The sequence below is a fragment of the Sphingobium cloacae genome, assembly GCF_002355855.1.
In the GTDB taxonomy this organism is placed as follows: domain Bacteria; phylum Pseudomonadota; class Alphaproteobacteria; order Sphingomonadales; family Sphingomonadaceae; genus Sphingobium; species Sphingobium cloacae.
The window spans coordinates 2,429,225-2,483,951 of sequence record NZ_AP017655.1; the positions used below are offsets into that span (position 1 = coordinate 2,429,225).

The following is a 54,727-nucleotide window of genomic DNA, read 5'->3' on the forward strand; positions in this document are numbered from 1 at the left end:
GCCGAGATTGCCGTCGTCAGGAAGGACTGGAAGGAAGAGGCGATGCCCGCGCCTTTCGAAAATGGCTCCATCGAAATGGCGCTGAAATTGGACGCGGTGAAGGCGATGCTCAGCATCGTCAGCGATTGCAGCACCAGAAAGACAGGCAGGCTTTCCCACCCCGCCTTGATGACCCCGACATGCAGGGCGCAGATCAGGATGAAGGCGATCAATGCGCCCTGGCTCAATCGCCGCGCGCCAAAGCGCGACACCAGACGGCTGTTGATGAGGCTGCCCAGCCCCATGCTGCCCGCCATGACGGCGAAGGCGACGGGGAAGATCGCCTGCGCATCGAACGTGTCGAACATGATCTGCTGCACCGACAGGATGAAGCCGATGAGGCCGCTCATGGCCACGCCGCTCGCCAGCATATAGCCGATCACGCTGCGATGGGTGATGATCCCGCCCACACCGCGCAGCACATTGCGGGCGCTGATGGCGATCCGGTTTTCTGGCCTGAGCGTTTCGGGCAGGCGCGCCAGCATCCATAGCAGGACCATGGCCGCCAGCAGCGCCAGCGTCCAGAATATCCACCGCCATGGCGCGATCCAGAGGATCGCCTGCCCCATGCCGGGGGCCATGACCGGGATCAGGATGAACACCGCGAAGATCAGCGACATGACCCGCGCCATCGCATCCCCGCGGAAACGGTCGCGGATGATGCTCACGGTGATGACCCGGCTGGCCCCGGCGAAGAAGCCCGCGCAGGTCCGTCCGATCAGCAGCATGGCAAAGCTGTGCGCCCCCGCGCAGGCCACGGAGGACAGGATGAACAGCGCCATCGCGCTTCCCAGCACCCGCTTGCGTCCATAACGGTCGGACAGGATGCCGAACAGCAGCGACCCGACGCCCAGGCCCAGGAAATACATGCTGATGATGAGCTGACGGTCATTGGGATGGGGGATGCGGAGATCCCGCCCGATGTCCGGCAAGGCAGGCAGCATCGGATCGATCGACAGCGCGTTCATCGCCATCAGGCAGGCGCACAGGAGCACGAATTCGCGGAAATGCATGTCTTTGGAAGGCGCCGCCATGTTTTCCGGAGGAGTCTGGGTCATGGACGGCCTATGGGGACAATCGGCGGGCCGCGCCACCTTTATCTGCCCCCGGCGAAGGGGGCGTTAACCGTGAAAGCGCCGATCGCATCGGACGGAAAAAGCGATGCGCGACAATGGCGTTAACCATTTTTTATCCCCTGCCGGTCCAGTTTCCCTCCTGTTGCAAACCGTTTGGGTCCAATCCTTCGAGGGGGGAGGTCGATTATGGCGAATGGTATCAAGAGCGCGCGGTTCCTGATGGAAAGCCGTCTGGCGGACGCCGCGCGCGGGTCAGCGGAAGATTGTTTCGAACTGGGCGTGGCCTATAGCTGCGGCACGGGCGGCATGCCCATCGATCTGGTCGAGGCGCATAAATGGTTCAACCTCGCCGCGCTCAACGGCAGCGAGGAAGGACAGACCATGCGCGCCGAAATCGCCGAGGAAATGACCGCGCGCGAGATCGCCGAGGCGCAGCGCCAGGCCCGCGCCTGGATCGCCGCGACGCAGCTTCGCGCCGCCTGATCCTTTTCAGCCTTCCTTCTTGAACGGCATATGTTCGTTCAGCCAGAGCCGGTCGCGCTGCACTTCGCGGCGCTCGGCGGCGAGGAAGTCCGCCACGGCGCGGCGGAAACCGGCGTTCGGAATGAAATGCGCGGAAAAGGTCGGTTGCGGCGCATAGCCCCGCGCCAGCTTGTGCCCGCCCTGCGCGCCCGCCTCCACGCGGGAAAGACCCCGGGCGATGGCCACGTCTATGGCCTGATAATAGCATAGTTCGAAATGGAGGTTCGGCACCTCCTGCGTGCAGCCCCAATAGCGGCCGTAGAGCGTGTCCGCGCCAATGAGGTTGAGCGCGCCCGCGATCGGCGTCCCGTCCCGCAGCGCCAGCATCAGCAGCACGCGATCCGCCATCCTCTCCCCCAGCAGGGAGAAGAAGGCGCGGGTGAGGTAAGGACGGCCCCATTTGCGCGCGCCGGTGTCCTGGTAGAAGTCCCAGAACATGTCCCAATGGGCCTCGCGGATGTCCTCGCCGGTCAGGTGGACGATCTTCAGCCCCTTGACGGCGCGCTCGCGTTCCTTGCGGATATTCTTCCGTTTGGCGCTGGACAGGCTGACGAGGAAGTCGTCGAAATCGCGATAGCCATGGTTGGTCCAGTGGAACTGGCTGTCCTCGCGGATCAGCCATCCCGCCGCCTCGAACAGCGGCACCTGCTCCCGTTCGACGAAGGTCGCATGGGCCGACGACAGGCCGTTGCGCTCCACCAGCGTTTCGATCCCCGCGATCAGCGCGGGGGCGAGCGCCGCGTCGCGCAGCAGCAGGCGCGGTCCGGGGACGGGGGAGAAGGGCGAGGCGATCTGGAGCTTGGGATAATAATCGCCGCCCGCCCGCTGCCAGGCGTCGGCCCAGCTATGATCGAACACATATTCGCCCTGGCTGTGCGATTTGGCGTAGACTGGCGCGGCGGCGGCGATGCGCCCGTCCGCTCCGTCGATCAGCAGCGGCAGCGATTGCCAGCCGGTGTCCAGCCCGACGCTGCCGGACTCTTCCAGCGCCGACAGGAAATCCCAGCTGACGAAGGGATTGGCGGCTCCGGCGCAGGCATCCCATTCATCGCGAGGCAGGGTCGCCACGCCTTCCACCACGCGCGCGACCATCTCAGCCATCGACGCGCTCGAAGATGATCTGGTCGGCATGGGCGGCGGCGCGGGCGCGGTCGGCGGCGCTGCGGACGGTCCATGTCAGCACGGGCAGGCCCCTTTGGCGGAAGGCGGCGGCGAAGGGCGATGGCAGGTCGCGAATGTCACAGGCGATGAAATCGGGTCGCGCAAGCGCCAGCGCAAGGGCCCGCTCGATCCAGCCGCGCCATTTCGGCTTGTCCTGCTGCGTCACCACCAGCCCGCGCACGGCATCGGGCGCGTGACGCGCGAACCAGCGCATCGCCAGCGGGTGGAAGGACATGACCGCCACCGAGGGCGCGGAGGAACGGGCCAGCGCATCGGCCACCGCCGCGCAGAGCGGGGCGATGTCCCGGCCATGGTCGATCTTGATCTCGACCAGCAGCGGCGTGCCGTCCGCGCATCGATCCAGCAGGGTGGAGAGGCGCGGCACGCCGCCGCCGTCGCGCAGGGCGATGCTCTCCAGCTCCGCCGCGCCGCGTTCCGCGACCGGGCCGGACGCCGCCGTCATCCAATCGAGCTTCGCGTCGTGGAAAACCATCGCCACGCCGTCGCGGCTGAGGCGGACGTCGCATTCGATGCCGTAACCGCCCGCGATGGCGGCGTCGAAGGCCGTCATGCCGTTTTCGCTGACCCCCGCCCCGTGCAGCCCGCGATGGGCGAAGGGACGGGCGGTCAGGAAGGCGCGGCGGTCAGGCTTCGGGCCGGACAAGGACGACCGCATCGATTTCGACCGCCGAATTGAGCGGCAGCACCGGCACGCCCACGGCGCTGCGCGCATGGCGGCCCGCATCGCCGAAGACTTCGACCATCAGTTCGGACGCGCCGTTCGCGACCTTGGGCTGGTCGCTGAAATCCGACGCGCTGCTGATGAAGACGCCCAGCTTCACGATCCGTTCGACCCGATCGAGGCTGCCCAGCGCCGCCTTCATCTGCGCGATGAGGTTGAGGCCGCAGGCCCGCGCGGCGCGCACGCCGTAATCGAGATTGACGGTATCGCCCAGACGCCCGGTCATGAGCTGCCCGTCGGATAGCGCGATCTGCCCGGAGATGTGCAGCAGGCCATGGGCTTCGACCGCCGCGACATAGGCGGCGACCGGCGCGGCGGCGGGAGGCAGGACAATGCCCAGTTCGGCAAGGCGGGCTTCAATGCTCATCATTCGGCTCCATGGCTGAGGGAATTATCGTGCGGCGCGGGGCCTTCCGCAAGGCGGGCGGCGATCCACGCCTCAGCCTGCGCCCAACTGTCGATCCGGGCATGGGCCATGCCGGCGGGCGGTATCCGGTCGCGCAGTTCCGGTTCGCCCACCATGTGCAGGCGCCAGACGCCCGGCGCCTGTTCGGCGACGGAGGCGTGATGTTCGGCGATGTCGTCGATGAACAGCGCCACCGTCGGGCTGCGATCCGCGACGATCCGCGCCAGCGGCGGCCCCTTGGGCCCATGGTTGCAGAAGACCGGGACGTGGAGGCCGTGCCCCGCCAGCTGGTCCACCCGTCCCTGCCGGTGCCGCTCGTCGATATTGGTGAGGACGACGATATCGGCCATGGCCGACAGGCGGGCCATGGCCGCCATGGAACCGTCGATCGGCTGCTGCCGGTGCATTTCATGGTCGAAAAAGTCGGTCAGCATCGTCCAGACGATTTCCTGCGTCACCGGCTCGTCGCTTTCCTTGTGCCGCAGCGCGTCGGCGAATTTCAGCCGTTTGAAATCGAAATGCAGGTCGTGCGCCTCGTCCGCCCACTGCCGGAACGGCACGAGCATATGCAGCAGCACCTCATCGCAGTCGGTGATGATCAGGGGACGGGTCATCGGCCGAGTTCCTCCTTCGCGGCGATCAGGATATCCGGCGTGGTTTCAAGGGCCTGCGCGCAGGCGATCAGGTCCGGCTCATGATCGGCCAGAAAGGCGAGCACCGCGCCCAGCACGCCCGGATCGCCGACCCCAGCCCGCAGCGCGTCCGCGTCCAGCCCCGTCAGCGCGAGCAGCCGGTCCGCCCGCCGCTCGTCCGCCACCGTCCAGGCAAGCGCCATCAGCGCCAGCGTGGGTGCATCGGCATTGTCCTGCCTGCCATGATGGATATCGGGTCGCATGACGGTTTCTCTGCGCGGCTTTCGGGGCTATGACGTTTCCACGGAATTTTTCGGAAACGCGGGTGACTGGTGGCAAAGCGCGTGCTCGTTGTCGAGGACAACGAACTCAATCTCAAACTTTTTTGCGACCTGCTTCGCGCCCATGGGCATGAGGTGATGCCCCTGCGCGACGGGCGCGACGTGTTGCGGCAGGCGCGGGACTTCCGCCCCGACCTGGTCATCATGGACATCCACCTGCCCCATGTGAGCGGCGTCGACCTCATCATCTCGATGAAGGCGGACGGGGAATTGTCGCCGGTGCCGATCATGGCCGTCACCGCCTATGCCGGGAAGGGGGACGAGGACCGCATCCGCTCGGCAGGCGCCGACGCCTATGTGTCCAAGCCCATTTCCGTGCTGCGCTTCGTGGAGCAGGTGAACGCGCTGCTGTAAGCGCCGCGCCCCACCCGTCGCATAACCGTCACGGGACGGTCATGCCGCTGCCTTCGTCCCGAAGCGTGCCTGTCATCCCCGTCTGCCACCCCGCCCATCAAGGGACGCGGCAAAGGGCCGACGGCCCGGAAACAGCACAGGGGTATATCCATGTCTCATCTGACGGACGAGGCGCGCGCGCCTTATCGCGACGCGCAGCCGCGCATCACCGGCGGCGAAAACAGCCTGGAACATATCGTGGCGGCCAATCCGGCGCGCCGCTCCATCCTCAAGAACGGCCTGCTGGGCCTCGTCGCGCTGCCGATGCTGGGCGGGCTTGCCGCCTGCGACGACGATGACGACGCCAGCCCCACGCCGACGCCCACGCCGACGCCGACCCCGACGCCAACCCCCACGCCCAGCTATGGCATCGCCTTCGAGCCTGTCGCGGCGAGCATGGAGGACACGGTGACGGTGCCCAACGGCTATACCGTCGAGGTGCTGTTGAAGGCCGGCGATTCGATCGAGCCGGGCACGCCCTATTCGGGCAGCTACCCGACGCCCGCCGATGCCGAGAAATGGGCCGGCGGCAATCATGACGGCATGGAATATTTCGAACTGTCCGGCGTCGATCCCAACAAGGGCGGCCTGCTGGCGATCAATTTCGAACTGCCCGACTTCAATATCCTGATGTCCGGCGATTATGACCCGGCAACGGCGAGCGCGGACCAGAAGAAGCTGGCGCTGTCCGCCGTGGGCATCGGCGTGGTCGAAATCGCCAAGGGTTCGGACGGCAAATGGGCGGTGAAGGCCGACTCCAAATATAACAAGCGCTATACCGGCAACAGCAGCTATCGCGCGGGCGGTCCCGCCGCGGGCCTGCTGTCGAGCACGATCAAGGGGATGCTCAACAACTGCTCGTCGGGCCGTACCCCCTGGGGCACCTATCTCACCTGCGAGGAGACGACGGACAATTATCTCGATCCCACGCAGCCGGAGGAAAATTACGGCTGGGTGGTGGAGATCGACCCGTTGCAGGAACTCGCCCCGCCGACCAAGCGCACCGCGCTCGGCCGGTTCAGCCATGAAAATGTCGCGCATATGACGAACGCCGACCGCCGCGTCGCCTTCTATATGGGCGACGATTCGACGCCGGGCTGTATCTACAAATTCGTCTGCAACGATGCCTACAGCGCCAATAATCGCGGGCAGAATATGGGGATGCTGGACTATGGCACGCTCTATGTCGCGCGCTTCAACGCGGACGGCACGGGCGAATGGCGGGCGCTGGCGAAGGGACAGAACGGCCTGGACCTTGGCGCGTCCGATCCGGGCAAGGTCAGCCAGAGCCCGACGCCGCCGGAGCCCACGACGGTCGATTTCCGCAACCAGGCCGACATTCTGGTGAACTGCCAGTCCGCCGCGCGCGTCGCGGGCGGCACGCTCATGGACCGGCCGGAATGGATCACGGTCGCGCCCGACAACAGCGCCATCTTCGTGACGCTGACCAACAATAGCGGCCGCCAGTCGACCATCCCGGCCGACCCGCGCGTCCGCAACCTGCACGGTCATATCATCAAGTTCAAGGAAGAGGGCGATTCGCCGCTCGCCATGAAGTTCAGCTGGGAAATCTTCCTGCTGGCGGGCGATCCCTCGCTGGCTTCGGGGGGCGACAATCTGGTGGGCGACATCAAGGGCGACACCTTCTCCAGCCCCGACGGCATCCGCATCGACCCGCAGGGCCGCCTGTGGGTGCAGACCGACCACTCCATCCCCGGCAAATCGGGCGTGGACGGCAAGAGCATCGAGGATGTGTTCGGCCACAATGCGATGTTCTACGTCGACCGGACCAGCAAGGAATCGAAGCGGTTCCTGGTCGGTCCGGAAGGCTGCGAGATCACCGGCATCGCCTATACGCCCGACCTCAAGACCTTCTTCATCAATATCCAGCATCCGACCGGCGACTGGCCGGTTGCCGGCCAGGAACCGCGTTCCTCGACCATCGTCGTACGCCGCAGCGACGACAAGCCGGTCGGCGCGTGACGGAGCCGGAGGGGGGACGGCCTTGCCCGTTCCCTCCTCTCTCCTTCCATCCATCCGGCAGCAACAAGGAAAGGCCCGTTCCCTGGTGGGACGGGCCTCTTCTTCCTCCGGACGTCCGCCGCGAAGCGGATCGTCATGACCGGGGCGGCGCGGGAGCCGCCCGCGCGATCACTTGATCTTGGCTTCCTTGAACTCGACATGCTTGCGCACGACCGGGTCATATTTGCGGAAGCTCATCTTCTCGGTCTGGGTGCGCGGATTCTTCTTGGTGACGTAGAAGAAACCGGTGTCAGCCGAGCTGACGAGGCGGATCTTGACAGTTGCTGGCTTGGCCATGGCCCTAAAGTCCTGTGAATCTCGTGAAAAAGAAAAGCGGCCCCATGGGACCGCCCCGTTTCAGTGGCCGCCCATGCGGCAGATTCGGCCGCATGTCAAGGGAGGGCGCGCCAGGACAGCGGCCTTTTCCCGCCTGCCGGCCCCTCGCAAATCCGCCCTCCGCTCCCCATCTTCCTCCCATGCCGATCCGCATGGCGGGCGCCCCTGCTTTACGCGGCGTTAACCGGAACAGGCGCAGCATGGCCTTCGGAGCGACAGGACAGGGGAGTCTTCTCCATGCGACATGATCCGATGCAAGCCATTCTTTCCGACCTGCTGCGGCGGGTCGACGGCGTGGCCGGGCAGCGCGGGCATCTTTCCGCGCCGCGCTTTCACGACGAGGTGGACCAGATCCGGCACATCGCGCGCGCCTTCCACATCGACACGGTGGAAGGATTGGCCGGGACGCTCGAATCGGCGCTGTCGCTGCATGGGCTGGGGCCGGTGGTGCTGTCCTATCTGGACTTCCTGCGCGACGCCATCCTTGCGGAGATGCCGCCCGTCGGCATGGCCGCGATGCGGCCCGCGCCGGCATCCGTGACGCCGCTGCGCGCCTGAACCGGAGTCGACGCGGGCGATGGATGCGCTGCTGATCGCCCTGCTCGGCTGCCTGATCGGCGAGGTGGGCGACAAGAGCCAGCTTCTCGCGCTCGCGCTCGCGACGCGATTCAACCGCGATGGCGCGGTGATCGCCGGGATCGTCGTCGCGGCCTGCGCCAATGCCGCCATCTCCGCGGCGGCGGGCGCCTATATCGGGCCGATGCTGGGGTCCGACGCGCGGCTGCTCTTCCTGTCGCTGTCCCTGCTGTTCCTGGGCTTCGGCCTGCTCTGGCGGGCGAAAGCGCCCGATCCGCTGGACGGGTGGAAAATCGGCGCGTTCCTGACCACGGCGCTGGGGCTCTTCATCCTGGGCTTGGGCGACGGGCCGCAATTCCTGATCCTGGGCCTTGCCACCCGCACCGCCGATCCGGCGCTCGCCGCCATCGGGGGGGCGATCGGCATCATCGCCGCTTCGGTCCCGGTCGTGCTACTGCGCGGCCGGCTGCTCGCCGCCCTGCCGGTTCGCGCCATCCGCCTGTGCGGCGGCGGAGTGCTGCTGCTGGCGGGCGCGATCATGGCGCTGTCGGCGCTGGCCCTGCTCTGATCGCGCTTTTCCATCAGTGTGAGCGATAATTTCTCACCCGTTCCGGTCGCTTTTTATGGCACCTTCGCCGCCGTGAGTCATTATATGTGCGAAATCATCCGCCAACAGGAGGAACAAGCATGACTGCTGCCGATCTCAAGACTCCGACCGACCTCAAGAGCAACGCGACCAAATCGGTGGCGGAAGCGCTGAACGGCGTGCTCGCGGACAGCTATGCGCTGTATTTCAAGACCAAGAATTTCCACTGGCATGTGTCCGGCCCGCATTTCCGCGACTATCACCTGATGTTCGACGATCAGGCCGCGCAGATTCTGGGTACCACCGACGCGATCGCCGAGCGGGTGCGCAAGACGGGCAACACCACGCTGCGGTCCATCGGCGACATTGCGCGCCATCAGACGCTGAAGGACAATGACGCCGATTTCGTCGATCCCGTCGCCATGCTGAAGGAACTGCGCGAGGATAATCTGAAGCTGGTCGAAGCCTTCCGCGCCGCCAAGGAGGCCGCCGCCGCCGCAGGCGACAACGCCACCGAAGGCATTGTCGACGACTGGACCGACCAGGCCGAGGAACGCGCCTGGTTCCTGTTCGAGGCCAGCCGCAACGCCTGAGCCCGAACCGCCAAAACGGAAGAAACGCCCTCCTGCCCGCGCCGGAGGGCGTTTCTTTTCATGGAGAGGCGTTGCCCTGCGGACAGCCGACGTCATCCACGCCATGCCGGCACGCTTGCCTGCGCCCGTGCGGAACTATGGGGCCGATTCGTCCGCCTTAGTCTTCCGATACCATCATTTTAAGGGGTAGATTGTGGGAGGATCGCACAAGCCATCCCCGTAAACGACCGTTTTTGAAGGGAATTTTGGCGGGCCGTGCGGGATAGCGATGAGAACTATATCTACTCCATAGCCCTCCATGACTCTGTAAAATAGACATGAGCATGAAATTCTACGGTCTTTAAGGTGCGGTCTCCTTTCTTCCGACCCAGAACTATGGAAATCGACAAGGACGAAATCGACGATGCAATCCTTGCACTGCTTTTCCTTTCACTCGACCGGGATGGCCGATCATGGAAGAGCTTCGATTGGGACGCGATGAAACCGGCTGCATGAGAAGGGTTTCATCAGCAATCCGATCGGCAATGCGAAATCCGTGATGTTGACCGACGCGGGCATCAAGCGGTCGGAGCATCTTTTCCGAGCGCTGTTCCACAAGTCCGAGTAGATGGCCGCCCATAACAACACAGAGGTTGGCGACCTGGTGGAACTTCGCCCCTGCCGTCGTTCATAACAGACGGCGTGCGCGACAGGATCGGGCAATAATTAGACAAAATCGGGCTAAAAAGCCCCTGCGTTGCTTGCCAGATTAATTCCTGACAATCTGTTGCAGGAGAAAGGCCCGATGGTTGGGTGTTCTTGCAACCGGTTCAACGATCATGAACGCTTGCCAGGAGGAACCATCGTGAAAGCATCAATCTGCAAGGGGCCGGGCCAGGGCTTCACCGTCGTGGAGATCGAGATCGATCAACCGCAGGGGCGGGAGGTTCTGGTCGAGGTCAAGGCGTCGGGGCTTTGCCACACCGACCTCACCGTTGCGGAATCGGATTTCGGTTTTCCGTTCCCGGCCGTTCTCGGTCACGAGGTGGCCGGCGTCGTGCTTCAGGTGGGGCCGCAGGTGACGGACATCGCCGTCGGCGATCATGTCGTGGCCTGTCTGATCCAGTTCTGCGGCCGGTGCGTCGCCTGTCTTGGCGGCCGGACGTTCGAATGCACCAATCCAAACGCCACATTGCGCGCGCCTGACGCAGCGCCGCGGCTTTCCGGCCCGGATGGACCTGTCTACCAGTTCGTCGGCGTCGGCGGTTTCGCGGAACAGGTCCTGGTGCATGAAAACCAGCTCGCCGTGGTCAACAAGACCATTCCATTTCCACAAGCTGCGGTCCTTGGATGTGGGACGGTCACGGGCGCGGGCGCCGTCATCAACAGCGCCCAGGTCAGGCCGCGCGACACCGTGGCGGTGTTCGGAACGGGCGGCGTCGGTCTGAACGCCATCAACGCCGCCCGGCTGTCGGGGGCGTCGATCATCGTCGCCGTCGATCTTGTCGACGCCAAGCTGGAGCGCGCCAGGCGCTTCGGCGCGACCCACGTCGTCAACCCGGGCAAAACCGATCCTGTCGAGGCGATCCGCGCGATTACCGGGGCGGGTGTCGATTATGCGTTCGAGGTGATCGGCCTTCCCGCAACGCAACAGCAGGCCGTCGAAGCCGCGTGCCCCGGAGGCACGGCCATGCTGGTCGGCATGGGAAAGCCTGGCTCCGCGATCACCTTGCCGACCTCGATGGAGATGCTGCTCGGGCGCAAAACGGTCAAGCCGGTATTGATGGGCTCGACCCACCTCAAGCGCGACATTCCCTATTACGCGGACATGTATGTCGACGGGCGGCTTCTGCTCGATGAAATCGTCACCCAGGAAATCGCGCTTGATGAGATCGACGCCGCCTACGAGCAGCTCAAGCATGGCGAGGGCATTCGCTCCGTCATCACCCGCTTCTGAGACCAGGCGACGATCGAAAATCGGAGCGGATCGCGCGCTTCAACATAGAGGGCGGCTCAGACCGCCGCCCCGCCCAATCAACCCGTTACGCCACGCCAACCAGGGCAATACCAGGGAAGACATCAGATATGGACGATCATCAATCAAAACAGGCGACCCCATCGACGTCCGAGACGTCGAGCGACGCCTACCGCACGTTCAACCCCGCCACCGGTGAACTGGTGAAGGTCTTCCCAACGCTCGCGGACGCCGAGGCGGATGCCTTGCTTTCGCGCGCCGACGAGGCGTTTTCATCCTGGCGCTCACAGCCGGTGGCGCGTCGCGTCGAGCTCTTCCTCACCCTTGCCGACCTTCTGGACGCCAATCTCGACCGGATCGCCCGCCAAGTGACGATCGACATGGGCAAGCCGCTGGCGCAGTCGAAGATGGAAGCTCAACTCGGCCCGGCGATCCTGCGATACTACGCCGAACACGCCGAGAAGCTGCTGGCGGGCACGGATGTCGCCCTGGCCGGTTTTTCAAAGGTCTATACACGTCGCGAGCCGATCGGTGTCGTCGTCGCCATCGAGCCCTGGAACGGCCCGGTCTATCAGGCGGTTCGCGCCATCGCGCCAAACCTGATGGTGGGCAATACTGTAATCCTGAAACCGGCCGAGATCGTTGCGGGAACCACGCTGATCCTCGACGAACTGTTCGCAGAAGCCGGCTTCCCCCCGTTCGTCTATCAGACGGCGCTCGCCTCTCGCGAGCAGATATCAAGCTTCATCGCCGATCCGCGCGTCCGGGCCGTGACGCTCACAGGATCTGATCGCGCCGGCGCGTCGATTGGCGAACAGGCCGGTCGCAACATCAAGCCGGCGGTGCTTGAACTCGGCGGGTCGGACGCCTTCATCGTGCTTGATTCCGCCGATATCGCGGCGGCAGCGGGGATGGGAGCGGTCTGCCGCCTTGCCCTGGGAGGCCAGGTCTGCGTTTCGCCGAAGCGCGTGATCGTCACCGAGAAGGTCGCCGACGACTTCATCCGCCAATACACTGAGGTCTTCGCCAGTCAGAAGGTCGGCGATCCGTTCGATGCCGAGACGACACTTGGTCCGTTGTCGAGCCTTGCCGCCGCCGACGGTCTTCAGGCGCAATACCAGGACGCGATCGACAAGGGCGCAACAGTGCTCCTGCCGGGCGGCCGGATGGCGGGCGAAGGCGCCTTCTTCAAGCCCGCCGTGCTGACCGGCATCACGCCCGACATGCGCCTCTACTACGAGGAAGCCTTTGGCCCCCTGGGCCTCATATTCCGGGTGCCGGACGCGGACGCCGCCATCGCCCTCGCCAACGATACCAAATATGGCCTCGGTGGCACCGTCTATGGGCAGGATCTCGATGAGGCTCGCCGTGTTGCGCAAGCGCTCGACACCGGCATGGTCGGCATCAACCAATATCTCGGCGCGCCGATCGAGATTCCGTTCGGAGGAACCAAGTCATCCGGCGTCGGTCGGGAACTCGGGTTGAGCGGCATGGACGCCTTCTCCAACATCAAGACATATGCGGTTGCCTGAAATTGCCGCGCCCGGGCCGAGACAATCTCTCGACCCGGGTACCTTCCGCCGGTATGCAGGTAGATCACACGAGGTCTGTAAGTGCCGCGGCGGCCGCCGGGCTCACCGCCACTCGCAACAGGATCGGGCAATTTGCATGCTCATCTACAATCGACCGGCCGAGCTCACTATCTCAGAGGATGAAAGCGGAGGTTCCAACGATATGGGCGTTGCGCTCATAGAGGCTTGAGCGAGAAAATGTCTAACCAAACATGGAACAAGGATGTCAACGGGGCTTTGCTGGAGGCCATTCGTGAACGGATGGCCCAGGTCATAACCCGTCATCTGGGACAAAGGCCGTCAAGCGACACTTGCATATCCGGGCTATCCGTACATCGGCAAACATCCCCGTTCGGACCCAAGTCGTATTTCTTCGAGCCTTCGTTCACGTTCACGGTCCGGGGGATGAAGCGCGTTGTCCTGGGCGATGAGACTTACGCCTACGATCAGTCCCATTTTCTGCTGACGGCCGTCAACCTGCCTACGGTGATGCAGGTTTTACAGGCATCGGACGAACATCCCTACATGTGCATCATGCAGAAGATCGATCTGGAACTCGCCCGCTCGCTGATGACGGAGATGGACACGCATCGGGGGGAAGGTTCAGCGGAAGATGCCGGCCTGGTGCTCGGTCCAGTGACCATGCCGCTCGCTGCGGCGACGATGAATCTGGTCGATCTGATCGAGACGCCGCAGGACGCACCTTTTCTGGCGCAGTCCATCCAGCGGGAAATCCTGTTCCGCCTGCTGACGAGCCCTGTGGGCGGCCGCCTGCGTCAGGCGGTGCAGGTCGGAACGCGAACCAATGGCATCTCGAAGGCGATCCGCTGGATTCGCGATCATTTCGTCGAGCCGTTGCGCGTTCAGGATCTGGCGGAAATCGCCCGCATGGGCGAGTCGACATTTCATCATCATTTCCGTGCGCTCACCACGATGAGTCCGCTTCAATATCAGAAGCAGTTGCGCTTGCACGAGGCGCGCCGACTTATGATCAATGACAGGATGGACGCGAGTCTGGCCGCCCATCGGGTCGGTTACGAGAGCGCGACGCAGTTCAATCGCGAATATCGTCGCCTGTTCGGCGCTCCACCCAAACGCGACATCCGATCCATTACCTTCTCCGATCGAGAGTTTTTCGACGAAGGGTTTCCGGTGATCGGGGGGCCGCAATCGGGATCAGCAACGTTGCAATGAGGTACGGCGGGATGGCAGCGGCCTGTTACGCGCATGCCCCCCTCATGCAAATCACGCGCGGTCGCCTGGCCTTCCTCTCACGCCGTCGAGCGGCAGATCAGGGGCTCGGCGGGCGCGCTGCAATCGCCGATCCTTGTCGAGACTGCGCAGGGCTCCGGGAAGAAGGTCTGGCAACGGCGACAGACGGCGACCTGCATGTGCGGGCGCACCAGACCGCGCGCCTTCGCCCTCACCAGCAACGGAGCGGCGATCGTGGCGAGGGAGCGGCGAAGCTCGCTCAGTTTTGCCGTGCCCGCAGAGTTCAGGCCGGTGGTTCAGGAAGAGAAGATATCCCTCGTCATCGCCCGCCCAGTCTTTCGGCAGCGCGTCGAGATTTGCAATGTTGTCCTTGAAGATCGCAATGCCGGGAAGCTTACGATCCGCGAAGTGACGGGAAAGCGTCATCCGGCTTACGCCAACGCGCGATGCGATTACCAATGACATCGCCGCCCCGGAGTTTCCCGAACAGGGAAAACATACCGGGCAGGACGATGCCGTCGACGATGACCAACAGCATATGCATGAGCGCGTTCCCCTGTGTCGCGACATTGAACGGACGGACGGCCGCCGTAGCAGACCGTCCATCTGGCCTTACTTCGTGGTGTAGCCGCCATTGACGAGGATGGTCTGGCCGGTCATCCACCAGCCGTCCGACACCATGAAGCGGATATAGGGGACGATATCCTCGATGTCGGTGAGGCCGGTCTTCGAGAAGCCGGACAGAGCCGCTGCGGTCTTGTGATAGGCGACGGCGTCGGCGCCTTCGGCCGGATAGAAGAAGGGTGTGTCCATCGGGCCAGGCCCGATCGCCGTCACGGAAATGCCGCGCTCGCCGAACTCCCTGGAAGCCGCCCGCGTGAAATGCTCGACGGGGGCCTTGGTGCCGGCATAGCTCGAATAGAAGGGCGTGAAGGCGCCGAGTAGCGAGGTAACGAGCGTCACCAGCTTGCCGTTGTCGTTGAGGTGCTTGCCCGCTTCCTTGATGAAAAAAAAGGCTGTCTTGGCGTTAACCGCGCTCATCTCGTCATATTCCGCTTCGGATATCTCGACGATCGGCTTCTTCAGCACCTTGCCGACCGTATTGATGGCGATGTCCGGACGACCGATGGCGGCGACCGTATCCGCGAACAACTTCTCAACGGCGCCTGCTGTGGCAAGGTCTGCCTGTATGGGGATCGCCTCGGCTCCCGCCGCTTTCACTGCGGCTACTGTCGCATCGGTTTCGGCCTTGGACGCCGCGCTGTTGTAATGGATGGCGATCGCTTTCGCGCCATGCGCCGCGAGATCGCGGGCGATCAGCCCGCCCAGATTCTTCCCGCCGCCGGCGATGATGACGGTTTTGCCTTTGATGCTGTGGTCGGTCATGGGGTGGCCTCCTTTGCCGCTTCACGGCCACACCGGCGACCGCTTTCGTTCGGCAAGCATATCGTCTAGTGGCAGGCGATAAAGCCGATCATTCTAACATCACTTGTCAGGAAAGCGGCACAATCAGGAAGGCTGCCTCTTGGATCGGATCGACCTTTTCCGCATCTTCATCCGAGTCGTCGACTGTTCAAGCTTCACTCGCGCCGCTGATACGCTCGCCGTACCAAGGTCCTCGGTTTCGGCGGCGGTCCAGGCGCTGGAGGGGCGGGTCGGCGCTCGGCTGCTCAACCGCACCACGCGCAGGGTTTCGCCGACGCAGGACGGCGTCGCCTTCTACGAGCGCTGCCAACGCGTGATCGCCGACGTCGAGGAGACCGAAAACCTGTTCCGGCAGACAGCTGCCCAACCTTCAGGCAAGCTGCGGATCGATGTTCCCGGGCGGATCGGGCGCCTTGTCATTGCACCGGCGCTTCCGGGCTTTCTCGATATGTATCCCAAGATCGACATTGATCTCGGCGTGACCGATCGCGCCGTGGACCTGATAGAGGACGGCGTCGACTGTGTCGTCCGGGTGGGACCTTTAAGCGATTCCGGTCTGATTTCGCGGCCGATCGGCAAGCTGCCGCTGATCAATGTCGCCAGTCCCGCCTATCTGGACCTTCATGGAACGCCGCACATACCAGACGATCTCACGCACCATTGGGCCGTCAATTACGCGTCTCCCTCCAATGGACGGGTCGAAGACTGGGAGTGGATCGAAAACGACGCGCTTCGCACGAAGCTGCTGAGCGGGCGTGTCACCGTCAACAGCGCCGAGGCCTATATCGCCTGTTGTCTGGCCGGTCTCGGATTAATCCAGATCCCGGCTTACGACGTGCGCGCCCATCTCCAGGCAGGCGAACTGGTCGAAGTGATGCCGGATCATCGCGCCGAGCCACTGCAGATGACCTTGCTCTATCCGCACAGGCAGCATCTCTCGCACCGGCTTCAGGTCTTTGCCGATTGGCTCGAAGCGCTGCTCAAGCGGCAACTGTTGGAATAGGCGGCCACAGGGAAGACGGATCGACGATGACGACGTTTGTCCGGTACCAGAGGGAAATCGGCGGCTAAATGGGTCTTTTAATGACAGAATGGGGCAAGTTGGCAGGGCGTGCGGGAACCTCAGCCAGAAGCGCAACTACTCAGGAAGTTACTATCTAGCTGATAACAATAGATATAGCTGGATTATTTGTGCGGCAATCAGCGATGTCTGGCGGAGATGGAGTCCGCCTAACTAGTATCCAATCGCATTCAGATACTACCAATATTTCTCAGTAAATTGTTGATTTTTGTGAAGGAGCATCCTTTCATCCGTCCGAATGAGTCTCATTGCGTTCCCATAAAACCGCGCTATTATCGGGGAACGGTTTTGGGAACGATCTGCCTGTGATGCCTCTGGGTGATCTTTGGACAGATTTGGTTCCTACAGGGAGCCATTATGCCGAAGAAGCTCAGCAACGTACTCACCCCCTTGGCGGTGAAGAATGCAAAGCCCGGTCGTCATGCCGATGGTGGTGGTCTGCATTTGCTGGTGAAGGAAAGCGGTGCCCGGTCATGGGTCTATCGTTTCATGCTCAACGGTAAGTCACACGACATTGGCCTTGGCCCGGCGGGACCGGATGGTATTTCTCTTGCCGACGCCCGCGATGCCCGCGACGCGCTGCGCCTCAAGGTGAAGAGGGGGATTGATCCCCTTGAGGAACGCCAGCGGGAGGCCGCTGAGGCCCTTGCGGCTGCTCAGGCGGCACAGGTTGCGGGCATCACGTTCAGGGCCGTGGCGGAAACTTACATCGGCGCGAATGAGGGAAGCTGGCGCAATGACAAGCACCGGCAGCAATGGAAGAACACGCTGGCCACCTATGTCTATCCGGTGATCGGGGACCTTGCCGTTGCTGAAGTGGCTACCCCACATGTTCTGCAAATCCTTGAGCCGATCTGGAAAGCCAAGGCCGAGACCGCCAGCCGCGTGCGAGGGCGCATGGAAACGATCCTTGATGCCGCCAAGGCGCGTGGATACCGCGAAGGCGAAAATCCGGCCCGATGGCGCGGTCATATCGCGCAAATTCTGCCCGCTCGTTCCCGGCTTACGCGCGGTCATCACAAGGCCATGCCCTATGAGATGATCCCCGCCTTTGTTGGCGCGCTGTGCAAGCGAAAGGCCGTCGCGGCACTAGCGCTGGAATTTACTATCCTGACTGCCGCCCGCACTGGGGAAGTGATCGGGGCAACGTGGGATGAAGTCGATCTGGAAAAGGCAATCTGGACCGTCCCGGCCAGCCGGATGAAGGCGGGCAAGGAACATCGCGTGCCACTGCCCCCCCGCGCGGTAGAGATTTTGAAGTCTACGCAAGAGTTGCGCAAGGAATGGCTGTTCCCGGCGATCAAGGGCGGGAAAATGTCCGGTATGGCCATGACCATGCTGCTTCGTCGGATGAAAGTGTCAAACGGCGTTCAAAAGGGACCCCCGATCGGCGTCGAAGAGGGACCCCCTTTTTCGGATATGATGTTGGTTTGTTGAAGATGGCCTTGCGCTGCGTGCGGCGGAGGGCGGGCGTAGCCCGACCGGAGGCGCGCGCAGCGCAAGATAGATTTTTGAAGGCGCCGAAGGTAGCGGTCAGCTGCGGTTTTTGAAGCGCCAGCTGTCGTTGCCCGTCTCGATGATATCGCAGTGGTGGGTGACGCGGTCGAGCAGCGCCGTAGTCATCTTGGGATCCCCGAAGACGGTAGGCCACTCGCCGAAGGCAAGGTTGGTGGTGATGATGACGCTGGTGCGCTCATAAAGCTTGCTGATGAGGTGGAACAGCAACTGCCCTCCCGAGCGTGCGAACGGCAGATATCCAAGCTCGTCGAGCACGATCAGATCGAGCCGCGACAGCTGCGCCGCCAGGGTCCCGCCTTTGCCGATCCGGGTCTCCTCTTCGAGGCGTGTCACCAGATCGACGGTGTTGAAGTAGCGGGCGCGAGCGCCCCTTCGCACGACATTGGCGGTGATCGCGATGGCGAGGTGGGTCTTGCCTGTCCCCGTGCCGCCGACCAGCACGATATTGCGGCGAGGCGGGAGGAAGGAGCCATCGTGAAGGGAGCGGATCATCTCCTCATTGATCGGTGTGCCCTCGAAGCTGAACCGCTCCAGGTCCTTCACCACGGGCAGCCTCGCAGCCGTCATCCGATAGCGGATGGAGGCTGCATCCCGGTGGGTCGCCTCAGCACGGAGCAGGTCGGTCAGTATCTCCATGGTGGTGCGCTTGCGCTGGAGGCCGGTGGTGACCGCCTCGTCGAACGCCGCCGCCATGCCCTTGAGTCCGAGGCCGCGCATCGTGTCGATCATATCATGCCGCTGCATCATAGCCTCGCAGCAGATCATAGCGGGCACAGTCGGCGAGCGGAGGATGCTGCAGCATCCGGTCTTCCGAAGTGACGATGCTGTGGGGTGTCGCCGGCTCGCGGCGCCGGGAGAGGATGTTGAGGATCAGCTCGTCGCTGGCCGTTCCGTTCGCCAACGCTTCGCGCACGGCAGCCTCTACCGGCTCCAGGCCATCGGTGAGCACCGCCGAGAGGACCCGCACGAACCTGCGATCGGCCTCGTCCCCGGTGCCGAGCCTTCGCCGTAATCGGTGCAGGGCGGGCGGCAGATCCCAGTCCTGGAACGGTGCGCCGTTACGCAGCGCGCCGGGCTTGTGCGCGAGGACCGGCAGATAATGCCAGGGATCGTATATCGTGCGGTTCCGACCGAAGTGGCGCTCATGCTCCCCGACGATCGCATCGCCGCAGCGTATGACGATGCGATCGGCATAGGAGCGCACCTGAACGGTCCGGCGTGCGGCCGTCGACATGACCGAGTAGCGGTTGCGATCGAAGCTGATGAGGCAGGTGCCGGTGACGGCATGCTCGCTCTCATGGAAGCCGTCGAACGGTGCCAGGATCGGCTGCAGGGCCGGTCGCTCCATATCCAGCGCCTCGGCGACGGTAATATCCCCGCGTTCGGGATGGGCATGATGCTCGGCCCAGCGCCGGCACTCGGCCTCCAGCCACCCGTTGAGCTCGGCCAGGCTGGCGAACCGGAGTCGCGGCTGGAAGAAGCGGCCTCGGATCGTCTGGACCTGCTGCTCGACCTGGCCCTTCTCCCATCCCGCCGCCGGCGAGCAGGCGGTCGGCTCGACCATGTAATGATCGGTCATGATCAGGAAGCGGCGGTTGAACACACGCTCCTTGTCAACGGGCACCGAAGATTCCGCAAAAGTGGGCATCTAAAATTCCCTAGTTTGGCGGGAGGGTTTGTGTCGGTGATCAGCCGTGATGGAGATCGGGCTTTTCCTTTGCTGGCGGGCGGCCGCGCCGTTTCGGCAAGGGCGGCGGGTTGATGGACGGTGCCATGCGCGCATGCTCGGGCAGGAGGTCGGCGTGCTGTCGCATGCGATAGCTGGAGCCCTCGATCTGGATGACCACAGCGTGGTGAAGAAGGCGGTCGAGCAGCGCGGTGGCCACCACCGGATCGCCAAAGACATCACCCCATTCGGCGAAGCCGCGGTTGGATGTCAGGATCATGGCACCCTTTTCGTATCGGGCGTTGACGAGCTGGAAGAAGAGATTGCCGCCGCCGGGCGTGACGGGAAGATACCCGATCTCGTCGACGACGAGCAGGGAGGATCGGCATAGGAAGCGGATCTTCTCGCGCAACGTGCCCTCGCGTTCAGCCTTGGTCAGTGAAGCGATCAGATCGGCGAGCGGGATGAAGTAGACGCTCTTGCCCGCCTTCACGGCCTCGACGGCAAGGGCCGTGGCGATATGGCTTTTCCCGGTACCGGGCGGGCCCAGCAGATGCACCACCTCGGCCCGGTTGATGAAGTCCAGGCCAGCGAGCGCCAGGATGCGGTTCCTGTCGAGCGATGGCTGGAAGGAGAAGTCATATCCGTCCAGCGTCTTGATGATCGGCAGCCTTGCCATGCGCAGGGCTGCCTTGATCCTGCGGTTCTCCCGGAGCGACAGTTCTTCGTTCAGCAATATGTCGATGGCCTCGATGCCATCGATTTTGCCCTGCTCTATGCCGCGCAGGGTGGCGTCGAGCATCTCCAGGGCGCGTGGCATTTTGAGATGGACGAGGCTGCGGCGGATATTATCGACGCGGGATGCGGCACCCCCATGGTTCATGGCCGGTCTCCCCGCGCCAGTTGGCTGCCGATCGCCTGATAGATGGCCAGGGAGCGCACGGCGACATGCTCGCCTACACGACCGATGGCGATTACCTCTTTGCCATGGATACGGCGCTTGGCGCCGCTGCTGCCTGTCCGATGCGCAGGATCGATCCTGTACTGCCGACGCCCCTCAAGAACCGGGTGCTCGGCAATGACCTGGCCCAGGTCTACGATCCGGATCTTGTCGGGTAACTGCTGGATTTCGACGACGCGCCGGGTGCGATCGGGAACGCTGTAGTAATTGCCGCCGACCGAGACCATCCCATCGTGGCTGACGCGGCGCTCCAGCTTCAGAACAGCGTCAAAGCGGCCCGCCGGGAGCAGCTGCAACTCAGGCTGCTCGGCGGCGAAGGCTTCAGCAATAATCCGCTGCGTCGTGCCGTGGACACGGACGTTGGCGACGGTATCGAGCCAGTCGATCAGCTGGACATTGAGATCGTCCAGATTGCGGAAGCTCCGGCCCAGGAAGAAGTCCTTGCGGATATAGCTGAATGGCCGCTCGACCTTTCCCTTGGTCTTGGCCCGATAGGGACGGCAGGCGCGCGGCACGAAGCGATAATGCCCGGCCAGAGCCAGCAATGATCGATTGTAGATGATGTGGCCCTGATCATCTTCCCCGGTCACAGCGGTTTTCATGCGATCGTAGAGGATCTCGATCGGGACGCCGCCGAGCGCTTCAAAGGCCTGCATATGACAGCGCAACAGGCTTTGGAGATCCTGATGCATGACGTAGCGCGCAAACAGGAAGCGCGAATGTCCCAGCACCAGGCTGAACAGCCAGACGATCCGGCTGACGCCGGGCTCATCGGTAAATTCGACGACGAACCGGGCAAAGTCGACCTGTGCCTGCACGCCAGGCGGCGTCTCGAACCGAACCTCAAAGGGCTTGGGGCCGTTTTCCGGCCGGATCGCTGCCAGGAACCGCTTTACCGCGGTATAGGCGCCCATATATCCCAGCTCACGGATTTCCCGCGTCAGGCGCGCCGCAGTCAGATCGGGAAAGGCCGTCACTCGCTCACGCAAAAATTCCAGATAGGGTGCCAGTTTGTTCGGTCGACCCAGCATGCGAGGGCCGTAAACCGGGGCCTCGATGCCCCGTTCGATATATTTTCGGATGGTCTTGGGATCGCGACCAGTGCGTCGGGCAATGGCGGATATCGATACGCCCTGCCGATGTAGTTCGAGGATCATCATCAATTCTCCAAGTCGGATCATCGGCCCCGTCTCCGCGTCTGCAAAGGAGATGAGGACAATGTCGGCTCATCTCATTCTGCCGGGGCTAGCCCCGGCAGAATGAGATGAAGGGGCCACCAACTAGGGAATTTTCAAAGCCCACTTTTGCGGAGAATTGCACGACCGATGACACTCCTTGCCGGTGAACACGGCCGTCACCGCCGTCTTCATATTATCGTAGATACCGCGTCGCGGCACACCGCCGAAGAACGCGAACGCCCGGGCATGGGCATCGAACAGCATCTCCTGGCCCTCGCGCGGATAGGCCCGGACATAGGGTGCGCGCGAGTCGCAGAGACGCATATGCGCCACCTTCACCCGCATCGGCTTGCCGGCGATCTCCACATCCTCGTGGCTCCAGTCGAACTGGTAGGCCTCACCCGGCTGGAAGGTCATCGGGATGAACGCCGGTGCGCCTTCGCCAGCATCCTTCCGCCGCGCAGCACGCCAGCGCGCCGCATAGCGGCGCACCGCATCATAGGATCCATCGAACCCCTCGCGCACCAGCAGGTCATGGATACGCGTCATCCGTAGCCGATCGCGGCGGCCGCGCCCCTCGTTCTCCTCAAGCAGCGCATCGAGACGATCCTGATAAGGACCGATCCGCGGCAGCGGCTGGACTTTGCGCTGATAGTTGAACGCCGCCTCCGGCGACCGGATCGCCTTGCGGACTACCTTCCGCGACAAACGAAGGTCGCGCGCGATCGCCTTGATCGCCTTCCCCCCTGCATGCTCACGCCGAATCCGAACCACTGTCTCCACGATCAACATCCCGTTCTCGCCAACTGATCAAAACCAGTCGGCCGACTAAATCCCCGGGATGAAGGGGTCCTTTTTGCACGCCGATCACCCCACGAAGGGGGTGCCTATTGCACGCTGATCCTCATGTTGAAGTAACGCCCTCGCGCCCCGGCGCGGACGACATTGGCGGTGATGGCGATGGCCAGATGGGTTTTGCCGGTGCCTGTGCCACCGACAAGGACGACATTGCGCCGTGCATGCGAACGCATTGATGGGGCATTGTTGAGCAATACTTATAATTTGCGTTCGGTGCATCGTTGCACACCCGTTCATCGCCAACGGTGATTGACTTGCGTCATAAGCGAAGGCTTTGAAAGAATGCCTTCCCTTCGATCACCGGGATGGGATTGCAGAGCATATCAACCTGTTTCGGAGTTTCGCCGGTAACGACGATCCCCTTGCCGGTCGTTGTCGGCTCGATAGTTACCCGGCTTTCAGTTTCGCGATGTCCGCCAGCCGGGCCTTCGCTTTCTCGCGCTGCTCTTTCGTCAGGCGCGGATCGCTCGCGGCCTTCCTCACCAACGCTTCCACTTTCGGATTCGGGGAATGGGTTTTCGATGGCCTCTCAGCTTTCTGCTCCTTTATCGAACGGGCCTGCGGCATATCCTTCTCCAATTTCGTCGGCTACGGCCTCACCAGAGGCAGTTTGGCTTTCTCGACTAACGAAATGACTCATTGCTCGACTTGGGTCGACGGCGCTGTCTGGTATTCATCCTTCGATAGAGCGTCGCGTATCAACTCAGCAGCGGCCGTTCGGCGCTCTTCGCTGGTAAGGTCGCGAAAAGAACCGCGTGCTTGCTGAACATTCACGTTACGCGCGTTGGTGAGGATGCCGCCGACTTCTTTTGCGGCCTGCTCCAATGTGGCATTCGCCAACACAAGGTTTCCTTGCCTCAACGCGCGGTCATAATGTTTCTGGAGGACATTAAGCCGGAAAGCCTGAGAGGCAATAGGAATAGATGATACATCTTCCAGATAGGCCTTCCTCACGGCTTCAAAAATTGGCCGCCATTTTTCCCCTGCCTCAAATTTGGGATGCTCTGGATTGTAGGTGCGGACCTGCTGGATGGTCGTATCAATACCAAAATCCTCGCGGATCATCACCACCACCTCCGCTGGCGACGAAAACCTCGCAAGTGCCTGTACGATGGAGAGTTTCGCTTCCTCCGGTAAATCAGCCATGGGTCATCCTGTGGGGGTCAAGTGAGGCTTATCATGCTCTCTCGCTATCGCGAAGGACATGGTGTTCATTTTGCTTAACGGTCGGGCCATCGATGAAGGCTAAACCCACCGAATCAATTCCTGGCTGTTGAGCGACCGTCAGTCGTGCTGCCACGGGCTAGGTTGGGGACTCATTTGCTCCACTCTGCGACGACGGCGACGAGAGCGATAGCGGCGAGATAGTTTTGGGCGTGTCGGTCATATCTGGTGGCGATGCGCCGCCAGTTTTTGAGGCGTCCGAAGAGCCTCTCGATGACGTTTCTCCTTCGATAGATACGCCGGTCGAGGGATATGGTGTTCGGCGCGAAGCAGTTGAAGGGATCACGGCTTTGACGTTTCGGGCGGTCAGCCAGTTGCGCAAGCTGTCGGCGTCATAGGCTTTGTCGGCGAGGAGACGCCTTGGTGGAGCGACCGTACCGAGTAGCGGAATGGCGATGCTGATGTCTGCGATGTTGCCGGGTGTCAGGGTGATGGCGACCGGTCGGCCGCGATCGTCGGCCAGGCAGTGGATCTTGCACGTCCTGCCGCCCCGTGAGCGACCGACCGCTTCTTCATACTCCCCCTTTTTGAGCCTGCCGCCGAACGGTGGGCTTTGACGTGGCTGCTATCTATCGACAGTTCTTTCGGCACAGGCCCCGATGCCGCGACCTTCTCGAAAAGGCGCTGCCAGATGCGCCGCTGAGACCAGCGGTTGTAGCGGTTATAGATCGTTGTGGGCGGCCCATAAGCGGCGGGTACGTCGCGCCAGCGGCAGCCTGTCTTGAGCACGTGCAGGATGCCCGAAATCACCGTTCGATCGTCAACTCTCGGCTTGCCAGCTTTGCCATGCGGCAGATGTGGCTCAATCGCTAACCATGCCTCATCCGACAGCCAAAACAGATGGCGTGACATACTCTCTCCTGCACAAACTCACAGAGACAGGATATTTATCTCATAATATCAAACAGGTGTATAGGTTCTCAACGTAGTGCTGCTTCCATATGCTGCCCCATTGCTAAGAGATTTGCGCGCATAGCATTAAGGCTGTTGGCCTCCATGTGGCGGAAGGCGTAACCTTTTTCCGCTATTTGATCGATGATGCGAGCAACGAGCGCCGCTAATTGTGGCATTCCCGATAATTCGATGGCCCATCCCTTGGGTTCGAAATGAACGAATTGGTTTCGTATTTCATCGTGGAAACGTCGCAGCCAAACAAGGTCGCTTGAGGAGATGGCGACATCGCTGCCGTCACTATGATCGCCCGCAGACCGTGGTTTCCGCACAGCCTTGAGTAGATCGGGCAATGCCATCAATTGAGTTTTCGGTGCCTTGATTGTGGGGTTAGCGCGGCTTTCCTCAAAGTAGGCCAGCCATTCCCCCGCATTCCGTTTTGTGACTGCGCCGAACGGTGATGCCGAAGTTACCAAGTGACATATACACGCGCCTTGAAGGGCGGAATGCAGGGCAAGCATGATCCATTTCCATGAATGTGGATCATCCGATACGAATTGCAGCGTTCGTACAGCATGGCGGATGGATGCCGCTACATCTTCCCCCTCATCCGTTCGTACCCAGATTCCTGCCATTACCGCGTCCATCATAAACTTGGGCACTGCACCACCTCGGCCCACGACTCGAGCGCAGGACTCACTTTGTCGCAAATGTCAATGGATAGAGCGTGACACGACTCGACGCATTATGATACCCCCAAGCCATGGCAGGGAGTGAGCTACTATGGCACAGGCGCAGCAGAACGAAACGGATCGGAATTACGATGCGTTTCTCGCTCAACTACCCCAGATTATCGGGAAGTACGCGGGAATGTACGCGCTTCTGCATGAGTGCGAGATTGTCGAATATTATCGAGGATCGCTTGAGGCTACACTTGCGGGTGCCAAAAGGTTTGGGTTGGGGGCATTCTCTGTCCAAGAAGTGACGGATGAGCCAGAGCATTTGGGGTTCTATTCCTATGTTGGTGGCTCGGGGCCGTATTGAAAATCGTCAGGCAATTGTAAGAATCGGGTTCCAGCCATTCGCGCTAGAAGCCATGGACTTGCGCCCAGCCTCGGCAACGCTTGAGATTCCGGTGCATGAGTATCGGGCGCTGATTGACACCGGCGCTCAGCGCACCTGTCTCTCCAAAAGCGTCATCGCCCAAGAAAATTTAAAGGCTCATGGAAAGCTGCCAATCCAGAACGTTCATGGGATCAAGCGCCACTATCTGTATTTGGTACAGATAGGCTTCTTCTGCGAACGGGTTGTTTCGTTGAACGATACGTTGGGCCAGTCAACTTACTATGGCACTCCCAATCCAACTGAGATCATCGACATCGCGGACAACCATCGCTTTGACGCCATCATCGGGATGGATTTTTTGAGCCTTTTCGGGTTCCAGATCGAACGGGACGGCAGTTTCTCAATTCGCCTCGATTAATTCAATAGCTGGCCCCACGTTCATAGAGCAGGCGGCCATGCTCTCGGACGGCGGGCATCACCTTCTCATCGCTTTCGAGTGCAGGCCACATGTCCACGCGAACTGGCAGCACAAGCTCATCGGAGCTGAGGGCATCATCGTGGCGAAACATCCAATTGGCACCCTGTTCCCCAACAGAAGAACCATCCATCATAACCGCCAGATCAATGTCGCTGTCGGGGTGATGCTTCAGTTTCGCCCGCGAGCCGAATACATAGACCGCCGCGACCCTAGGTTGATGCGCCGCCCATTCTCGAATGCGGAAGCGCCAAGCGGCAGGAACGGCATCCTCAAACGTCATGATCGGGTCCAACGATGTCCACCTACATCTACGCCTAGCCGACGCGTTATTGGGGAGCCTTTTAGGGAACTAGTCGCCTAATCGGCGAATTATTCAATTAAATCAAGAAAATATGGCGGAGACGGAGGGATTCGAACCCTCGGTGCCCCATTCAGGGCACGACGGTTTAGCAAACCGCTGGTTTCAGCCACTCACCCACGTCTCCGCATCTTGCCCACCGCAAAAGCGGGCAGTGGCTTGGCTGGGACCGGGCTATAGCGATGGTCCCGCCCCATGGCAACGGCCATGTTTGCGATACCGACGATCGTCGGAACGCCTGCGATTCGTTCCGGCGCGGAATCGACTCAGGTGGCCGTTCGTTCATTGCCGTTTCAGCTTGGGTGCTGATACTCTGCCGGATGGACAATTGCGGGAATGCGGGGAGCCTCAAGGCATGATCGGGACTTTGGCGCGGGCTGCGGCCCGCTTTGCGCGCGGCGGCACGCTGGTCGCGGCGATCGCGGGCATGGCGCTGACGCCGCTGGCGGCGCAAGCGCAGGTGCGCACCGTCGACCCCAATACGGCTATCGATGCCGATCTCGCCCCGCCGCCCCCGGCCAGCCATGCGCCGACCGATCCGGGTGTGGACGCCACGGTGCCGGCGGATTCGGGCGTTTACAACGACCAGGCGGGCGGCAATGCCGCGTCGGCTTCCACCGCGACGGGCGCCGCCGTGTCGGCCGACACGCCGCCCGCAGCGCCGTCTCCCAGCGATTCCTATCAGGAAGACGACCTGATCGGCGCGGCCGAAGGCGTGTTCGGCAAGGGCGCCGAGGGCCTCGCCGGGATCATCGAGAAAATCCTGAAGGAACAGGGCCGCCCCAACGCCTATATCGCCGGACGCGAGGCGTCGGGCGCGCTGGTCGTCGGCCTGCGTTATGGATCGGGCACGCTCAATCACAAGATCGAGGGCAAGCGCGAAGTCTATTGGACGGGGCCGTCCATCGGGTTCGATGTCGGCGGCAATGCGGGCAACACCTTCGTTCTGGTCTATAATCTCTACGACACGCAGGATCTTTATCACCGCTACCCGGCGGCGGAGGGCACCGCCTATCTGGTCGGCGGCTTCAATGCCAGCTATCTGCGCTGGGGCAGCGTGGTGCTGATCCCGATCCGCATGGGCGTGGGATACCGGCTGGGCATCAATGCCGGTTACATGAAGTTCACGGAAAAGCGGAACTGGCTGCCCTTCTGAGCTTCAAAGGGCGAGGGCGAGTTGATCGCCCTCTTCCGCATCGCCTTCCAGATTATGCACGCCCAACCCCAACAGGCGCGCGCCCATGCGGAGCGGCAGTTGCGCGCGCAGCAACGCGCGCCCGGTTTCCGCCAGCAGTTCCGCCGAACGCACGGGTGCGGGGAAGCTGCGGGACCGGGTGATGATGCGGAAATCGGCAAACTTGACCTTGAGCACCACGGTCCGGCCATAGCCGCCGGACTTTTCGATCCGGGTCCAGAGATTGGCCGCGATCCTTTCCACCTCCTCGACCAACCGCTGCTCCGCCGTCAGATCATCGAAGAAAGTGTCCTCGACGCTGACGGACTTGCGCGCCTGCCGTTCGCGGACGGGGCGGTCGTCCTGTCCCCGCGCGGCCCGATAATAGAATGAAGCGGCGCTGCCGAAATGCGCCTGGAGGAAGGCCAGGTCGCGCGCGCGCAGGTCCGCGCCCGTCTCTATGCCCAGCGCCTGCATCCGCCGCGCGGTGACCGGGCCGACGCCGTGAATCCGGCGGACGGGCATCCTGGCGATGAAAGCTTCCCCCTCCTGCGGGCGCACGACGCACAGGCCATCGGGCTTGTTCTGGTCGGAGGCGAGCTTGGCGATCAGCTTGTTGTAGGACACGCCCGCCGAAGCGGTGAGGCCGGTTTCCTCGCGGATCAGGCGGCGGATTTCCTCCGCGACGCGGGTGGCCGAAGCGATGTCCGCCTTGTTTTCCGTCACGTCCAGATAGGCTTCGTCGAGCGAAAGCGGCTGGACGATGTCGGTAAAGCGCGAGAATATCTCCCGCACCTGCGCGGAAACGGCGCGATAGGCGTCGAAACGAGGCTTCACGAAGATGAGGTCGGGGCACAGCCGCCGCGCCCGCGCGCCGGGCATGGCCGACCGGACGCCGAAGGGCCGCGCTTCATAGCTGGCCGTCGCCACCACGCCACGCGGGCCGCCGCCGCCCACCGCGATCGCCTTGCCCCGAAGCGCCGGATCGTCGCGCTGCTCGACCGACGCGTAAAAGGCGTCCATGTCGATATGGATGATCTTGCGCGGCGGGGGCGGCGGGGATTCCATGACGCGGCCTTATGCCATGCCCGGAACGAAAGGGAAACGGCGTCAGTCCGCAACAGTGAAGGCAGGCTTGCGCCAGCGAGGTCCGCAAGCCATACTGCAGGCATGGAAAAGCTCAACCTGACCGAGGACGAATGGCGCGATCGTCTTTCGCCCGAACAATATCATGTCTTGCGGGAAGGCGGCACGGAACGGGCCTTCACCGGCAAATATAACAGCAACAAGGCCGATGGCGTCTATTATTGCGCGGGCTGCGGGGCGGAACTGTTCGATTCCGACGAGAAATATGACAGCGGATCGGGCTGGCCCAGCTTCACCGCGCCGGTGGACATCGATGCGGTCGACGAACTGCGCGACAGCAGCCATGGCATGATGCGCACCGAAGTGCGCTGCGCGAAATGCGAGGGCCATCTGGGCCATGTCTTTCCCGATGGACCAGGCGTGAACGGCCTGCGCTATTGCATGAACAGCGCGTCGCTGGACTTCAAGTCGCGCGATGAGGCGCGATAACCATTCATCGCGGGTAAAGCCGCGATCCTCTTGAGACCGGCAGGGTTTTTTTGGGGGCCGACGCCGGATTTGCGCTGGTCCCTTTTTCCATAAGCGCGTATCCGGGGCGGCACGGACATCATGGCAAGATCGGGCAAGAGCAAGGAACCGCCGGGCACGGCAAGGCTGTGGCTGATGCGGGGCCTCAAGGCGGGCCTGATCGCGCTGGTGGCGGGACTCGTCGCGATCGTCGTGGCGGTGGTTGTCGCCATGCAATCGCTGCCGGATTATAGCAGCCTCAAATCCTCGCCCAACGGCCAGATGATCCGCGTCCATGCGGCGGACGGCAGCGTGATCGTGTCGCTGGGGCCGAGTTTCGGCCGCTGGTTGTCCTATGACCAGATCCCGCAGGTGATGGTCGATGCCATGGTGTCGACCGAGGACAGGCGTTATTATCTGCATCCCGGCGTCGACCCCATCGGCATGGCCCGCGCGGCCTGGGTCGCGCTGGAGAACCGGGGCAAGGGTCGCCGCTTGCAGGGCGCCTCCACCATCACCCAGCAGGTAACGCGCAATATCTTCCTCAACAACAGCTATAGCTGGGGGCGGAAGGTCCGCGAAATGGTGCTGGCGCTGGCGCTGGAGCGCAAATTCTCCAAGCGGCAGATATTGGAACTCTATCTCAACAAGGTCTATTTCGGCGGGGGTGCCTATGGCATCGACGCGGCGAGCCGGAAATTCTTCGGCCATCCCGCCGATGATCTGAGCCTGCCCGAAGCCGCGATCATCGCTGGTCTGGTGAAAGCGCCGTCCAGCTATTCCCCCACCGCCGATGCGGAGGCCGCCATCGGCCGCGCGGGCGTGGTGCTGGAACTGATGCAGGACAATGGGAAGATCAGCGCCGCGGAGCGGGCCAACGCCCATCTTCAGGACGTGAAGATGGCCCCGGAGCCGCCGCAGAACAGCGTGCGCTATTTCACCGACTGGGCGTTGCCGCAGCTCGATACGCTCATCAACGAACCGAATGAGCCGCTGGAGGTCTACACCACCATCGACCTCGGCATGCAGCGCGCCGCGACTGCCGCGATCATGGCCAATGTCCCCAAGGGGTCGCAGGGCGCGCTCGTCTCGCTCGATCGCGACGGAGCGGTGCGGGCGATGGTCGGCGGCCTCGACTATGTGACCTCCAACTATAACCGCGCGACCACCGCGACGCGCCAGCCGGGCTCGGCATGGAAGCTCTTCGTCTACATGGCGGCGCTGGAGGCGGGCTATACGCCCGACACGGGCGTCACGGACGAGCCGGTGACGATCAACGGCTGGTCCCCGCGCAACAGCAACGGTCGCTTTTCAGGCGATATCGATGTGCGCACCGCATTCGCCTATTCGGTGAACACCGTCGCGGCCAAGCTGGGCGTGGAGGTCGGTTTCCCCACCATCGCCGACATGGCGCGCCGCTTCGGCATCTCGACGCCCATCAACACCCATCCCTCGATGGTGCTGGGGACGTCGGACGTGCGCCTGATCGACATGACGCGCGCCTTCGCCTCGGTCGCGCGCAAGGGGATCGCGGTCGCGCCCTATGGCATCACCAAGGTGACGACGGCGGACGGGCGCGTCCTCTACGAGCATCAGGACGACACCAGCCGCGTGCTGGTCGCGCCATGGGTCGCGGCGGGGATGACCGACCTCATGCAGACGGCAGTTTCCACCGGCACCGGCAAGGCTGCGCAGATCGGGCGGCCCGTCGCGGGCAAGACCGGCACCACCAGCAGTAACAAGGACGGCTGGTTCCTCGGCTTTTCCAGCGGGATCACCACGGGCGTCTGGATGGGCCGCGACGATGCGCGGGCGGTGGGCGGATTGCAGGGCGGGCGGGCGCCCGCCCGCGCCTTCGCCGACTTCATGAAGGTCGCGGTCGCCAAGCGGCCCGTGGAGAATTTCGACACGCAGGTGACATTGCCCGAATGGCAGTTGGAGCCTGACGAGGAAGCCTATTATGGCCAGCCCGACAATGGAATGGAGGGAGGCATGATGGTCGATGAAAACGGCCTGCCGCTGGAGCATGCCCGGCCCGAAGAACCGCAGTCGGGCGATCCGCACCCCGATGCCCAGCCCGATCCGGCCGACCGTCCCGCGCCGCAGCGGCTGGACCAGCAATGGATCGACCAGGTGCTGGGCCGCGACCGCCAGAGGCCCGCGCAGCAGCGGCCCAATCCCTAGCGCGCGTCAGCCGGCGGGCATGTCCGCCGCGGCGAAGCGCGCCCTTTCCAGGAAACCCATGTCGGGCAGCAGGAAGTCCACCTTCCCCCGTCCGAAATCGATCGCAACCCGGTCGAAACCCTTGAGGGCGTTGATGCCCAGCAGCAGCGCGGGCTTGTCGGCCAGCCCCAGTTCCGCAAACGGGCTGGCGTCGGCGAACAGCACGGGCAGGTCACGCAGGGTGATCCGGCCCAGATGCACCTCGCGGATCTTGCCCACCCGCCCGACCAGCGTGCCGCCGGTGACGCTGGTGAGGGTCGCTTCCTCCAGCAGGGGCGCGCGTTTCTTGCGGATCAACTTGTCCATCAGCGCCATGTTGGCGACGCTGAAATTGGTGCCGGTATCCAGAACGATGTTCACCTTCATGCCGTTCACGTCGGAATCGAGGAGGATGAGCTGCCCATTCCTGCGCCGCGCTTCGACGATGATCGTATCGGGATCGCGGGAATAGCGGCTTCGGCTTTCGCTGATCTCCATCCGGCCCGCCCGGAAATCGAGGATCACCCGCTTGGCTTGCAGGCTGTCGAGGCCGAGCAGTCCCGGCGCGCCCAGATGCCCGCCGTCGAGCACAGGCGCTTCGATGTCCCTGACCTGCGAATCACCGAAACCCAAGGCCGGCAGGGCGACCGTGCCGGTCACCAGCCGGTCCGTCATGCTGAGCACGGTGACGGGATGACGCAAAGGCAGCGCCAGCCGGTTGGCCAGTTCGCGGGAGATCACCGTGCGCTGCGATCCGGTATCGATGATGAAGTTCCACGGTCCCGCCCCGCCGATGTGGATCGGGATGGTGACACGATCCTCCGCCGGCGGCCCGGTGCGCACCACGGCCGGTGGGCTAGTGGGGTCGAGCGAAGGCGCCTGCTGCGCGGCGAGGGGCGGGCAGGGCGTCCCCAGCATTGCCACCATGAAGAGCAGGCGGCGCATCATCCTCATCCTTTTCCGCTTTTGCCATCTTATATCATGACCGGGGCCGGACGGTCCATCGTCGCGAATGGCCGATCGCCGCTGGCTCGGTTCCGCCCGGAGCCGCGAATTTTCCTGGGCGAAAGGCCCTATGCCGCCTTGACGAGAACCGGGCGCGCCCGCTAAACGCGGCTTAATTCCACCCGCCCGTCCGGCGCGGGCTTCACCCGTCTATCCTGCCGGGCTTTCCCCTTATTTTTCCGTCATAACGACACTCTATCCATCGGACCGACTCGCATGCACCTCAAGGACCTCAAGAAACAGCCACCCGCCGACCTCGTCACCATGGCGGAGGAACTGGGCGTCGAGGGCGCGTCGACCCTGCGCAAGCAGGATCTGATGTTCGCGATCCTGAAGGCCGAAGCGGAAAATGGCGAGCAGATCATGGGCGAAGGCACGATCGAGGTGCTGTCCGACGGCTTCGGCTTCCTGCGCTCACCCGAAGCGAATTTCCTCGCCGGTCCCGACGACATCTATGTCTCGCCCAACCAGGTCCGCAAATTCGGCCTGCGCACCGGCGACACGGTGGAAGGCGAAATCCGCGCACCCAAGGACGGCGAGCGCTATTTCGCCTTGACCAAGCTCCTCTCGGTCAATTTCGACGATCCCGATGTCGTCCGCCACCGCGTCAATTTCGATAACCTGACGCCGCTCTATCCCGAGCAGAAGCTGTCGCTCGACACGCTGGACCCCACCGTCAAGGACAAGTCGGCCCGCGTCATCGACATCGTGTCGCCGCAGGGCAAGGGACAGCGCACCCTGATCGTCGCGCCGCCGCGCGTCGGCAAGACGGTGATGCTCCAGAACATCGCCAAGGCGATCACCGACAACCATCCCGAAGTCTTCCTGATCGTCCTGCTGATCGACGAACGCCCGGAAGAAGTCACCGACATGCAGCGCAGCGTGAAGGGAGAGGTGGTGTCGTCCACCTTCGACGAACCCGCGCAGCGCCACGTCCAGGTCGCCGAAATGGTGATCGAAAAGGCCAAGCGCCTGGTCGAGCACAAGAAGGATGTCGTCATCCTGCTCGATTCCATCACGCGCCTGGGCCGCGCCTACAACACCGTGGTGCCTTCGTCGGGCAAGGTGCTGACCGGCGGCGTCGACGCGAACGCGCTCCAGCGTCCCAAGCGCTTCTTCGGCGCGGCGCGCAATATCGAGGAGGGCGGTTCGCTGTCCATCATCGCCACCGCGCTGATCGACACCGGCAGCCGCATGGACGAAGTCATCTTCGAAGAGTTCAAGGGCACCGGCAATTCCGAGATCGTGCTGGACCGCAAGGTGGCGGACAAGCGCATCTTCCCGGCGCTGGATGTCGGCAAGTCCGGCACCCGCAAGGAGGAATTGCTGGTCGACAAGGGCAAGCTCAGCAAGATGTGGGTGCTGCGCCGCATCCTGATGCAGATGGGCACGGTCGACGCCATGGAATTCCTGCTGGACAAGATGAAGGACTCCAAGACCAATGAAGATTTCTTCGATTCGATGAACCAATAAGGCGCGGGGCGGTTTGTGCGTTGGCGACAGCGCGCGGCCCGCTTCATTCCAATTGCCACGATTTCCGGTCCATGGGGGCTATCGGCCGGAAAGCGTCACAGGGGATTTAGGCAATCATGCTCGATCTTTTCGTTACCGCTGCCTCCGCTGCCCAGGGTTTCGGTTCGCCGGCCGATATCTGGGGCCATATCGTCAATGACTTCAGCAATATAACGTCCCCGGCCGCGCTGGCCGCCTTCGGGCAGGTGTTGATGATCGACATCCTGCTGGCAGGCGACAATGCGATCGTCGTCGGCGCCCTGGCCGCGGGACTGCCCGTCGCCCAGCGGCAGAAGGTCATCATGATCGGCATCATCGCCGCGCTGGTGCTGCGCATCGGCTTTGCGCTGGTGGTGACGCAACTCATGCAGATCGTCGGCCTGATCCTGGCGGGCGGGCTGCTGCTGCTGTGGGTGAGCTGGAAGATGTGGCGCGAACTGCATCCCAAGCGCGGCGCGGAAACGCCCGACGATCCCAGCGATGACGATATTTCCGGTCTGCGGCCTGCCAAGAGCTTTGCGGCCGCGGCATGGGCCGTCGCCGTGGCGGACGTGTCGATGAGCCTCGACAATGTGCTGGCGGTGGCGGGCGCGGCGCGGGATCATCCCGGCATCCTCATCATCGGCCTGATCCTGTCGGTCGCGCTGATGGGCGTGGCGGCGAACATCATCGCCAAATATATCGAGCGGTTCCGCTGGATCGCCTATGTCGGCCTGGCCGTCATCCTCTATGTCGCGGTCAAGATGATCTATGACGGCGTCGTCGATCAGCATGTCGGCATATTGACGCTGTTCTGATCGGCCGGAAACGGCACGAAAAAGGGGACGGAACCGCGGCGGCTCCGTCCCCTTTTTCGTGGCCGCATGTCAGGGGATGAGGACTGTGGCTCCCGTCGTCCTGCGCCCTTCCAGCGCGCGATGCGCCTCCGCCGCATCGGCGAGGGCGAAACGCTGGCCGATGGACGCCCGCACCACGCCGCGCTCCATCCGGTCGAAAAGGCGCGCGGCGGCGGCAGCCAGTTCGTCCGCCGTCGCGATATAGTCGAACAGCGTGGGACGCGTCACATAGAGCGATCCCCCCTTGCTGAGATCGAGCAGGCTTACCGGCGGCACCGCGCCGGAGGCATTGCCGTAGCTGACCATCAATCCGCGCCGCCGAACGCAGGCGAGGGAGGCTTCCCAACTGTCCCTGCCCACGCCGTCATAAACGACATCGACGCCTTTCCCATGAGTGAGATGGCGAACTGTCGCGGATAATGTCTCGAAGGGACCGTGGAGGCTGTGGTCCGCTTTCACGGTGGCGGCTTTTTCGGGCGAGCCGCAATGGGCGATGACGATGACGCCCTTGTCGCGCAGCCATGGGACCAGTACCGATCCCACGCCGCCCGCCGCCGCGTGGACCAGCGCGACCTGCCCGGCCTGCAAGGGCGCGCAATCCTCCGCCAGGAAACAGGCGGTCATGCCCTTGAGCATCATCGCCGCGGCTTCCTCGAAAGAGATCGCATCCGGCAGTTTGACCACCTGGCTGGCGGAGACGATGCGATGGGTGGCGTAGGCGCCGAGGCCTTGGGCGCAGGCGACCCGGTCTCCTATCGCCATATTGGTAACGCCCGCGCCCAGGGCGACAACGCGGCCCGCCCCCTCCATGCCGAGCGGGACGGGGAGGGGGGAAGGGTAGAGGCCTGTGCGGTAATAGGTGTCGATGAAATTGAGGCCGACCGCTTCCTGCGCGATCAGCATTTCGCCTTCAGCCGGAGAGCCCGGATCGAAATCCTCGCGCTCCAGCACCTCCGGCCCGCCATGCCGACGGGCCACCATGCGCCAGGCCTTTCCGCCCATCAGGCGAGATTCGCGGCGAAGAAGTCGGCCGTGCGCTTGTCCGCCAGTCGCGCCGCGTCCTCGACCCGGCGATTGCCCATTTCGGCAGCGAAGCCATGGTCCAGCCCTTCATAGTCATGCAGGGTGACATGGCGATTATCCTTCAGCCCTTCATGCATCTTCTGCTGGACTTCGGCGGGCACGAAACCGTCGGCGGTCGGGATATGGAGCATCACCGGCTTGCCGATGGCATGGCTTTCACCCAGCAGATTGTCGATGCCGACGCCATAATAGCCGACAAAGGCATCGCCATCGGTACGGCAGGCGGCCATGAAGGCCAGACGACCGCCAAGGCAATAGCCGACCAGCCCGACCTTGCCGCCGTCGATTTCCCGGCGCGCGAACTTGATGGCGGACTCGATGTCGCGGATGCCCTTTTGCTGATCGAACCGGCCGAACAGGCCCAGCGCCTGCTCCATTTCGGCGGGCACGTCCGGGTCCAGTTCGACATGGGGTTGCAGCCGCCAGAACAGGTCGGGCGCGACGGCGAGATAGCCCGCGCTGGCCCAATTGTCGCATTTGCGGCGAATGCCCTCGTTCACGCCGAACACCTCCTGGATGACGACGATGGCGGCCTTGGGCGTCCCTGCCGGACGGGCCACATAGATGTCGAACTGCGCGTCGCCCTCCAGCGTGGAAATCGTGGAAAAATCGGCCATGGATGATCCTTTCGGCTGGTCTGGTCAGCGGCCATAATGGCCTTTCCGGCGCGTTGCGCAACCCGTGCCGCCCGCCAAAATATTTGCACTGCCGCCCGCTTCTGCGGCATGAAGGGCCGTGGCGCGACAGGATAAGGGATGCGAGGATGAAAGTGACCGTCGATGTGGATTGCACGCCCGCCGAAGCGCGATCCTTTCTGGGCCTGCCGGATGTCACGCCCATCCATGACAAATATATCAAGACGATGCTGGATAATTTCGATAGCATAGGCAATGTGGAACAGATGGAGACGCTGTTCAAGAGCTTCTCTCCGCTGGGCGACGCGGGCATGCGGATGTTCCAGCAGATGATGGATATCGGGCTGTCCGGCGTGGGCGGCGGAAGCGGCCATGGCGACAAGAAAAAGGGTTAGGTGACCGACACGATTTTCGCGCTGTCGAGTGGCGCGCCGCCCGCGGGCATCGCCGTCATCCGGCTGAGCGGCCCGCAGGCAGGACCCGCGCTGCTGGCGCTTGCCCGCAGAACCCCGCCGCCGCGCATGGCGAGCCTGGCGCTGCTGCGCGACCCGCGCGACGGCGCGCCGCTCGACCGGGCGCTGACGCTGTGGCTGCCCGGTCCCGCGACCGTGACCGGGGAGGATATGGCCGAACTCCATTGCCATGGCGGCCGGGCGGTCATCGCGGGCGTGGAGGCGGCGCTGGCCGCGATGCCGGGCCTTCGCCGCGCCGAACCGGGGGAGTTCACGCGGCGGGCCTTCGACAATGGCCGCATGGACCTGAATGCGGTCGAGGGGCTGTCGGACCTGTTGGCGGCGGAAACGCAGCAGCAGCGCCGCGCCGCGCTGATGATGGCGGAGGGCCATTTTTCCCGGCGGATCGGCGAATGGCGGCTTCGCCTGCTCGATCTTTCCGCCATGGCCGAGGCGGCGCTCGACTTTTCCGATGAGGACGACGTGCCCGACGCGCAGATCGAACAGCGGATCGGCGCGGGCATCGCGACGCTGGCCGCCGATGTCGCCGCGATTCTTTCCGCGCCGTCGGCGGAACGGCTGCGCGACGGGGTTCGCGTCGTCCTGGCAGGACCGCCCAATGCCGGGAAGTCCACCTTGCTGAACGCGCTGGTGGGCCGGGAGGCCGCCATCGTTTCGGACATTGCGGGCACCACCCGCGACAGGATAGAGGCGCCGGCGGCGATCGGCGGAGTGGCCTTTCTTTTCACGGACACAGCGGGGTTGCGCGACGCGACATCCGACCGCATCGAAGCCATCGGCATGGATCGGGCCCGCGCGGCATTGGAGGGCGCGGACATCATCCTGTGGCTGGGTCCGCCCGGGAAGGTGCCGCGCGGCGACGCCCTGCTGATCGCGGCGCAATGCGATCATGTCGACCATCGCGGACATCCGGGCCTGTCCGTATCGGCGCGGACGGGCGAGGGAATGGAGCGGTTGGTGACGACCTTGCTCGATCGGGCGCGCGGCCTGTTGCCGGGTGAGGGAGAATATGCCCTTCATGCGCGACAGCGGGAAGGGGCCGCGCTGTTGCATCGGCATTTGATGGCCGCCGGTGAAGCGCATGACCTTCTCATCCTGGCGGAGGAATTGCGGCAGGCGCGGCGAGCGATCGATTCCCTGACGGGCCGCGCCGGGACGGAGGATATGCTCGACCGTCTCTTTTCGGGCTTTTGCATCGGCAAATAGCGCATTGTTCCACGTGGAACAGTTTTGCCGACGGACGATGAATCTGATAAGGGCGCTGGCATGCGAACAAGCTATGATGTGATCGTGGTCGGCGGGGGCCATGCCGGTTGCGAAGCAGCGGCGGCGGCGGCGCGCAAAGGCGCGGCGGTGGCGCTGCTGACATTCGAGAAGGCGACGGTCGGCGCCATGTCCTGCAATCCCGCGATCGGCGGTCTGGGCAAGGGGCATCTGGTACGGGAAGTGGATGCGCTCGACGGACTGATCGCGCGCGCGGCCGATGCTGCGGCGATCCACTATCGGATGCTCAACAGCAGCAAGGGCGCGGCGGTGCAGGGACCGCGCGTCCAGGCCGACCGCAAGCGCTATCGGGCGGCGATCCACCAATTGCTTGCGGCACAGCCCGGTCTGGAGATCGTCGAGGGCGAGGCGAGCGAGTTGATCCTGTCCGGGGGCGACGTGGCGGGCCTGATGCTCGCGGACGGTTCCCGGCTGGAAGCGAAGGCGGTGGTGCTGGCCACGGGCACCTTCCTGGGCGGCAAGCTCTTTCGTGGGGAGGAAATGTCGGCGGGCGGACGGACCGGGGAGCGCGCCGCCACGAAGCTGGGCGTCCAACTGCGCGCGCTCGGCTTGCCCATCGGCCGCCTCAAGACGGGGACGCCGCCGCGGATCGATGGACGGAGCATCGACTGGGGGAAACTGGCGGAGCAGCCCTCGGACGAGGAGGGCTGGACGATGTCGCCCATGTCCGGCGGGCGACCGCTTCCGCAGCTGGCCTGCGCGATCACGCGCACCAATGCGGACACGCATGCGATCATCCGTAGCGGACTGGGCCGCTCGCCCTTGTTCAGCGGGGCGATCGAGGGAAGGGGACCACGCTACTGCCCTTCTATCGAGGACAAGGTGACGCGCTTCGGCGACCGCGACGGGCATCAGATCTTTCTGGAGCCGGAGGGGCTGGACGATCATCTCGTCTATCCCAACGGCATCAGCACCTCGCTTCCGGCCGATGTACAGCGGGCCATGGTGCGATCCATGGAGGGGCTGGAACGCGCGGAGATCGTCGTGCCCGGCTATGCGGTCGAATATGACCATATCGATCCGCGAGCGCTCGATGCCTCGCTCGGGATGCAGGACATTCCCGGCCTGTTTTGCGCGGGACAGATCAACGGCACGACCGGCTATGAAGAGGCAGCCGCGCAAGGGCTGGTGGCGGGTGTCAATGCGGCAGCTTATGCGGCGGCGGAGGGACCGATGATCCTCGATCGAGCCGAAAGCTATATCGGCGTGATGATCGACGATCTGGTGCTGCAAGGCGTGACCGAGCCCTATCGGATGCTGACGGCGCGTGCGGAGTATCGCTTGCGGCTTCGCGCCGACAATGCCGAGACGCGATTGGGGCGGATCGGCACGGCGCATGGCGTCATGGGCGCCGAACGGCTGGCGCGGCTGGAACAACGGCTGGCGATCCGGGCTGCCGTGGAAACGGAGCTGGCGCGGTCCATGACCGCTACCGAGATGGCCAGGGCAGGCGCCGCCGTGCGGCAGGACGGCATGCGCCGCAGCCTTTTCGAATGGGCGCGTTTTCCGGAGGTCGACCGCAATCTCCTGCTGACTCTAGCCCCGGTGCTGGCGGAAGCGCCTGCCGATCTCCGCGACGAGATATGGGAAGATGCCCATTATGCGCCCTATCTGGAGCGGCAGGAAGGGGAGATCGCCGAACTCCGCCGCAATGAGCGCGTATTCCTTCCGGCCGATTTCGATTTTCGCGCGATCGGCGGCTTATCGACCGAGATGGTCGAACGGCTGGAGATGGCGCGGCCGGACACTTTGGCGGCGGCGGGCCGGATACGCGGAATCACGCCTGCCGCCCTCGCGGCCATTCTGGTGCATGTGCGGCGGATGGCGGCGTGACGGAAGACGAAGCCCGGGCGTGGCTCGATCAGCATTTCGATGTTTCACGTGAAACATGGCTGAAGCTTGAACGGTTCGTCGCCCTCCTCCTGGCCGAGATGGATCGGCAGAACCTCATCGCGGAGTCCACGCGCGCGCATGTCTGGGCGCGGCATATCGTGGATTCGGCGCAGTTGCTGACCTTTGCACGGGACGCGGGGGAGGGCCGGTGGGTCGATCTGGGATCGGGTGCGGGATTGCCGGGCATCGTGGTCGCGGCATTGACGGACCGTCCGTTGCTCATGGTCGAATCGCGCCGGAAGAGAGTCGATTTTCTACAGGAGGTGGTGGAAGCGCTCAGCCTCCATCATGCGGAGATATTCGGCGGGCGAGTGGAGATCGTGCCCAGGGGCGCGGCGGGCGTCATCAGCGCGCGCGCCTACGCGCCTTTGCCGCGCCTGTTCGAATCGGCCATTCATCTGGCCGACGAAAAGACGCTTTGGGTGCTGCCAAAGGGACGAAAAGCGCAAAATGAACTGGAGGCAGCGCGTCCGGCATGGCAAGGTGCGTTCCACGTGGAACAGAGTGTGACCGACGCCGACAGCGCCATCATCGTTGCGCGTTCCGTCAAATCCGTCAGGAGGAAGGGTCGAGGATGATTTGTATCGCCATCGCCAACCAGAAGGGCGGTGTGGGAAAAACGACCACCGCCATCAATCTGGCTACCGGGCTCGCCGCGACGGGCCTGCGCGTTCTGCTGGTCGATCTCGACCCGCAGGGCAACGCATCGACCGGGCTGGGCGTGAACCATGCGGACCGGTCGCAATCCAGCTACGATCTTTTGGTGGGCAATTGCGCGTTGGAAGATGCGGTCATCGCCACGCGGGTGCCGAAGCTCGATCTGGTGGCGGCGACGCAGGATTTGTCGGGCGCGGAGATCGAGCTTATCGAATATGAGCAACGCACGCACCGGCTGGAGCGGGTATTGGCGGAAGCGCCTGCGGGCCGTTGGGACATCTGCCTGATCGACTGCCCGCCTTCGCTGGGCCTGCTGACGATCAATGCGATGGTGGCGGCACAGTCGCTGCTGGTGCCGCTGCAATGCGAGTTCTTCGCGCTGGAGGGGCTGTCGCAGCTTCTCCAGACGGTGGACCGGATCAGGGGGCGGTTCAATCCGGGGCTGTCGATCATGGGCGTGGCGCTCACCATGTATGATCGCCGCAACCGGCTGACCGATCAGGTCGCGGACGACGTGCGCGCCTGTCTCGGCGACCTGGTGTTCACCACGGTGATTCCGCGCAACGTCCGCCTGTCCGAAGCGCCCAGCCATGGGGTGCCCGCGCTGATCTACGATTTCCGATGCTCCGGCTCGGAAGCCTATATGCGGCTGGCGCGTGAACTGATAGCGCGGCTCCCCCGGCAGGAGGAAGCGGCTTGAGCGACGAGAATGACAAACCGAAGGTAGCAAAGCGGGCACATGGACTGGGCCGGGGCCTTTCGGCATTGCTGGGGGATGTCCAGCGGGAGGAACCGGTCGCGCCTTCTTCTGCCCCTGCTTCGGGCAAGGCGGTGCAAAGCATCGAGGTCGCGCTGATTCAGCCCCATCCGGAACAGCCGCGCCGGCATTTCGACGATGCGGCCTTGCAGGAACTGGCCGATTCCATAGCGAAACGCGGCGTCATCCAGCCGATCATCGTGCGCGCCCATGGCGGCGGCTTTCAGATCGTCGCGGGGGAGCGCCGCTGGCGCGCCGCCCAGCGGGCGCAACTGCATCGGATCCCCGCGATCGTCCGGGACTTCGACGAGCAGGAAACGCTGGAAATCGCCCTGGTCGAGAATATCCAGCGCGAGGATCTGAATCCCATTGAAGAGGCGGAAGCCTATCGCAAGCTGATCGGCGAGTTCCACCATAGCCAGGAGGCGCTGGGCCGGATCGTCGGCAAATCGCGCAGCCATATCGCCAATCTGATGCGGCTGCTGGATTTGCCGCAGCCAGTGCAGCGGGCGGTGATGGAGAACCGCATCTCCATGGGCCATGCCCGCGCGCTGATCGGCGTGCCCGATTGCGAGACGCTGGCGCAGCAGGTGGAGCAGAAGGGCCTCTCCGTCCGCGACACGGAGACGCTCGTCCGCCGTGCGCGCAATCGCGAGGAGTCGCCCCGGCCACGCGCCGCCATGCCATCGGGCGGAAAGGATGCGGACATCGCGGCGCTCGAACAGCATCTGGCGGATATATTGGGGCTGAAGGTCGACATCAGCCATGGCGAGACGGCCGGAGCCGGAGGGACGCTGTCCTTGCGCTATTCGAATCTGGATCAACTCGACATGCTTTGCCAGCGTTTGTCGGGGGAACGCATCTAGGAGCGCCGCGTCCCTACTGGCATGAGTGCGGATCAAATACTCCTGCCTGCGCAGGAGCGCGATCCGGGTTAGCACACTCCGTATCAGGCCTGTGGAAATAGCGCCGCTTTCCCCGCGATGGCCCTAGCCTTTTGCCCGCCCATTTCCTAGCTTGGCTGCATGGCCGACATGCAATCCACCAACGCCGCCGCACCTTCCATCATCCGCCGTTCGGACTATCGTCCGCCCGACTGGCTGGTGCCGGGGATCGAACTGGATTTCGATCTCACCGCCGCTGTGACGCGTGTCCATGCGACCCTGTCCGTGGTCCGGAACGGCGAGCATGACAGGCCCCTGCGGCTGGACGGAGACGGCCTCTTCCCGCTGGAAGTCAAGGTGGATGGCCGTGTCCTCGACCCGGAGGAATGGATGCTGGATGGCGGCGCGCTGGTCGTCCCGCTGACCGGACCGGCCCATGCCGTCGAAACGCGGGTCGAGATCGCGCCGGAAAAGAACAGCCAGTTGATGGGTCTTTATGCGAGCGGCGGGCTGCTCTGCACCCAGTGCGAGGCGGAGGGGTTCCGCCGCATCACCTTCTTCCCGGACCGGCCCGATGTCCTGTCGCGCTATACGGTGCGGATGGAGGCCGACAAGGGCCGCTATCCCGTGCTGCTCGCCAATGGCGATCCGGTCGAACGGGGCGATCTGCCCGGCGGCCGTCATTGGGCGCGCTGGACCGATCCCTTTCCCAAGCCCTGCTATCTCTTCGCGCTGGTGGCGGGCGATCTGGCCTGCAACGCCGACCGCTTCGTGACGATGAGCGGGCGCGAAGTGGCGCTCGGCATCTGGGTCAAGGAAGCGGACCTGCCCCGCACCGCCCATGCGATGAAGGCGCTCAAGGACAGCATGGCCTGGGACGAGCGCGTCTATGGCCGGGAATATGACCTGGACGTGTTCAACATCGTCGCCGTGTCGGACTTCAACTTCGGCGCGATGGAGAATAAGGGCCTCAACATATTCAATTCACGCTATATATTGGCGGACCCTGAGACGGCGACCGACCTCGATTATGACGGCGTCGAGGGGGTGGTCGCGCATGAATATTTCCACAACTGGTCGGGCAATCGCATCACCTGCCGGGACTGGTTCCAGCTTTCGCTGAAAGAAGGCTTCACCGTCTTTCGCGACCAGAGCTTTTCCGCCGACATGGGCAGTCATGCGGTCAAGCGGATCGAGGATGTCCGCATCCTGCGCGCGGCCCAGTTCCAGGAGGATGCAGGGCCGCTCGCCCATCCGGTGCGGCCGGAATCCTATATGGAAATCAGTAACTTCTACACGGCAACCATCTATAACAAGGGCGCGGAGCTGATCCGCATGATGGCGCTGATGCTGGGGCCGGAACGCTTCCGCGCCAGCACCGACCTCTATTTCGAGCGGCATGACGGGGAAGCGGCCACCTGCGAGGATTTCGTGCGCGCCATGGAGGATGGCGGGCAGATCGATCTGATGCAATTCCGCCTCTGGTATGAGCAGGCGGGGACGCCCCATGTCCGCGCGCTGCTGAGCCATGACGCCGCCAACGGGACGGCGGAGTTGCGGCTGGAGCAGACGATGCCGACGACGCCGGGCCAGCCGGACAAGAAGCCCATGGCCATTCCGCTGCGCGTGGCGTTGTTCGATCCCGCGACCGGGGGTCATAAAGGCGACCAGTTGCTGATGCTGACGGAGGCCGCGCAGAGCTTCCGCTTCGAAGGCTTTGCCGCGCCGCCGATCCTGTCGATCAATCGCGGCTTTTCCGCGCCGGTGATCGTGGAGACCAATCGTAGCCAGGCGGATCTGGCTTTCCTGTCGGCCCATGATGACGATCCCTTCGCCCGCTATGAGGCGATGCAGCAGTTGATGGTGAACGGGCTGATCGGCCGGATCGGCGGGCAGGCGGTCGATGAGGAGGCCATCGTCGCGGCGATCCGGGGGACGGCGACCGATCCGCAGCTCGACCCCGCCTTCGTCGCGGAGGCCATCCGTCTGCCGAGCGAAGCCTATCTGGGCGACCAGATGCCGGTGGTCGATCCCGACGCCATCCACGCGGCGCGGGAGAGCTTGCAGCAGCGCATCGGCGCGGCGCTGGAGCCGCTATGGCGCGACATCCATGCCGGAACGAAGGCCAATGGCTTTTCGCTGTCTCCGGCGGCCAAGGGGGCGCGCAAGCTGCGGAATATCGCGCTGCATTATCTGGTGGCGGCAGGGGTCGAGGACGGTCCGGCCATCGCCTTCGCGCAATTCCATGAAGCCGACAACATGACCGAGCGGCAGGCGGCGCTCGCCACCCTGGCCAACGGCACCAGCGACGAGCGGGAAGCGGCGCTCGACATCTTCTACAACCGCTATCGGGACGATGCGCTGACACTGGACAAATGGTTCCAGACGCAGGCTTTCGCTTGCCATCCCGATACGGTGGAACTGATAGGGGAATTGCGGCGGCATAAGGATTTCACCCTGACCAATCCCAATCGGGTGCGAGCGCTGATCGGCGCGTTCGCGGGCAACCAATGGGCCTTCCACCACGAGTCGGGGAAAGGCTATCGGCTGGTGGCCGACGCCATCATCGCGCTCGACAAGATCAATCCGCAGACCGCCGCGCGGCTGGTGCCGCCCTTGGGGCGCTGGCGGCGCTTTGATGAAGGACGAGCAGCGATGATGCGCGCGGCGCTGGAGCGGATCTTGGCGGAGCCGGGATTGTCGCGCGACGTGACGGAGCAGGCAGGCAAGAGTCTGGAGTGAGAAGGCCGAACGTTGGCGGTTCATGGGTGAGGAGCGGACATGAGCCCCTCCCCTTCAGGGGAGAGAAGGGCAGAAAGGCTCCTCCTGCCTAAACCCGCCATCGAGGTTGATTCAAGGTTGCGCCACGGTGGGGAGCCACGCCGCTACATCGGCGGCCACCTTGTTCGCGGCGGCGTTGAGCGGACCGCCGACCGTTTCCGGGCCAATCTTGCCGCTGAGCGGCTGCTGGGCGGAGAAACGCTGGCGGGCGAGGATCGTGCCGCCCGGATTGGCGAGGATCGCGTCATAGGTCACGATGGCGCTGTGGCTCTGCTCGTCGATCCCGAAATCGACCAGCGCGCCCATCAGTCTTTGGCCGGGAACGCCGGTATACTGGCCGGGGTCCAGCACGATCCGGGTTCCGCTGGCCGCGATCGTTTCCGCCAGCAAGCCCTGGAACAGGTGGCGGGGCGTGTCGGACCACTGCACCTTGGTCACATAGGCGATGGAGGTCGGCGACATGCGGACGGGCACCCGCACCGTGTCCAGTATCTTGGGCGCTTCGGGATCGGCCACCACCAGGCTGGGCGCCTGCGCCACATTGGCCGCCGTGCCCGCCGTCACCCGCTGCGCGGGGCTGAGCGAGAGAAGCTGCTGCGGCGGTTTGGCGCCGAAGGACACGCAGCCGCCCAGAAGGAGGCTGAGCGTAAGAGCGGCGACCGCCATGCGGGGGGCTTTATGCTGTTTCATGTGGAACATCCTGCGGCTCCCTCGTCTCAATTCTTGTAGTCAGGCAATTTGGGCGATCCGACCAGCGAACCCGCGCCCTGCTGGTCGAGCTTTTCGGCGATACCGCGGAAGGCGCGCGACATTTCGCGCAGGTCGCGGACAAGCTGGTTCACTTCCGGCATGGTCTGGTTGCTGAAGGCATGGACGCCCGGCTGTGCCTCCGCGATCGTCTTGTCGAGCGTGTCGATGCTGCGGGTCGCGGACTGCACGCTCTTGCGCAGGTCGCCCATAAGCGGACGGCCTTCGTCGTTCAGCAACGAATCCGTGGTCGCGGCGAGCTTGCCGATATTCTCGGCGGCGATGCCGGTGCGCTGCACGGCGATGCGCGCTTCGGCCAAGGTGGCGGCGATTTCCGGGCTGCGATCGGAGAGAGCGCCCGTCACCTTCTCGACATTGGCGAGGATGCCGGCGATGGATTGCTGGTTCTTGTCGCTCAGCAATTCCGTCAGCCGCTCGGTCAGGGTGGAGAGACGTTCCAGAAGCTGCGGCGCGTTGTTGAGCAGTTCGCCCAGCGCACCCGGCTTGGTGGGGATGACCGGCACGCCGTCGGGGCAGGCGGATTGCGGATTATTCTCCGGGCACTGGATCGGCGGCGCGCCCTTGACCGCGCCGTCCAGCACGATTTCCGACACGCCGGTGAAGCCCACGCCCTGAATGGTGGCGGTGGTGCCCAGCAGCACGGGGGTCCCTTCCTTCACGGAGATGCGGACCTTCACGAAGCTGGGGTCGCGCTTCCACAGTTCGATCTTCTCGACCTGCCCGGAAGGAACGCCGGAATAATTGACGCTCGATCCCTTGGCGAGGCCGTTCACGGACTGTTTGAAGAAGATGTCATATTCCTTGTTCTCCCCGTCCGACAGGCGGGAGAACCAGAAGGCGGCGAGCATGATCGCGGCCAGCAACAGCAGCGTGACCGTGCCCACCAGCACATGATTGGAGCGGGTTTCCATATCCTATCGCCTTCCGTCCGCTGGGTTTCCGGCAGCGGTCCTGCCGCGCTCGCGCTCCACCGCCGCCGTGGCGGCGCGCCCGCGCGGGCCGTTGAAATATTCCTGTATCCACGGATGATCCGTCGCCAGCAACTCGTCGATCGTCCCCACCGCAATCACCTTCTTGTCCGCCAGCACCGCCACCCGGTCGCAGATCGAATAGAGCGTGTCGAGATCATGAGTGATGAGAAAGACGGTGAGGCCCAGCGTCTGCTGCAAACTCCGCGTCTGATCGTCGAACGCCGCCGCGCCGATGGGGTCGAGACCCGCCGTGGGCTCGTCGAGGAAGAGGAGGTCCGGGTCCAGCGCCAGCGCGCGGGCCAGACCGGCGCGCTTCTTCATGCCGCCCGACAGTTCGGCGGGATATTTGGGCCCGGCGTCGGCGGGCAGCCCGGTCATGCGGATCTTGTAGGCGGCGATCTCGTCCCGAAGCTGCGCGCCGATATTGGAATAATATTCCCGGATCGGCACTTCGACATTTTCCGCCACCGTCAGCGTGGAAAAGAGCGCGCCACCCTGAAACAGCACACCCCAGCGCTTGCGGATGGCCAGCGCCTCGTCATCCAGCCGCCCGATCATGGGTTCGCCGAACACCTCGATCTCGCCCTGGTCGGGTATCTGGAGGCCGATGATGGAGCGCATCAGCACCGACTTGCCCGTGCCGGACCCGCCGACCACGCCCAATATCTCCCCCTTGCGCACGTCGAGGTCCAGCCCTTCATGCACGACCTGATCGCCGAAGCTGTTGCGCAGGCCACGGACGCAAATGGCGATGCCGTCTTTCTCCACGGCCTTTTCGACGCGGGATTCTTCCGCCACCAATTCTTCCTCGGGCGCCATCAGTTCCAGCCCACCCAGGTGAAGAAGACCGCGAAGAAGGCGTCGAGCACGATGACGAGGAAGATCGCCTGCACCACGGCGGCGGTGGTGCGCAGGCCGACTTCCTCGGCATTGGCCTTGACCTGCATCCCCTGAAAACACCCCGCGATGGCGATGATGAGGCCGAAGACCGGCGCCTTGATAAGACCGACCCACAGGTCCGTGATCGGCACGACTTCCCGCAGCCGCTGGACGAAGGTGATGGGCGGGATATCGAGCGACACCGCGCAGAGGAACCCGCCGCCGATCACCGCGATGATGGAGGAATAGAAGCCCAGCAGGGGCATCATCACGACCACCGCCAGCGTCCGGGGCAGGACCAGCGCCTCCATGGGCGACACGCCGATGGTGCGCATCGCGTCCACTTCCTCGGTCAGCTTCATCGTGCCCAGCTGCGCGGCGAAGGCGGAACCGGAACGGCCCGCCACCATGATCGCGGTCATCAGCACGCCCAACTCGCGGAAGGTAAGGCGCCCGACCAGGTTGATCGTCAACATCTCCATGCCGAACTGGCGCAGCTGCACCGATCCCTGCTGGGCGATGACGATGCCTATCAGGAAGCTCATCAGGCCGATGATGCCGAGCGCCGACACGCCGACGACCTCGAACCGCTGCACCACGGCATTGACGCGGAAGCGGCGGGGATGGCGGATGACATTCCATGTCGCGACCAGCGTCGCGCCGAAAAATCCGAGCAGGCCGAGCAGCGTGGAACCCGCCATGCTGACCGCCGCGCCGATCTCGCCCAGCACGCGCTGGATCGGGGGCACATAATCGGGGCGGATGGCGACCGGCTCGTCCAGCTTGCCGACGGCCGAAACCATGCGTTCCGCGTCGTCGCTGCCGCCCGTGACCTCGCAATCCAGCCTCTTGGCGGTGCGGTGCACGGTCCATGCGCCGATCGTGTCCATATGATCGACATCGGACAGGTCGATCGCGCTGACCGGCCCGTCCAGCGCATCGAGCCGCGCGGGCAGGTCGCGCAGGCAGGCTATGGTCAGCGCGCCGGAAAGCCGCACGACCGTGCTGCCATCGCGCGTTTCCTCAGCAAGATCAGCGGCTTTGTTCATGCGTCCGGATTAGTGGTCCATTATCGGTTGCACGGCAAGCCGAAACGGCCCATCCGCACGATAGAACCAAGGGCAGGGACAAAAGTTCAGATCAAGGCATGACCCACAGGCTGGCGTTTTACGACATGGACCGCACGGTGACCTATTCGGGCACCTATACCGGATTCCTGCTGCATGTGGCGCGGCGGATGGCGCCGTGGCGGCTGTTGCTGTTTCCCGGCGTGGTGCTGATGATGCTGGCCTATGTGCTGAAGCTGGTGACGCGCCAGCGGTTGAAGGAAGTCAATCAGGGGCTGATGATCGGCTGGAACGTCGAGCGGGCGAAGCTGATGCCGCATGTCGAAAGCTATGCGGCGAGGGTGGTGGCGGGCAATGTCCGCCCCGGCGCGCTGGCGCAGATCGCGCGGGACAAGGCGGACGGGTGCACCCTGGTTCTGGCGACGGCCTCCTACCGCCTTTATGTCGAGCCGATCGCGCGGCGGCTGGGCTTCGACGCGGTGATCGCGACCGATCATCTGTCGCAGGACCTGCGCTATGTGCGCGCGAAGATCGCGGGCGAGAATTGCTACGACACGGGCAAGCTGCGGATGATAAAGGCATGGATGGCGGCAGAGGCCATCGACCGCTCGACGGCGCATATCCGGTCCTATTCCGATCATGTGTCGGACGCGCCGATGCTGGAATTTTCCGATGTTCCCCATGCGGCCAACCCGCACAAGCCGCTGGCGAAGCTGGCGGCGGAGAAGGGTTGGGCGCGGGTCGACTGGCCCTAGCGTTTCGTGCTCCTGCCTGCGCAGGAGCACTTTATCCTCTCAAGCTCCCATTGCCCGCAAAGCCTGCGCGAAGTCGGCGATCAGGTCGTCGGCATCCTCGCAGCCGATGGAGATGCGCACCATATTGTCGCCGATGTTGAGCGCCTTCTTGCGCTCCGCGGGCACGGACAGGTGAGTCATCGCGGCGGGGTGGCTCGCCAGCGTCTCCGTGCCGCCGAGGCTGACGGCGAGCTTCGCGATCCTGAGCGCGTCGAGGAAGGCGAAGGCTTCGGCCTCGCCGCCCTTGAGGTAAAGCGAGAAGGTGGAACCCGCGCCGCTGCAATGGCGGCGGTAGATGTCCGCCTGCCGCTCGGTTTCGGGGAAGCCGAGATAGACGACCTTCTCCACCTGCGGCTGGTCCCTGAGCCAGGCGCAGACCTTCGCCGCATTCTCGCCCGCCCGGCTCATCCGCAGTTCCAGCGTTTCGAGGCTCCGCAGCAGCATCCAGGCGGAATGGGGGTCGAGGATCGTGCCGATGGTGTTGCGCATCAGCCGGATGGTGTTGATGAGCGCGTTGCTGCCCAGCACGCCGCCCGCGACCAGATCGCTATGCCCGCCCGCATATTTGGTGAGGGAGTAGATGACGAGATCCGCGCCATGGGCCAGCGGATGATGCCACAGCGGACCCAGGAAGGTGTTGTCGATGGCGATGGGCGGCACATGGTCCGCGCCCGCGAACAATGCATCACGCCGCGCCGCGACCGCTTCCAGATCGACCAGCACATTGGTCGGATTGGCCGGGCTTTCGAGATAGAGGAGCGCCACGCGGCCCAATCCCTTCGCCTTTTCGAGGACCGCGCCAATCTCCTCCTCCGTCGCGCCCGCCGGGAAATCGAGCCACTGGACGCCGAAACGCCCGAGGATGCGCCCGATCAGCGATTCGGTCGCGGCATAGAGCGGCGCTGAATGGACGATCACGTCGCCCGGCTGCACCAGCGCGAGCAGGGTGGTGGCGATGGCCGACATGCCGCTGGAAAAGAGCAGCGCATCCTCCGCCTCTTCCCAGACGGACAGGCGGTCCTCGGCGATTTCCTGATTCGGGCCGTTGAAGCGGGAATAGACGAGGCCCTCCGCGCCGCCGGGCCGGATGCCGGTCACGCCCTCGAAATGCCGCTTGCCCGCCGCCGCGCTTTCGAAGGCGAAGGTGGAGGTGAGGAAGATGGGGGGTTTCAGCGAGCCTTCGGACAAGGTGGGGTCATAGCCATGGCCCATCATCAGCGTCGCGGGCTTCAGCTTGCGCCCTTCGATCTCCATGATCGGGGCCTTGGGACGGCGGCGGTTGCGGGTGGGTTCGGCGCCGGTCAGCTCGGCTTCGGTTTCGCCGGTCATCAGTCGGATACTCCTGCAAGGGGCGGCGTCCGGGGGCGCCGCTGTCATGGCGCGAGTGTAACGCATGAGGGCGGGAAAGAGCCAGCATCATCGGGAAACATTGTTTCTTCCGACAGCATTATTATTCTTCTCGCTGGCGGAAGTGACAGAGGGGCCACGCCTTCCTACATCCCTCCCATGGACATAGCCCTTCCCGATCCGCTGGAGCGATGGTTCGCGGATCGCGGCTGGACGCCCCGCCGCCATCAGCGCGACATGCTGGCCGCCGCGCGCCGGGGCGAACATGCGCTGCTGGTCGCGCCTACGGGGGCGGGCAAGACGCTGGCGGGGTTCCTGCCGACGCTCGCCGACCTGATCGAACGACCGGGGGAGGGGCTTCACACCCTCTATATCTCGCCGCTGAAGGCGCTGGCGGTGGACGTCCGCCGCAACCTCCTCACCCCCATTGAGGAGATGGACCTTCCCATCCGCGTCGAGACGCGCACCGGCGATACGCCCTCGGATCGCAAGGCCCGACAGCGCGCCCGGCCCCCGCAGATATTGCTGACCACGCCCGAATCGCTTTCGCTGCTGCTGAGCTATCCCGACAGCTTCCTGATGTTTTCCGGGCTGAAGACGGTCATCGTCGATGAAGTCCACGCCTTCGCGACGCAGAAGCGCGGCGATCTGCTCAACCTGTCGCTGGCGCGCTTGCAGGCGATCCATCCGGGCCTGCGCCGCGTGGCGCTGTCCGCCACGGTGGCGGATGTGGACGCCTATCGCGCCTGGCTCGCGCCCGATGGCGACATCGACACGGTGACACCGGTGCTGGGCGAGCAGGGCGCGGAGCCGAATGTCGCGATCCTCATCCCCGAAGGGCGCATCCCCTGGTCCGGCCACTCCGGCAAATATGCCGCCCGGCAGGTAATGGAGGAGATCGAGCGGCGGCAGACCACACTCGTTTTCTGCAACACGCGGGGGCTGGCGGAGCTGATCTTCCAGTCGCTCTGGGCGGTGAACGACGCCAACCTGCCCATCGCGATCCACCATGGCAGCCTGTCCATCGAGGCGCGGCGCAAGGTGGAAAGCGCCATGGCGGCGGGGAAGCTGCGCGGCCTTGTCGCGACCGCCAGCCTCGACCTGGGCGTCGATTGGGGCAATGTCGATTGCGTGATCCAGATGGGGGCGCCCAAGGGTTCGTCCCGCCTGCTCCAGCGCATCGGCCGCGCCAATCACCGGCTCGACATGCCCAGCGAGGCGATCCTGATCCCCGGCAACCGCTTCGAATATCTGGAGGCCCGCGCCGCGCTCGACGCCGTGGAATCGGGCGAGCGCGATACGGACGATTTCCGGCCCGGCAGCCTCGACGTGCTGGCCCAGCATGTGATGGCGATGGCCTGCGCCGCGCCCTTCCGCGAGGAGGCGTTGCTGGCCGAAGTCCGCTCCGCCATGCCCTACAGCGCGCTGACGGACGAAGCCTTCGCCAACGTCCTGCATTTCATCGAGGGTGGCGGCTATGCCCTGCGCGCCTATGACCGCTTCAAGCGCCTGACCCGCGATCCGGACGGCACATGGCGCGTATCCCATCCCCGGTTCATCCAGCAGCACAGGATGAACGCGGGCATCATCGTCGACCAGCCGGTGCTGGACGTGCGCTTCGCCAATGGGCGCAAGCTTGGCACGGTGGAGGAGGGCTTCGCCGCCACGCTGCGACCGGGCGACAGCTTCTTCTTTTCCGGCATGGCGCTGGAAGTGGTGCGGATGGACCTGACCGACCTCATCGTGCGCGCGACGGCCAAGCAGGCGCGGCTGCCAAGCTGGGGCGGCACGCGCATGGCCATGTCCACGCGGCTTGCCGACCGGGTGCGCCACTTCCTCGCCGCGCCGGAGGAATGGCACCGCTTCCCCGAGGATGTGCGCGAATGGCTGGCGATGCAGAAATACCGGTCCGCGCTGCCGCAGCCGGGGCAGCTCCTGGTCGAAACCTTCCCGCATGAGGGGCGGCATTATCTGGTCTGCTACAGTTTCGAAGGGTGGAACGCGCATCAGTCGCTGGGGATGCTGCTCACCCGGCGCATGGACGCGCAGGGGTTAATGCCGCTGGGCTTCGTGTCGAACGACTATGCGCTGGCGGTCTATGGGTTGAAACCCGTCACCGATCCGCAGAGCCTCTTTTCCGCCGACATCCTTGACCATGAGTTCGTGGAATGGGTGGAAGAATCGAGCCTGCTCAAGCGCGCCTTTCGCGACGTGGCGGTGATTTCCGGCCTGATCGAGCGGCAGCATCCCGGCAAGCGCAAGACCGGGCGGCAGGTGACCTTCTCCACCGACCTCATCTATGACGTGCTGCGCAAATATCAGCCCGACCATCTGCTGCTGAAAGCCGCATGGGCCGACGCCCGCGCGCGGATGACGGATGTGGGGCGTCTGGGCGACCTCATAGACCGGGCGGCTTCCACCATGCTGCATGTCGATCTGGATCGCGTCAGCCCGCTGGCGGTTCCGGTGCTGATCCTCATCGGGCGCGAGCAGGTGGCGCAGGCCGCGGCGGAGGACGCCCTTCTGATCGAGGCGGAGGCGCTGGTGGCCGAGGCGATGCGGGCGGATTAGGCGGGCGTTTCGACCAGCTCCGCGATCTCGAAGACATGGCTTTTCCAGCCGCGCATCCTTGCCGCTTCCTGCGTGGCGATGCGTTTCTTCTTCGTGTCGGCAAGGGAGCGGCCGTGGCCCCAGAAAACCTCCGTCTTGCCGTTCTCCAGTTCGGCGACGATGCGCCAATAATGGGTGAAGCTGTCGGTCGTCGGGCCGATGGTCTTCACATAGCCATCGGGCATGGTGGCCGTCAGATAGCGCCGTTTCTTCCCCATGCGCCTATCCCTTGAAGCGATGCAGCCCCGCGCCATGCGCCCGGAGCCATGCCCGCGCCGGTCGCGGATCGCGGCCCAATAGCTCCGCATGGGCGGCGTGGAAGGCGGGGCTGTGGTCCATGTGGAGCAGATGCGCCAGTTCATGCGCGACGGTGGCCTGCCGCACCTCCGGCGGGCAGAGGATCAGCCGCCAGCTATAGCGGATCGCGCCGCTCGACGCGCAACTGCCCCAGCGGCTGCGCGGATCGCCCACGCCGACGGAGGCGACCGCCAGCCCATGCCGGGACGCCAGGTCGCGCGTTTCGCTTTCCAGCATCGCTTTCGCCCGGCCCCTGAGCCAGCGCGCTATGCGCGGGGCGACCGATTCAGCGGCTCCGCCCAGCAGAAGCCTGTCCTCCTCCAGCCGGATCGTGCGGGACGCGCCCTCCACCCAGCGGAT

At 64.0% G+C, this 54,727-nt stretch carries 57 protein-coding genes, 1 tRNA gene and 5 pseudogenes (2 of these 63 cut by a window edge); 30 read left to right on the forward strand and 33 right to left on the reverse strand.

Annotated elements, in window-relative coordinates; all coding sequences use genetic code 11:
• Window positions 1-1,097 carry the 5' portion of a multidrug effflux MFS transporter gene (locus SCLO_RS12140; protein WP_066517817.1) on the reverse strand. The gene continues 166 nt to the left of window position 1, outside the view, so 1,097 of the gene's 1,263 nt are visible here — the first part of the coding sequence; the start codon lies at window positions 1,095-1,097; its stop codon lies beyond the left edge, outside the window.
• Window positions 1,098-1,301: 204 nt separating this feature from the next.
• Here SCLO_RS12140 and SCLO_RS12145 point away from each other — a divergent pair, with 204 nt between their 5' ends.
• On the forward strand, window positions 1,302-1,598 hold the full coding sequence (locus SCLO_RS12145; protein ID WP_066517815.1) for an SEL1-like repeat protein: 297 nt from the start codon (window positions 1,302-1,304) through the stop codon (window positions 1,596-1,598).
• Window positions 1,599-1,604: 6 nt separating this feature from the next.
• On the opposite strand, the gene SCLO_RS12150 is transcribed toward SCLO_RS12145, so the two are convergent.
• From SCLO_RS12150 to SCLO_RS12170, 5 genes are all read right to left on the reverse strand, one after another.
• Window positions 1,605-2,738, reverse strand: coding sequence for a GNAT family N-acetyltransferase (locus SCLO_RS12150; RefSeq protein ID WP_066517813.1), 1,134 nt, complete (start codon window positions 2,736-2,738; stop codon window positions 1,605-1,607).
• The gene (locus SCLO_RS12155) at window positions 2,731-3,369 is read right to left on the reverse strand and encodes a glycerophosphodiester phosphodiesterase family protein (RefSeq protein ID WP_231923413.1); all 639 of its coding nucleotides are present in this window, start codon (window positions 3,367-3,369) and stop codon (window positions 2,731-2,733) included. Before SCLO_RS12155 ends, SCLO_RS12150 begins: the two co-directional genes overlap by 8 nt.
• A 73-nt stretch (window positions 3,370-3,442) precedes the next feature.
• Window positions 3,443-3,907 carry a RidA family protein gene (locus SCLO_RS12160; protein ID WP_066517809.1) on the reverse strand — a complete coding sequence of 155 codons (465 nt, stop codon included), beginning with the start codon at window positions 3,905-3,907 and terminating at the stop codon, window positions 3,443-3,445.
• Window positions 3,907-4,560, reverse strand: a complete 654-nt coding sequence (locus SCLO_RS12165) for a hypothetical protein (protein ID WP_066517803.1) — start codon at window positions 4,558-4,560, stop codon at window positions 3,907-3,909. The genes SCLO_RS12160 and SCLO_RS12165 overlap by 1 nt, the downstream gene beginning before the upstream one ends.
• On the reverse strand, window positions 4,557-4,841 hold the full coding sequence (locus SCLO_RS12170) for a DUF3572 domain-containing protein (RefSeq protein ID WP_066517801.1): 285 nt from the start codon (window positions 4,839-4,841) through the stop codon (window positions 4,557-4,559). The genes SCLO_RS12165 and SCLO_RS12170 overlap by 4 nt, the downstream gene beginning before the upstream one ends.
• A gap of 69 nt (window positions 4,842-4,910) precedes the next feature.
• On the opposite strand from SCLO_RS12170, the gene SCLO_RS12175 reads away from it, so the two are divergent.
• Both SCLO_RS12175 and SCLO_RS12180 read left to right on the forward strand, forming a co-directional pair.
• Window positions 4,911-5,273, forward strand: a complete 363-nt coding sequence (locus SCLO_RS12175; protein ID WP_174521962.1) for a response regulator — start codon at window positions 4,911-4,913, stop codon at window positions 5,271-5,273.
• Window positions 5,274-5,423: 150 nt separating this feature from the next.
• Window positions 5,424-7,295: a PhoX family protein gene (locus tag SCLO_RS12180; RefSeq protein ID WP_066517799.1), complete on the forward strand. Its 1,872-nt coding sequence runs from the start codon at window positions 5,424-5,426 to the stop codon at window positions 7,293-7,295.
• A 168-nt stretch (window positions 7,296-7,463) separates the two neighbouring features.
• On the opposite strand, the gene rpmG is transcribed toward SCLO_RS12180, so the two are convergent.
• Window positions 7,464-7,631, reverse strand: a complete 168-nt coding sequence (gene rpmG, locus SCLO_RS12185; protein ID WP_066517797.1) for a 50S ribosomal protein L33 — start codon at window positions 7,629-7,631, stop codon at window positions 7,464-7,466.
• Between the two features lie 276 nt (window positions 7,632-7,907).
• On the opposite strand from rpmG, the gene SCLO_RS12190 reads away from it, so the two are divergent.
• From SCLO_RS12190 to SCLO_RS12220, 8 genes are all read left to right on the forward strand, one after another.
• Entirely contained in the window at window positions 7,908-8,228 is a 321-nt protein-coding gene (locus tag SCLO_RS12190; protein ID WP_066517794.1) for a hypothetical protein, read from the forward strand.
• A 19-nt stretch (window positions 8,229-8,247) separates the two neighbouring features.
• Window positions 8,248-8,814 carry a TMEM165/GDT1 family protein gene (locus tag SCLO_RS12195; RefSeq protein ID WP_066517790.1) on the forward strand — a complete coding sequence of 189 codons (567 nt, stop codon included), beginning with the start codon at window positions 8,248-8,250 and terminating at the stop codon, window positions 8,812-8,814.
• A gap of 119 nt (window positions 8,815-8,933) precedes the next feature.
• Window positions 8,934-9,425 carry a Dps family protein gene (locus tag SCLO_RS12200; RefSeq protein WP_066517789.1) on the forward strand — a complete coding sequence of 164 codons (492 nt, stop codon included), beginning with the start codon at window positions 8,934-8,936 and terminating at the stop codon, window positions 9,423-9,425.
• 375 nt (window positions 9,426-9,800) lie between these two features.
• Complete coding sequence (locus tag SCLO_RS24525; RefSeq protein ID WP_456154403.1) at window positions 9,801-9,920, forward strand: DUF6429 family protein; 120 nt, start codon at window positions 9,801-9,803, stop codon at window positions 9,918-9,920.
• Between the two features lie 40 nt (window positions 9,921-9,960).
• Window positions 9,961-10,032, forward strand: a complete 72-nt coding sequence (locus tag SCLO_RS24290; RefSeq protein WP_456154411.1) for a hypothetical protein — start codon at window positions 9,961-9,963, stop codon at window positions 10,030-10,032.
• Between the two features lie 237 nt (window positions 10,033-10,269).
• Window positions 10,270-11,361: a zinc-binding dehydrogenase gene (locus SCLO_RS12210; RefSeq protein ID WP_066517787.1), complete on the forward strand. Its 1,092-nt coding sequence runs from the start codon at window positions 10,270-10,272 to the stop codon at window positions 11,359-11,361.
• 128 nt (window positions 11,362-11,489) lie between these two features.
• On the forward strand, window positions 11,490-12,911 hold the full coding sequence (locus tag SCLO_RS12215; protein WP_066517785.1) for an aldehyde dehydrogenase family protein: 1,422 nt from the start codon (window positions 11,490-11,492) through the stop codon (window positions 12,909-12,911).
• A gap of 225 nt (window positions 12,912-13,136) precedes the next feature.
• Window positions 13,137-14,144, forward strand: a complete 1,008-nt coding sequence (locus SCLO_RS12220) for an AraC family transcriptional regulator (RefSeq protein WP_123905491.1) — start codon at window positions 13,137-13,139, stop codon at window positions 14,142-14,144.
• 51 nt (window positions 14,145-14,195) lie between these two features.
• On the opposite strand, the gene SCLO_RS22940 is transcribed toward SCLO_RS12220, so the two are convergent.
• From SCLO_RS22940 to SCLO_RS12230, 3 genes are all read right to left on the reverse strand, one after another.
• Complete coding sequence (locus tag SCLO_RS22940) at window positions 14,196-14,588, reverse strand: hypothetical protein (protein WP_123905492.1); 393 nt, start codon at window positions 14,586-14,588, stop codon at window positions 14,196-14,198.
• Window positions 14,557-14,706, reverse strand: a complete 150-nt coding sequence (locus SCLO_RS23905; RefSeq protein WP_231923224.1) for a hypothetical protein — start codon at window positions 14,704-14,706, stop codon at window positions 14,557-14,559. Before SCLO_RS23905 ends, SCLO_RS22940 begins: the two co-directional genes overlap by 32 nt.
• 68 nt (window positions 14,707-14,774) lie before the next feature.
• Window positions 14,775-15,548: an SDR family oxidoreductase gene (locus SCLO_RS12230; protein ID WP_066517776.1), complete on the reverse strand. Its 774-nt coding sequence runs from the start codon at window positions 15,546-15,548 to the stop codon at window positions 14,775-14,777.
• Window positions 15,549-15,687: 139 nt separating this feature from the next.
• Between SCLO_RS12230 and SCLO_RS23910 the strand changes: the two are divergent.
• From SCLO_RS23910 to SCLO_RS12240, 3 genes and pseudogenes are all read left to right on the forward strand, one after another.
• Window positions 15,688-15,813: pseudogene (locus SCLO_RS23910) on the forward strand (helix-turn-helix domain-containing protein); the annotation flags it as partial.
• Between the two features lie 87 nt (window positions 15,814-15,900).
• On the forward strand, window positions 15,901-16,590 hold the full coding sequence (locus SCLO_RS12235) for a LysR substrate-binding domain-containing protein (RefSeq protein WP_231923414.1): 690 nt from the start codon (window positions 15,901-15,903) through the stop codon (window positions 16,588-16,590).
• A gap of 435 nt (window positions 16,591-17,025) precedes the next feature.
• Entirely contained in the window at window positions 17,026-18,105 is a 1,080-nt protein-coding gene (locus tag SCLO_RS12240; protein WP_197705093.1) for a tyrosine-type recombinase/integrase, read from the forward strand.
• A gap of 96 nt (window positions 18,106-18,201) precedes the next feature.
• Here the strand turns inward: SCLO_RS12240 and istB (SCLO_RS12245) are convergent, their stop codons facing one another.
• The 10 genes and pseudogenes from istB (SCLO_RS12245) to SCLO_RS22945 all read right to left on the reverse strand — a co-directional run bounded on the left by istB (SCLO_RS12245) (window position 18,202) and on the right by SCLO_RS22945 (window position 25,626).
• Window positions 18,202-18,930, reverse strand: coding sequence for an IS21-like element helper ATPase IstB (gene istB / locus SCLO_RS12245; protein ID WP_096362194.1), 729 nt, complete (start codon window positions 18,928-18,930; stop codon window positions 18,202-18,204).
• Window positions 18,917-19,822, reverse strand: a pseudogene (locus SCLO_RS12250) (Mu transposase domain-containing protein); the annotation flags it as partial. The gene istB (SCLO_RS12245) and the pseudogene SCLO_RS12250, both read right to left, overlap by 14 nt.
• Before the next feature lie 52 nt (window positions 19,823-19,874).
• Entirely contained in the window at window positions 19,875-20,735 is an 861-nt protein-coding gene (gene istB / locus SCLO_RS12255) for an IS21-like element helper ATPase IstB (protein WP_066522470.1), read from the reverse strand.
• Window positions 20,732-21,994: an IS21 family transposase gene (gene istA / locus SCLO_RS12260; protein WP_096362064.1), complete on the reverse strand. Its 1,263-nt coding sequence runs from the start codon at window positions 21,992-21,994 to the stop codon at window positions 20,732-20,734. The genes istB (SCLO_RS12255) and istA (SCLO_RS12260) overlap by 4 nt, the downstream gene beginning before the upstream one ends.
• A 150-nt stretch (window positions 21,995-22,144) precedes the next feature.
• Window positions 22,145-22,783, reverse strand: a pseudogene (gene istA / locus SCLO_RS12265) (IS21 family transposase); the annotation flags it as partial.
• 116 nt (window positions 22,784-22,899) lie between these two features.
• Window positions 22,900-23,007, reverse strand: a pseudogene (locus SCLO_RS12270) (ATP-binding protein); the annotation flags it as partial.
• 229 nt (window positions 23,008-23,236) lie between these two features.
• A complete protein-coding gene (locus SCLO_RS12275; protein WP_066522493.1) occupies window positions 23,237-23,416 on the reverse strand; it encodes a hypothetical protein in 180 nt (59 codons plus the stop codon).
• A 69-nt stretch (window positions 23,417-23,485) separates the two neighbouring features.
• A complete protein-coding gene (locus tag SCLO_RS12280; protein WP_066522495.1) occupies window positions 23,486-23,995 on the reverse strand; it encodes a DUF2280 domain-containing protein in 510 nt (169 codons plus the stop codon).
• 170 nt (window positions 23,996-24,165) lie between these two features.
• A pseudogene (locus SCLO_RS12285) lies at window positions 24,166-24,925 on the reverse strand (IS5 family transposase).
• A gap of 68 nt (window positions 24,926-24,993) precedes the next feature.
• Window positions 24,994-25,626 (reverse strand): hypothetical protein, encoded by a 633-nt coding sequence (locus SCLO_RS22945; RefSeq protein ID WP_231923225.1) that lies wholly within the window; start codon window positions 25,624-25,626, stop codon window positions 24,994-24,996.
• Window positions 25,627-25,747: 121 nt separating this feature from the next.
• Here SCLO_RS22945 and SCLO_RS23915 point away from each other — a divergent pair, with 121 nt between their 5' ends.
• Both SCLO_RS23915 and SCLO_RS12295 read left to right on the forward strand, forming a co-directional pair.
• On the forward strand, window positions 25,748-26,008 hold the full coding sequence (locus SCLO_RS23915; protein WP_066517206.1) for a hypothetical protein: 261 nt from the start codon (window positions 25,748-25,750) through the stop codon (window positions 26,006-26,008).
• Window positions 25,953-26,447 carry a pepsin/retropepsin-like aspartic protease family protein gene (locus SCLO_RS12295; RefSeq protein ID WP_123905494.1) on the forward strand — a complete coding sequence of 165 codons (495 nt, stop codon included), beginning with the start codon at window positions 25,953-25,955 and terminating at the stop codon, window positions 26,445-26,447. Before SCLO_RS23915 ends, SCLO_RS12295 begins: the two co-directional genes overlap by 56 nt.
• 1 nt (window position 26,448) lies before the next feature.
• On the opposite strand, the gene SCLO_RS12300 is transcribed toward SCLO_RS12295, so the two are convergent.
• The gene (locus SCLO_RS12300) at window positions 26,449-26,787 is read right to left on the reverse strand and encodes a nucleotidyltransferase domain-containing protein (protein WP_123905495.1); all 339 of its coding nucleotides are present in this window, start codon (window positions 26,785-26,787) and stop codon (window positions 26,449-26,451) included.
• A 113-nt stretch (window positions 26,788-26,900) separates the two neighbouring features.
• Window positions 26,901-26,992 (reverse strand) — tRNA-Ser (locus SCLO_RS12305).
• A 228-nt stretch (window positions 26,993-27,220) separates the two neighbouring features.
• Here SCLO_RS12305 and SCLO_RS12310 point away from each other — a divergent pair.
• Window positions 27,221-28,021, forward strand: coding sequence for a DUF1134 domain-containing protein (locus tag SCLO_RS12310; RefSeq protein ID WP_066517199.1), 801 nt, complete (start codon window positions 27,221-27,223; stop codon window positions 28,019-28,021).
• Window positions 28,022-28,024: 3 nt separating this feature from the next.
• Here the strand turns inward: SCLO_RS12310 and dinB are convergent, their stop codons facing one another.
• Entirely contained in the window at window positions 28,025-29,107 is a 1,083-nt protein-coding gene (gene dinB, locus SCLO_RS12315; protein ID WP_066517198.1) for a DNA polymerase IV, read from the reverse strand.
• Between the two features lie 102 nt (window positions 29,108-29,209).
• On the opposite strand from dinB, the gene msrB reads away from it, so the two are divergent.
• Together msrB and SCLO_RS12325 are read left to right on the forward strand one after the other, a co-directional pair.
• Complete coding sequence (msrB, locus tag SCLO_RS12320; RefSeq protein ID WP_066517194.1) at window positions 29,210-29,614, forward strand: peptide-methionine (R)-S-oxide reductase MsrB; 405 nt, start codon at window positions 29,210-29,212, stop codon at window positions 29,612-29,614.
• A 120-nt stretch (window positions 29,615-29,734) separates the two neighbouring features.
• On the forward strand, window positions 29,735-31,816 hold the full coding sequence (locus tag SCLO_RS12325) for a transglycosylase domain-containing protein (protein WP_066517192.1): 2,082 nt from the start codon (window positions 29,735-29,737) through the stop codon (window positions 31,814-31,816).
• 6 nt (window positions 31,817-31,822) lie between these two features.
• Here the strand turns inward: SCLO_RS12325 and SCLO_RS12330 are convergent, their stop codons facing one another.
• Window positions 31,823-32,779 (reverse strand): retroviral-like aspartic protease family protein, encoded by a 957-nt coding sequence (locus SCLO_RS12330; RefSeq protein ID WP_407695333.1) that lies wholly within the window; start codon window positions 32,777-32,779, stop codon window positions 31,823-31,825.
• Between the two features lie 276 nt (window positions 32,780-33,055).
• Here SCLO_RS12330 and rho point away from each other — a divergent pair, with 276 nt between their 5' ends.
• Window positions 33,056-34,312 (forward strand): transcription termination factor Rho, encoded by a 1,257-nt coding sequence (rho, locus tag SCLO_RS12335; protein WP_066517188.1) that lies wholly within the window; start codon window positions 33,056-33,058, stop codon window positions 34,310-34,312.
• Between the two features lie 116 nt (window positions 34,313-34,428).
• Window positions 34,429-35,148, forward strand: a complete 720-nt coding sequence (locus SCLO_RS12340; protein ID WP_066517186.1) for a YjbE family putative metal transport protein — start codon at window positions 34,429-34,431, stop codon at window positions 35,146-35,148.
• A gap of 69 nt (window positions 35,149-35,217) precedes the next feature.
• Here the strand turns inward: SCLO_RS12340 and SCLO_RS12345 are convergent, their stop codons facing one another.
• Window positions 35,218-36,189 (reverse strand): quinone oxidoreductase family protein, encoded by a 972-nt coding sequence (locus SCLO_RS12345; protein ID WP_231923226.1) that lies wholly within the window; start codon window positions 36,187-36,189, stop codon window positions 35,218-35,220.
• Complete coding sequence (locus SCLO_RS12350; protein ID WP_066517181.1) at window positions 36,189-36,887, reverse strand: dienelactone hydrolase family protein; 699 nt, start codon at window positions 36,885-36,887, stop codon at window positions 36,189-36,191. The genes SCLO_RS12345 and SCLO_RS12350 overlap by 1 nt, the downstream gene beginning before the upstream one ends.
• A gap of 146 nt (window positions 36,888-37,033) precedes the next feature.
• Here SCLO_RS12350 and SCLO_RS12355 point away from each other — a divergent pair, with 146 nt between their 5' ends.
• The 7 genes from SCLO_RS12355 to pepN all read left to right on the forward strand — a co-directional run bounded on the left by SCLO_RS12355 (window position 37,034) and on the right by pepN (window position 45,595).
• A complete protein-coding gene (locus SCLO_RS12355) occupies window positions 37,034-37,300 on the forward strand; it encodes a DUF6489 family protein (RefSeq protein WP_066517179.1) in 267 nt (88 codons plus the stop codon).
• Window positions 37,301-38,584 (forward strand): tRNA uridine-5-carboxymethylaminomethyl(34) synthesis GTPase MnmE, encoded by a 1,284-nt coding sequence (gene mnmE, locus SCLO_RS12360; RefSeq protein WP_066517177.1) that lies wholly within the window; start codon window positions 37,301-37,303, stop codon window positions 38,582-38,584. It abuts the gene before it with no gap.
• Window positions 38,585-38,644: 60 nt separating this feature from the next.
• A complete protein-coding gene (mnmG, locus tag SCLO_RS12365) occupies window positions 38,645-40,495 on the forward strand; it encodes a tRNA uridine-5-carboxymethylaminomethyl(34) synthesis enzyme MnmG (protein ID WP_066517175.1) in 1,851 nt (616 codons plus the stop codon).
• A complete protein-coding gene (gene rsmG / locus SCLO_RS12370) occupies window positions 40,492-41,133 on the forward strand; it encodes a 16S rRNA (guanine(527)-N(7))-methyltransferase RsmG (RefSeq protein WP_066517174.1) in 642 nt (213 codons plus the stop codon). The genes mnmG and rsmG overlap by 4 nt, the downstream gene beginning before the upstream one ends.
• A complete protein-coding gene (locus SCLO_RS12375; RefSeq protein ID WP_066517172.1) occupies window positions 41,130-41,912 on the forward strand; it encodes a ParA family protein in 783 nt (260 codons plus the stop codon). The genes rsmG and SCLO_RS12375 overlap by 4 nt, the downstream gene beginning before the upstream one ends.
• Window positions 41,909-42,835 (forward strand): ParB/RepB/Spo0J family partition protein, encoded by a 927-nt coding sequence (locus SCLO_RS12380; RefSeq protein ID WP_066517168.1) that lies wholly within the window; start codon window positions 41,909-41,911, stop codon window positions 42,833-42,835. Before SCLO_RS12375 ends, SCLO_RS12380 begins: the two co-directional genes overlap by 4 nt.
• Before the next feature lie 159 nt (window positions 42,836-42,994).
• Window positions 42,995-45,595 (forward strand): aminopeptidase N, encoded by a 2,601-nt coding sequence (pepN, locus tag SCLO_RS12385; RefSeq protein WP_066517166.1) that lies wholly within the window; start codon window positions 42,995-42,997, stop codon window positions 45,593-45,595.
• Between the two features lie 111 nt (window positions 45,596-45,706).
• Here the strand turns inward: pepN and SCLO_RS12390 are convergent, their stop codons facing one another.
• Genes SCLO_RS12390 through SCLO_RS12405 form a run of 4 tightly spaced genes read right to left on the reverse strand, consistent with a single transcriptional unit; the run spans window position 45,707 to window position 49,301 of the window.
• The gene (locus SCLO_RS12390) at window positions 45,707-46,333 is read right to left on the reverse strand and encodes an ABC-type transport auxiliary lipoprotein family protein (RefSeq protein WP_066517164.1); all 627 of its coding nucleotides are present in this window, start codon (window positions 46,331-46,333) and stop codon (window positions 45,707-45,709) included.
• A 17-nt stretch (window positions 46,334-46,350) separates the two neighbouring features.
• Window positions 46,351-47,313, reverse strand: coding sequence for an MlaD family protein (locus tag SCLO_RS12395; RefSeq protein ID WP_066517162.1), 963 nt, complete (start codon window positions 47,311-47,313; stop codon window positions 46,351-46,353).
• A gap of 3 nt (window positions 47,314-47,316) precedes the next feature.
• Window positions 47,317-48,192, reverse strand: a complete 876-nt coding sequence (locus SCLO_RS12400; protein WP_066517161.1) for an ABC transporter ATP-binding protein — start codon at window positions 48,190-48,192, stop codon at window positions 47,317-47,319.
• The gene (locus SCLO_RS12405; RefSeq protein ID WP_066517160.1) at window positions 48,192-49,301 is read right to left on the reverse strand and encodes an ABC transporter permease; all 1,110 of its coding nucleotides are present in this window, start codon (window positions 49,299-49,301) and stop codon (window positions 48,192-48,194) included. The genes SCLO_RS12400 and SCLO_RS12405 overlap by 1 nt, the downstream gene beginning before the upstream one ends.
• Window positions 49,302-49,399: 98 nt before the next feature.
• On the opposite strand from SCLO_RS12405, the gene SCLO_RS12410 reads away from it, so the two are divergent.
• Window positions 49,400-50,074, forward strand: a complete 675-nt coding sequence (locus SCLO_RS12410) for an HAD family hydrolase (protein WP_066517159.1) — start codon at window positions 49,400-49,402, stop codon at window positions 50,072-50,074.
• Between the two features lie 39 nt (window positions 50,075-50,113).
• Here the strand turns inward: SCLO_RS12410 and SCLO_RS12415 are convergent, their stop codons facing one another.
• A complete protein-coding gene (locus SCLO_RS12415; RefSeq protein WP_066517157.1) occupies window positions 50,114-51,442 on the reverse strand; it encodes a cystathionine gamma-synthase family protein in 1,329 nt (442 codons plus the stop codon).
• 177 nt (window positions 51,443-51,619) lie between these two features.
• Between SCLO_RS12415 and SCLO_RS12420 the strand changes: the two genes are divergently transcribed.
• Window positions 51,620-54,031, forward strand: a complete 2,412-nt coding sequence (locus tag SCLO_RS12420) for a ligase-associated DNA damage response DEXH box helicase (RefSeq protein WP_066517156.1) — start codon at window positions 51,620-51,622, stop codon at window positions 54,029-54,031.
• Here SCLO_RS12420 and SCLO_RS12425 read toward each other — a convergent pair.
• Together SCLO_RS12425 and SCLO_RS12430 are read right to left on the reverse strand one after the other, a co-directional pair.
• On the reverse strand, window positions 54,028-54,288 hold the full coding sequence (locus SCLO_RS12425; RefSeq protein WP_066517154.1) for a hypothetical protein: 261 nt from the start codon (window positions 54,286-54,288) through the stop codon (window positions 54,028-54,030). The two genes, SCLO_RS12420 and SCLO_RS12425, sit on opposite strands and share 4 nt — an antisense overlap.
• Before the next feature lie 4 nt (window positions 54,289-54,292).
• Window positions 54,293-54,727, reverse strand: the 3' portion of a protein-coding gene (locus tag SCLO_RS12430; protein ID WP_174521957.1) for a M48 family metallopeptidase. The gene runs 303 nt beyond the window's last position; 435 of the gene's 738 nt are visible here — the last part of the coding sequence; the start codon falls outside the window, past its right edge — the gene reads right to left on this strand; its stop codon occupies window positions 54,293-54,295.

Bases quoted from the DNA above. Each gene is read 5' to 3' on its own strand.
- SCLO_RS12145 (WP_066517815.1), top strand. From the start codon at position 1,302: ATGGCGAATGGTATCAAGAGCGCGCGGTTCCTGATGGAAAGCCGTCTG.
- SCLO_RS12150 (WP_066517813.1), bottom strand. From the start codon at position 2,738: ATGGCTGAGATGGTCGCGCGCGTGGTGGAAGGCGTGGCGACCCTGCCT.
- SCLO_RS12155 (WP_231923413.1), bottom strand. From the start codon at position 3,369: ATGACGGCCTTCGACGCCGCCATCGCGGGCGGTTACGGCATCGAATGC.
- SCLO_RS12160 (WP_066517809.1), bottom strand. From the start codon at position 3,907: ATGAGCATTGAAGCCCGCCTTGCCGAACTGGGCATTGTCCTGCCTCCC.
- SCLO_RS12165 (WP_066517803.1), bottom strand. From the start codon at position 4,560: ATGACCCGTCCCCTGATCATCACCGACTGCGATGAGGTGCTGCTGCAT.
- SCLO_RS12170 (WP_066517801.1), bottom strand. From the start codon at position 4,841: ATGCGACCCGATATCCATCATGGCAGGCAGGACAATGCCGATGCACCC.
- SCLO_RS12180 (WP_066517799.1), top strand. From the start codon at position 5,424: ATGTCTCATCTGACGGACGAGGCGCGCGCGCCTTATCGCGACGCGCAG.
- rpmG (WP_066517797.1), bottom strand. From the start codon at position 7,631: ATGGCCAAGCCAGCAACTGTCAAGATCCGCCTCGTCAGCTCGGCTGAC.
- SCLO_RS12190 (WP_066517794.1), top strand. From the start codon at position 7,908: ATGCGACATGATCCGATGCAAGCCATTCTTTCCGACCTGCTGCGGCGG.
- SCLO_RS12195 (WP_066517790.1), top strand. From the start codon at position 8,248: ATGGATGCGCTGCTGATCGCCCTGCTCGGCTGCCTGATCGGCGAGGTG.
- SCLO_RS12200 (WP_066517789.1), top strand. From the start codon at position 8,934: ATGACTGCTGCCGATCTCAAGACTCCGACCGACCTCAAGAGCAACGCG.
- SCLO_RS24525 (WP_456154403.1), top strand. From the start codon at position 9,801: ATGGAAATCGACAAGGACGAAATCGACGATGCAATCCTTGCACTGCTT.
- SCLO_RS12215 (WP_066517785.1), top strand. From the start codon at position 11,490: ATGGACGATCATCAATCAAAACAGGCGACCCCATCGACGTCCGAGACG.
- SCLO_RS22940 (WP_123905492.1), bottom strand. From the start codon at position 14,588: ATGACGCTTTCCCGTCACTTCGCGGATCGTAAGCTTCCCGGCATTGCG.
- SCLO_RS23905 (WP_231923224.1), bottom strand. From the start codon at position 14,706: ATGCATATGCTGTTGGTCATCGTCGACGGCATCGTCCTGCCCGGTATG.
- SCLO_RS12230 (WP_066517776.1), bottom strand. From the start codon at position 15,548: ATGACCGACCACAGCATCAAAGGCAAAACCGTCATCATCGCCGGCGGC.
- SCLO_RS12240 (WP_197705093.1), top strand. From the start codon at position 17,026: ATGCCGAAGAAGCTCAGCAACGTACTCACCCCCTTGGCGGTGAAGAAT.
- istB (WP_096362194.1), bottom strand. From the start codon at position 18,930: ATGCAGCGGCATGATATGATCGACACGATGCGCGGCCTCGGACTCAAG.
- istB (WP_066522470.1), bottom strand. From the start codon at position 20,735: ATGAACCATGGGGGTGCCGCATCCCGCGTCGATAATATCCGCCGCAGC.
- istA (WP_096362064.1), bottom strand. From the start codon at position 21,994: ATGATCCGACTTGGAGAATTGATGATGATCCTCGAACTACATCGGCAG.
- SCLO_RS12275 (WP_066522493.1), bottom strand. From the start codon at position 23,416: ATGCCGCAGGCCCGTTCGATAAAGGAGCAGAAAGCTGAGAGGCCATCG.
- SCLO_RS12280 (WP_066522495.1), bottom strand. From the start codon at position 23,995: ATGGCTGATTTACCGGAGGAAGCGAAACTCTCCATCGTACAGGCACTT.
- SCLO_RS23915 (WP_066517206.1), top strand. From the start codon at position 25,748: ATGGCACAGGCGCAGCAGAACGAAACGGATCGGAATTACGATGCGTTT.
- SCLO_RS12295 (WP_123905494.1), top strand. From the start codon at position 25,953: ATGAGCCAGAGCATTTGGGGTTCTATTCCTATGTTGGTGGCTCGGGGC.
- SCLO_RS12300 (WP_123905495.1), bottom strand. From the start codon at position 26,787: ATGACGTTTGAGGATGCCGTTCCTGCCGCTTGGCGCTTCCGCATTCGA.
- SCLO_RS12310 (WP_066517199.1), top strand. From the start codon at position 27,221: ATGATCGGGACTTTGGCGCGGGCTGCGGCCCGCTTTGCGCGCGGCGGC.
- dinB (WP_066517198.1), bottom strand. From the start codon at position 29,107: ATGGAATCCCCGCCGCCCCCGCCGCGCAAGATCATCCATATCGACATG.
- msrB (WP_066517194.1), top strand. From the start codon at position 29,210: ATGGAAAAGCTCAACCTGACCGAGGACGAATGGCGCGATCGTCTTTCG.
- SCLO_RS12325 (WP_066517192.1), top strand. From the start codon at position 29,735: ATGGCAAGATCGGGCAAGAGCAAGGAACCGCCGGGCACGGCAAGGCTG.
- SCLO_RS12330 (WP_407695333.1), bottom strand. From the start codon at position 32,779: ATGCGCCGCCTGCTCTTCATGGTGGCAATGCTGGGGACGCCCTGCCCG.
- rho (WP_066517188.1), top strand. From the start codon at position 33,056: ATGCACCTCAAGGACCTCAAGAAACAGCCACCCGCCGACCTCGTCACC.
- SCLO_RS12340 (WP_066517186.1), top strand. From the start codon at position 34,429: ATGCTCGATCTTTTCGTTACCGCTGCCTCCGCTGCCCAGGGTTTCGGT.
- SCLO_RS12345 (WP_231923226.1), bottom strand. From the start codon at position 36,189: ATGGGCGGAAAGGCCTGGCGCATGGTGGCCCGTCGGCATGGCGGGCCG.
- SCLO_RS12350 (WP_066517181.1), bottom strand. From the start codon at position 36,887: ATGGCCGATTTTTCCACGATTTCCACGCTGGAGGGCGACGCGCAGTTC.
- SCLO_RS12355 (WP_066517179.1), top strand. From the start codon at position 37,034: ATGAAAGTGACCGTCGATGTGGATTGCACGCCCGCCGAAGCGCGATCC.
- mnmG (WP_066517175.1), top strand. From the start codon at position 38,645: ATGCGAACAAGCTATGATGTGATCGTGGTCGGCGGGGGCCATGCCGGT.
- SCLO_RS12375 (WP_066517172.1), top strand. From the start codon at position 41,130: ATGATTTGTATCGCCATCGCCAACCAGAAGGGCGGTGTGGGAAAAACG.
- pepN (WP_066517166.1), top strand. From the start codon at position 42,995: ATGGCCGACATGCAATCCACCAACGCCGCCGCACCTTCCATCATCCGC.
- SCLO_RS12390 (WP_066517164.1), bottom strand. From the start codon at position 46,333: ATGTTCCACATGAAACAGCATAAAGCCCCCCGCATGGCGGTCGCCGCT.
- SCLO_RS12395 (WP_066517162.1), bottom strand. From the start codon at position 47,313: ATGGAAACCCGCTCCAATCATGTGCTGGTGGGCACGGTCACGCTGCTG.
- SCLO_RS12400 (WP_066517161.1), bottom strand. From the start codon at position 48,192: ATGGCGCCCGAGGAAGAATTGGTGGCGGAAGAATCCCGCGTCGAAAAG.
- SCLO_RS12405 (WP_066517160.1), bottom strand. From the start codon at position 49,301: ATGAACAAAGCCGCTGATCTTGCTGAGGAAACGCGCGATGGCAGCACG.
- SCLO_RS12410 (WP_066517159.1), top strand. From the start codon at position 49,400: ATGACCCACAGGCTGGCGTTTTACGACATGGACCGCACGGTGACCTAT.
- SCLO_RS12415 (WP_066517157.1), bottom strand. From the start codon at position 51,442: ATGACCGGCGAAACCGAAGCCGAGCTGACCGGCGCCGAACCCACCCGC.
- SCLO_RS12420 (WP_066517156.1), top strand. From the start codon at position 51,620: ATGGACATAGCCCTTCCCGATCCGCTGGAGCGATGGTTCGCGGATCGC.
- SCLO_RS12425 (WP_066517154.1), bottom strand. From the start codon at position 54,288: ATGGGGAAGAAACGGCGCTATCTGACGGCCACCATGCCCGATGGCTAT.